Annotated in this window: 42 protein-coding genes (1 of these 42 only partly in view); 14 read left to right on the forward strand and 28 right to left on the reverse strand. The window is 63.2% G+C overall.

All coding sequences use genetic code 11. The features are described 5' to 3' along the window. On the forward strand, window positions 1–227 hold the 3' portion of the coding sequence (locus ACWGTI_RS18110; protein WP_008874920.1) for a hypothetical protein. 31 nt of this gene lie to the left of the window's left edge; 227 of the gene's 258 nt are visible here — the last part of the coding sequence; the start codon falls outside the window, past its left edge; it ends in the stop codon at window positions 225–227. A 124-nt stretch (window positions 228–351) separates the two neighbouring features. Beyond that, complete coding sequence (locus ACWGTI_RS18115) at window positions 352–1,155, forward strand: hypothetical protein (protein WP_454588371.1); 804 nt, start codon at window positions 352–354, stop codon at window positions 1,153–1,155. 111 nt (window positions 1,156–1,266) lie between these two features. Here ACWGTI_RS18115 and ACWGTI_RS18120 read toward each other — a convergent pair whose 3' ends face one another. After that, a complete protein-coding gene (locus ACWGTI_RS18120; protein ID WP_454588372.1) occupies window positions 1,267–2,598 on the reverse strand; it encodes a dihydroorotase in 1,332 nt (443 codons plus the stop codon). An 83-nt stretch (window positions 2,599–2,681) separates the two neighbouring features. Here ACWGTI_RS18120 and ygfZ point away from each other — a divergent pair, with 83 nt between their 5' ends. From ygfZ to ACWGTI_RS18135, 3 genes are all read left to right on the forward strand, one after another. Then, window positions 2,682–3,542, forward strand: a complete 861-nt coding sequence (ygfZ, locus tag ACWGTI_RS18125; protein ID WP_454588373.1) for a CAF17-like 4Fe-4S cluster assembly/insertion protein YgfZ — start codon at window positions 2,682–2,684, stop codon at window positions 3,540–3,542. Beyond that, the gene (locus ACWGTI_RS18130; RefSeq protein WP_454577053.1) at window positions 3,542–4,180 is read left to right on the forward strand and encodes a hydrolase; all 639 of its coding nucleotides are present in this window, start codon (window positions 3,542–3,544) and stop codon (window positions 4,178–4,180) included. The genes ygfZ and ACWGTI_RS18130 overlap by 1 nt, the downstream gene beginning before the upstream one ends. Window positions 4,181–4,246: 66 nt before the next feature. Beyond that, window positions 4,247–6,385, forward strand: a complete 2,139-nt coding sequence (locus tag ACWGTI_RS18135; RefSeq protein WP_454588374.1) for a putative bifunctional diguanylate cyclase/phosphodiesterase — start codon at window positions 4,247–4,249, stop codon at window positions 6,383–6,385. Here the strand turns inward: ACWGTI_RS18135 and ACWGTI_RS18140 are convergent. Next, on the reverse strand, window positions 6,342–7,199 hold the full coding sequence (locus ACWGTI_RS18140; protein ID WP_454588375.1) for an AraC family transcriptional regulator: 858 nt from the start codon (window positions 7,197–7,199) through the stop codon (window positions 6,342–6,344). The two genes, ACWGTI_RS18135 and ACWGTI_RS18140, sit on opposite strands and share 44 nt — an antisense overlap. Window positions 7,200–7,290: 91 nt before the next feature. Here ACWGTI_RS18140 and ACWGTI_RS18145 point away from each other — a divergent pair, with 91 nt between their 5' ends. Then, entirely contained in the window at window positions 7,291–8,481 is a 1,191-nt protein-coding gene (locus ACWGTI_RS18145) for an amidohydrolase (protein ID WP_454588376.1), read from the forward strand. Between the two features lie 9 nt (window positions 8,482–8,490). Here ACWGTI_RS18145 and ACWGTI_RS18150 read toward each other — a convergent pair whose 3' ends face one another. Beyond that, window positions 8,491–9,408, reverse strand: coding sequence for a fatty acid desaturase family protein (locus ACWGTI_RS18150; protein ID WP_454588377.1), 918 nt, complete (start codon window positions 9,406–9,408; stop codon window positions 8,491–8,493). Window positions 9,409–9,494: 86 nt separating this feature from the next. Here ACWGTI_RS18150 and ACWGTI_RS18155 point away from each other — a divergent pair, with 86 nt between their 5' ends. Beyond that, window positions 9,495–10,400 (forward strand): LysR substrate-binding domain-containing protein, encoded by a 906-nt coding sequence (locus tag ACWGTI_RS18155; RefSeq protein ID WP_454588378.1) that lies wholly within the window; start codon window positions 9,495–9,497, stop codon window positions 10,398–10,400. Window positions 10,401–10,438: 38 nt separating this feature from the next. Here the strand turns inward: ACWGTI_RS18155 and ACWGTI_RS18160 are convergent, their stop codons facing one another. The 8 genes from ACWGTI_RS18160 to ACWGTI_RS18195 form a co-directional block, all read right to left on the reverse strand. Next, window positions 10,439–10,711 carry a DUF3303 domain-containing protein gene (locus tag ACWGTI_RS18160; protein WP_454588379.1) on the reverse strand — a complete coding sequence of 91 codons (273 nt, stop codon included), beginning with the start codon at window positions 10,709–10,711 and terminating at the stop codon, window positions 10,439–10,441. Between the two features lie 19 nt (window positions 10,712–10,730). Next, window positions 10,731–12,194 (reverse strand): RimK family protein, encoded by a 1,464-nt coding sequence (locus ACWGTI_RS18165; protein ID WP_454588380.1) that lies wholly within the window; start codon window positions 12,192–12,194, stop codon window positions 10,731–10,733. Between the two features lie 5 nt (window positions 12,195–12,199). Further along, window positions 12,200–13,297 (reverse strand): peptidase C39 family protein, encoded by a 1,098-nt coding sequence (locus ACWGTI_RS18170; RefSeq protein ID WP_454588381.1) that lies wholly within the window; start codon window positions 13,295–13,297, stop codon window positions 12,200–12,202. Between the two features lie 319 nt (window positions 13,298–13,616). Beyond that, window positions 13,617–14,408, reverse strand: coding sequence for an anti-sigma factor family protein (locus ACWGTI_RS18175; RefSeq protein WP_454588382.1), 792 nt, complete (start codon window positions 14,406–14,408; stop codon window positions 13,617–13,619). Continuing rightward, window positions 14,405–14,923, reverse strand: coding sequence for a sigma-70 family RNA polymerase sigma factor (locus ACWGTI_RS18180; protein ID WP_454588383.1), 519 nt, complete (start codon window positions 14,921–14,923; stop codon window positions 14,405–14,407). The genes ACWGTI_RS18175 and ACWGTI_RS18180 overlap by 4 nt, the downstream gene beginning before the upstream one ends. A gap of 162 nt (window positions 14,924–15,085) precedes the next feature. Further along, a complete protein-coding gene (locus tag ACWGTI_RS18185; RefSeq protein WP_454577166.1) occupies window positions 15,086–15,505 on the reverse strand; it encodes a type II toxin-antitoxin system VapC family toxin in 420 nt (139 codons plus the stop codon). Further along, window positions 15,502–15,744: a type II toxin-antitoxin system VapB family antitoxin gene (locus ACWGTI_RS18190; RefSeq protein ID WP_454577043.1), complete on the reverse strand. Its 243-nt coding sequence runs from the start codon at window positions 15,742–15,744 to the stop codon at window positions 15,502–15,504. Before ACWGTI_RS18190 ends, ACWGTI_RS18185 begins: the two co-directional genes overlap by 4 nt. Before the next feature lie 48 nt (window positions 15,745–15,792). After that, the gene (locus tag ACWGTI_RS18195) at window positions 15,793–18,570 is read right to left on the reverse strand and encodes a DUF2339 domain-containing protein (protein ID WP_454588384.1); all 2,778 of its coding nucleotides are present in this window, start codon (window positions 18,568–18,570) and stop codon (window positions 15,793–15,795) included. A 245-nt stretch (window positions 18,571–18,815) separates the two neighbouring features. On the opposite strand from ACWGTI_RS18195, the gene ACWGTI_RS18200 reads away from it, so the two are divergent. Then, entirely contained in the window at window positions 18,816–19,280 is a 465-nt protein-coding gene (locus ACWGTI_RS18200; protein WP_454588385.1) for an NUDIX domain-containing protein, read from the forward strand. A gap of 33 nt (window positions 19,281–19,313) precedes the next feature. On the opposite strand, the gene ACWGTI_RS18205 is transcribed toward ACWGTI_RS18200, so the two are convergent. Next, on the reverse strand, window positions 19,314–19,832 hold the full coding sequence (locus ACWGTI_RS18205; protein WP_454588386.1) for a PaaI family thioesterase: 519 nt from the start codon (window positions 19,830–19,832) through the stop codon (window positions 19,314–19,316). A gap of 7 nt (window positions 19,833–19,839) precedes the next feature. Continuing rightward, window positions 19,840–20,616, reverse strand: coding sequence for a DNA repair protein RecO (gene recO, locus ACWGTI_RS18210; RefSeq protein WP_454588387.1), 777 nt, complete (start codon window positions 20,614–20,616; stop codon window positions 19,840–19,842). Window positions 20,617–20,885: 269 nt separating this feature from the next. Between recO and ACWGTI_RS18215 the strand changes: the two genes are divergently transcribed. After that, on the forward strand, window positions 20,886–21,728 hold the full coding sequence (locus tag ACWGTI_RS18215) for a CPBP family intramembrane glutamic endopeptidase (RefSeq protein WP_454588388.1): 843 nt from the start codon (window positions 20,886–20,888) through the stop codon (window positions 21,726–21,728). Window positions 21,729–21,738: 10 nt separating this feature from the next. Here the strand turns inward: ACWGTI_RS18215 and era are convergent, their stop codons facing one another. The 9 genes from era to rpoZ form a co-directional block, all read right to left on the reverse strand. After that, window positions 21,739–22,671: a GTPase Era gene (gene era, locus ACWGTI_RS18220; RefSeq protein ID WP_454588389.1), complete on the reverse strand. Its 933-nt coding sequence runs from the start codon at window positions 22,669–22,671 to the stop codon at window positions 21,739–21,741. Next, the gene (rnc, locus tag ACWGTI_RS18225) at window positions 22,668–23,384 is read right to left on the reverse strand and encodes a ribonuclease III (RefSeq protein ID WP_454588390.1); all 717 of its coding nucleotides are present in this window, start codon (window positions 23,382–23,384) and stop codon (window positions 22,668–22,670) included. The genes era and rnc overlap by 4 nt, the downstream gene beginning before the upstream one ends. Then, window positions 23,384–24,133, reverse strand: coding sequence for a signal peptidase I (gene lepB / locus ACWGTI_RS18230; RefSeq protein WP_454588391.1), 750 nt, complete (start codon window positions 24,131–24,133; stop codon window positions 23,384–23,386). The genes rnc and lepB overlap by 1 nt, the downstream gene beginning before the upstream one ends. 96 nt (window positions 24,134–24,229) lie before the next feature. After that, on the reverse strand, window positions 24,230–24,643 hold the full coding sequence (gene acpS, locus ACWGTI_RS18235) for a holo-ACP synthase (protein WP_454577034.1): 414 nt from the start codon (window positions 24,641–24,643) through the stop codon (window positions 24,230–24,232). Further along, window positions 24,640–25,224, reverse strand: coding sequence for a DUF2062 domain-containing protein (locus ACWGTI_RS18240; RefSeq protein WP_454577033.1), 585 nt, complete (start codon window positions 25,222–25,224; stop codon window positions 24,640–24,642). Before ACWGTI_RS18240 ends, acpS begins: the two co-directional genes overlap by 4 nt. A 262-nt stretch (window positions 25,225–25,486) precedes the next feature. After that, window positions 25,487–25,867: a VOC family protein gene (locus tag ACWGTI_RS18245; protein ID WP_454577032.1), complete on the reverse strand. Its 381-nt coding sequence runs from the start codon at window positions 25,865–25,867 to the stop codon at window positions 25,487–25,489. A 16-nt stretch (window positions 25,868–25,883) separates the two neighbouring features. Then, window positions 25,884–26,462 (reverse strand): orotate phosphoribosyltransferase, encoded by a 579-nt coding sequence (gene pyrE / locus ACWGTI_RS18250; protein ID WP_454588392.1) that lies wholly within the window; start codon window positions 26,460–26,462, stop codon window positions 25,884–25,886. Window positions 26,463–26,473: 11 nt separating this feature from the next. Then, on the reverse strand, window positions 26,474–28,705 hold the full coding sequence (locus ACWGTI_RS18255) for a RelA/SpoT family protein (protein ID WP_454588393.1): 2,232 nt from the start codon (window positions 28,703–28,705) through the stop codon (window positions 26,474–26,476). Window positions 28,706–28,833: 128 nt separating this feature from the next. Beyond that, window positions 28,834–29,235 (reverse strand): DNA-directed RNA polymerase subunit omega, encoded by a 402-nt coding sequence (rpoZ, locus tag ACWGTI_RS18260; protein WP_454588394.1) that lies wholly within the window; start codon window positions 29,233–29,235, stop codon window positions 28,834–28,836. Window positions 29,236–29,566: 331 nt separating this feature from the next. Here rpoZ and ACWGTI_RS18265 point away from each other — a divergent pair, with 331 nt between their 5' ends. Both ACWGTI_RS18265 and ACWGTI_RS18270 read left to right on the forward strand, forming a co-directional pair. After that, on the forward strand, window positions 29,567–30,148 hold the full coding sequence (locus ACWGTI_RS18265; RefSeq protein ID WP_454588395.1) for a LabA-like NYN domain-containing protein: 582 nt from the start codon (window positions 29,567–29,569) through the stop codon (window positions 30,146–30,148). After that, entirely contained in the window at window positions 30,145–30,810 is a 666-nt protein-coding gene (locus tag ACWGTI_RS18270; RefSeq protein WP_454588396.1) for a uracil-DNA glycosylase, read from the forward strand. The genes ACWGTI_RS18265 and ACWGTI_RS18270 overlap by 4 nt, the downstream gene beginning before the upstream one ends. Window positions 30,811–30,828: 18 nt before the next feature. Here ACWGTI_RS18270 and ACWGTI_RS18275 read toward each other — a convergent pair whose 3' ends face one another. Next, window positions 30,829–31,302 carry an Lrp/AsnC family transcriptional regulator gene (locus tag ACWGTI_RS18275; protein ID WP_023727560.1) on the reverse strand — a complete coding sequence of 158 codons (474 nt, stop codon included), beginning with the start codon at window positions 31,300–31,302 and terminating at the stop codon, window positions 30,829–30,831. A gap of 146 nt (window positions 31,303–31,448) precedes the next feature. Here ACWGTI_RS18275 and ACWGTI_RS18280 point away from each other — a divergent pair, with 146 nt between their 5' ends. Further along, the gene (locus ACWGTI_RS18280; RefSeq protein WP_454588397.1) at window positions 31,449–32,354 is read left to right on the forward strand and encodes a DMT family transporter; all 906 of its coding nucleotides are present in this window, start codon (window positions 31,449–31,451) and stop codon (window positions 32,352–32,354) included. A gap of 37 nt (window positions 32,355–32,391) precedes the next feature. Here ACWGTI_RS18280 and ACWGTI_RS18285 read toward each other — a convergent pair whose 3' ends face one another. The 3 genes from ACWGTI_RS18285 to dapA form a co-directional block, all read right to left on the reverse strand. Further along, the gene (locus ACWGTI_RS18285; RefSeq protein WP_454588398.1) at window positions 32,392–33,132 is read right to left on the reverse strand and encodes a glycoside hydrolase family 25 protein; all 741 of its coding nucleotides are present in this window, start codon (window positions 33,130–33,132) and stop codon (window positions 32,392–32,394) included. 166 nt (window positions 33,133–33,298) lie between these two features. Then, window positions 33,299–33,778 (reverse strand): SsrA-binding protein SmpB, encoded by a 480-nt coding sequence (gene smpB / locus ACWGTI_RS18290; protein WP_025583626.1) that lies wholly within the window; start codon window positions 33,776–33,778, stop codon window positions 33,299–33,301. Between the two features lie 25 nt (window positions 33,779–33,803). Continuing rightward, the gene (gene dapA / locus ACWGTI_RS18295) at window positions 33,804–34,685 is read right to left on the reverse strand and encodes a 4-hydroxy-tetrahydrodipicolinate synthase (protein ID WP_454588399.1); all 882 of its coding nucleotides are present in this window, start codon (window positions 34,683–34,685) and stop codon (window positions 33,804–33,806) included. Window positions 34,686–34,933: 248 nt separating this feature from the next. On the opposite strand from dapA, the gene ACWGTI_RS18300 reads away from it, so the two are divergent. Together ACWGTI_RS18300 and ACWGTI_RS18305 are read left to right on the forward strand one after the other, a co-directional pair. Next, window positions 34,934–36,982: a lytic transglycosylase domain-containing protein gene (locus tag ACWGTI_RS18300; protein WP_454588400.1), complete on the forward strand. Its 2,049-nt coding sequence runs from the start codon at window positions 34,934–34,936 to the stop codon at window positions 36,980–36,982. Between the two features lie 220 nt (window positions 36,983–37,202). Further along, complete coding sequence (locus ACWGTI_RS18305; protein WP_454588401.1) at window positions 37,203–38,102, forward strand: alpha/beta fold hydrolase; 900 nt, start codon at window positions 37,203–37,205, stop codon at window positions 38,100–38,102. 58 nt (window positions 38,103–38,160) lie between these two features. Here ACWGTI_RS18305 and ACWGTI_RS18310 read toward each other — a convergent pair whose 3' ends face one another. After that, window positions 38,161–39,240, reverse strand: coding sequence for a tyrosine-type recombinase/integrase (locus ACWGTI_RS18310; RefSeq protein ID WP_454588402.1), 1,080 nt, complete (start codon window positions 39,238–39,240; stop codon window positions 38,161–38,163). 238 nt (window positions 39,241–39,478) lie between these two features. Continuing rightward, a partial coding sequence (locus ACWGTI_RS18315; RefSeq protein WP_454588403.1) for a porin occupies window positions 39,479–40,678 on the reverse strand: 1,200 nt, incomplete at its 5' end.

A 40,678-nucleotide genomic window follows, 5' to 3' on the forward strand; every position in this document is an offset into this window, starting at 1 on the left:
TGGTCAGGGAAGAAAAGCGCCTGACCGCGGTGGAAAGCCATAGCGAGGCCTGGGCGGAAGGTCTGTCCGCCGGCATCGAGCCGGAAATCATCGCCGAGGCAGCACTTGAAACGGCGTTCGGCGAGATGCTGCGCGCCAATGGCGAAACCTCGGCCCTTGCCCTTCTCGACCGCATGCGTGAAAAGGTGATCGCTGGCGCCTTCGAGCCGGAGCGGCTGCGGCACTAGAGCGCCACGCGTTCCCGGCGGCGCCAAACGGCGGTCCGGCACCCGACCGGTTCTTTGACTACGGCGCGCCGTTTAGGCATCATGCCCGGCACCTGAAGAGCCTAGGCCCAAGGAGAGGCAAGCGGTGAATTTTTCGATGTCAGGCCGGCCTCACGGCATGGTCCTCAGCATCTGGCTTGCCGCTTCCTGCGCCGCGGTTCCGCTGGCACTTGTCCTGACAAGCAGCCCTGTCTATGCGCTGAGCGAGATCAAGCGCGAGGAGCTTCCGGCGCCGGCGGCGCCGCCAGCCAATGGTGAGACGGCGCCATCCGAAAACTCCGTGCCGATGCCCGATCTGCCCGGCGCAACGCCGCCGGCGGCCAGCCAGCCGACATCGCCCGCAGAACCCGAGCAAAGCGAACCGGAAGGGCCGACGGACGATGGCGGCGTGGCCAACCCTCGTGTCGATCCCGATGCGCCGGTGCCTGAAGTTGTCTACGACCTTTCCAAATTGCCGGAGCCGGTCAGGCGCATGCACGACCTAATGGTCGAAGCCTGCGTCAGCGGCGACATCGAGAAGCTGCGGCCACTGATCGGCAAGGGCGACACCATGACCCAATTGTCGCTGGGCGAGATCGAGGGCGACCCGATCGCTTTCCTGAAGGGGCTTTCAGGCGACAAGGAAGGCCAGGAAATCCTCGCCATCATGGAAGAGGTGCTCAATGCCGGCTATGTCCATGTCGACGTCGGCACGCCGCAGGAACTCTATGTCTGGCCGTATTTCTTCGCCCTGCCGCTGGATAAGCTCGACGCCAGGCAGCGGGTCGAACTGTTCAAGATCGTCACCGCCGGCGACTATGACGACATGAAGCAGTTCGGCGCCTACATCTTCTACCGCGTCGGCATCACCCCGGCCGGACAGTGGACGTTTTTCGTCGCCGGGGATTGAGCAGCTTACCCTCCCTTGTGGGGAGGGGCGATGCGAAGCATCGGGGTGGAGGTACGGCACTAGCCCCACCCGGACCTTTGGTACGACCTCCCACAAGGGGAAGTGTGGAGCCTAGGCTGGCAGCGCTTCGGAAAACTCCACCGGCCTGCCCTGCCCGGGCGTGACAATCTCGCCTTCCCACATGATGCGGCGGCCGCGCAGGACGGTGCCGACCGGCCAGCCGGTAACCTCTTTGCCGTCATAGGGCGTCCAGCCGGCCTTGGAGCCGGCCTGCGCATTGGTGATGGTCTCGCGGCGCTTCAGGTCGACGATGGTGAAATCGGCGTCGTAACCGGCGGCGATGCGGCCTTTCCGGGCCATGCCGAAAATGCGCTGCGGGCCGTGGCTGGACAGGTCGACGAAGCGCTGCAGGGTCAGCCGGCCGGCATTGACGTGATCGAGCATGATCGGCACCAGCGTCTGCACCCCGGTCATCCCGGATGGCGAAGCCGGATAGGGCTTTGCCTTCTCGGCCAGCGTGTGCGGGGCATGATCGGAGCCCAGCACATCGACAATGCCTCGGCCAATGCCGTGCCAGACGCCGTCGCGATGATGCGCCGCCCGCACCGGCGGGTTCATCTGGATCAACGTACCCAGCCGCGCATAATCGTTGGCGGCGAGCGTCAGATGATGCGGCGTAGCCTCGCAGGTGGCGACATCCTTGTGCTGTTCGAGGAACACAATCTCTTCCGCGGTGGAGATGTGCAGCACATGGATGCGGGCGCGGGTGTTTCGCGCGATACGCACCAGGCGTTCGGTGCAACGCAAGGCAGCGATCTCGTCGCGCCAGACGGGGTGCGAGGACGGGTCACCGTCGACGCGCAGGCCAAGGCGCTCGCGCAGCCGGAACTCGTCCTCGGAATGGAAGGCGGCCCGGCGTCGGGTGTTCCTGAGGATCGAAGCGACACCCTCGTCGTCCTCGACCAGGAGGTCGCCTGTGGAGGAACCCATGAACACCTTGATGCCGGCAGCACCCGGCAGCCGCTCGAGTTCGCCGACATCATTGGCGTTCTCGCGCGTGCCACCGACCCAGAAGGCGAAGTCGCAGTGCATGCGGCCGGTGCCGCGCCGCACCTTGTCGGCAAGCGCCGCCTCGCTGGTGGTCAGCGGGTTGGTGTTGGGCATTTCGAACACGGCGGTGACGCCGCCCAGCACGGCGGCGCGCGAACCCGTCTCCAGATCTTCCTTGTGTTCCAGTCCCGGTTCGCGGAAATGCACCTGGCTGTCGACGACGCCCGGCAGGATGTGCAAGCCGCGGCAGTCGATCGTTTCGCCGGCCGAGGCTTGGCGAAGATCGCCGATGGCCGCGATGCGACCATCCCTGACGCCGACGTCGCGCGCGCCCTCGCCGTCATGGTTGACCACCGTGCCGCCTGTCAGGATGAGATCGTAGGTGGTGGCCATTGGCGTTCGGTCTCTTGCGGGGGGAGTGTCGTCGGCTTACGTAAAGGCCGACCCTTTTGCAAGATCAGGCTTTATTTCAACCCATGCCCTTTGCCCTGCTCAAAGACCGCGCAGTCATTTCCGTGTCAGGCCCGGATGCCGAGCATTTTTTGCAGAACATCCTCACCACGGACCTCGATACGCTGGGCGCCGCAGAGGCAAAGCCCGGCGCACTGCTTTCGCCGCAAGGCAAGATCCTGTTCGACTTCCTGGTCTCGCGCAGTGGCGAGAATGGCTTCCGGCTGGAATGCCGCGCCGATGTATCCGACGATTTCCTGCGCCGGCTCACGCTTTACAAGTTGCGCGCCAAGGTCGAGATTAGCAAGCAGTATCAATCGCTTGTGACGGTTGCATGGGGACCCGATTCAACGGCCTCACAAACTGATTCAACTGACGTTTCTGATGCACGCTTCAGCCAGCTGTCCGTCAGACGCAGCTATGGCGGCACGCCGGCGGGCGGCGACCCCGCTGCGTGGCAGGCGCTTCGCATCGCCAACGGCATCGCCGAAAGCGGTTCCGATTACCAGCTCGGCGACGCCTTCCCGCACGACGTGCTGCTCGACGAGGCCGGCGGTGTCGGCTTCAAGAAGGGCTGCTATGTCGGCCAGGAAGTGGTCTCGCGCATGCAGCATCGCGGCACCGCCAGACGGCGCGTGCTGATCGTTTCGGCCGACCATGCCTTGCCCGCGGAGGGCACTGAACTGACGGTTGCGGGGCGGCCGGTCGGCATGCTCGGCTCGACCGCAGGCACGGCCGGCCTCGCCATAGCCCGCATCGACCGGGTCAAGGCGGCGATCGACGCCGGCCAGCCGGTCCTGGCCGGTGATGTTACCGTCTCGCTCGCCATCCCGGCCTGGGCAAAGTTCAGCTTTCCCAGGGAAGTCGTCGGCGCGGAGGACACCTGATGGCCGCCGACCGCGTCGGTGCGCCGCCGCGCGCGTGGCAGCGCATGCTGTCGGGGCGCAGGCTCGACCTGCTTGACCCCTCGCCGCTCGATATCGAGATTTCCGACATCGCTCATGGGCTTGCTCGCGTCGCCCGCTGGAATGGCCAGACGCGCGGCGATCACGCGTTTTCGGTCGCTCAGCATTCCCTACTGGTCGAGGCCCTTTTTGACGAATTACAGCCGGACGCCTCGGCCAATGCGCGGCTGGCAGCCCTGCTGCACGACGCACCGGAATATGTCATCGGCGACATGATCTCGCCGTTCAAATCGGTGATGGGCGGCTCCTATAAGGACTGCGAGCTGCGTCTCCAGCGCGCCATCCACCAGCGCTTTTCGCTGCCGGCCGAACTCGGCGTCGGCCTGCGCAAGGAAATCAAGCGCGCCGACCAGATCGCTGCTTACTACGAGGCGACGCTGCTCGCCGGCTTTTCGACCGCGGAAGCAACCGAGTTCTTCGGCCGGCCGCGCGGCTTCAATGCCGATCGCTTCGATTTCACGCCGCGCTCGGTAACCTCGGCGCAGGCAGCGTTTCTCAAGCGCTATGCAACGATCGAAAGGCAGCGCCAGGCAGCGGTTGCGGTGCGTTCGGCCGAGTGAACATACGCTAAATTAACCAGCGGGACCCACAGTACCGGGTTCGATCACGGTCAGCAGGTACGCCTCATGTCCGTTGCGCACGTCAAGGGTGGTTCGCCCGTCCGCAGACGGGGGGCCGGAGGCGTCGCCGCGACACGGCAGATCGCAGACGAATTACGCAACCAGAATGAGCGCTTTTCGGCGGCCGTCGAGAACATGTCGCATGGCCTGTGCATGTTCGATGCCGACGAGCGGATGATCATCTGCAACCGCAACTATCTCAGCATCTTCTCCCTCGATGCGAAGATCGTGCGGCCCGGCATCGCGTTCCTGGACATTCTCCAACACAGCGTCGACATCGGCGTCGCCTCGCAGAGTGCCCAAGACCTTTATGCCATCCGCAAGCCCTATATCGAGCGCGCGCAAGCCTCAACCTACGAGGAAATCCTGTCGGACGGCCGCATCGTTTCCATCACGCACCGGCCGCTGGCCTCGGGCGGCTGGGTGTCGATCTATGAGGACATCACGGAGCAAAGGCGGGCCGAGCAGGACTTGAAGGAGCAGCACCGCCGCTTCGATGCGGCGCTCGCCAACATGTCGCAAGGCCTGTTGATGTATGGCGCGGACGGCACGCTGATCGTGCGCAACCAGCGCTTTCTGGATTTGTGCAAGGCAAAAGCAGCTGATTTCGCGCTCGGCATGACACACGGCCAGATGCTGGAAAAGCTCGTTCGCCTCGGCATCTTTGTGTCCATCGACATCGATGTCGAGGTGGCAAAGACAAGGGCGACCCTGGAGGCCGGCCAAGCCCGTTCGAGCTATCGCGAACTGGTTGATGGCCGCACGCTGTTTGTTTCGCGCCGGCCGCTTGCCGGCGGCGGCTGGGTGGCAACCTTCGAAGACATCACCGAGCGCCGGCGCGCCGACGAGCGCATGAGCCATCTTGCCCATTACGACACGCTGACCGACCTGCCCAACCGCTCGATGTTCCGCGAGCGGCTCGACCAGGCGCTTGGCGAAACCCCTGCTACTCCGCTGGCGATCTTCTCGCTCGATCTCGATCGCTTCAAGGCCGTCAACGACACCTGGGGGCACCCGGCCGGCGACTGGCTGCTGAAATGCGTGGCCGAGCGGTTGCGGCACAGCCTGCGCAGCGATACGGATGTGGTCGCCCGCCTCGGCGGCGACGAGTTCGCCATCCTGCAGTTCAATCCCAAAGGTACCGCCGATGCGGAGAACCTGGCAAAACGCATCGTCTCTGTCATCAGCCAGCCGTTTCGCAACAAGGGCCGCGACATGCATGTCGGCATCAGCCTTGGCATCGCGCTGTATCCCGGTGACGGCAAAGACGCCGACACGCTTTTGAAGAACGCCGACATGGCGCTTTACAGGGGCAAGAGCGAAGGCCGCAACGTCTACCGCTTTTTCGAGCCCGGCATGGATGCCCTGGTGCGGGCGCGCCGGGTGCTCGAAACCGATCTCGAGACGGCACTGAAGCGGCAGGAATTCGTCCTGGACTTCCAGCCGATCACCAACATCGCGTCAGGCGAGATCGTTGGCGCCGAGGCCTTGATGCGGTGGAATTCGCCGACGCGCGGCCTGGTGGCGCCCGACGATTTCATCGCGGCCGCCGAAGACAGCGGACTGATCGTTCCGCTAGGCGAATGGGCGCTGAAACAGGCCTGCAGCGTGGCCGCCGGCTGGCCGCCCGGAATGCGCATCGCCGTCAACGTCTCGGCCGTGCAGATCAAAAGCGCCGACTTTGCCCGCAGCGTGATTTCGGCGCTGGCCGTTTCAGGCGTGCCGGCCAGGCGGCTTGAGCTGGAGATCACCGAAACCGTGCTGATGGATGAGAGCGAGACGGTGCTGAAGACGCTGAGGCAGCTGCGCGAACTCGGCGTGCGCATCGCGCTCGACGATTTCGGCACGGGCTATTCGTCGCTTGGCTATCTCAGGCGTTTTCCCGTCGACAAGATCAAGATCGACCGCTCCTTCATCCATGATATCGACAACCGGGACACGGCGGCGATCGTGCGCACGATCATCGGGCTTGGCGCCGAGCTCGGCATCACCGTCACCGCGGAAGGCGTTGAGACCGAAGCCCAGCTCGACATATTGCGCAAGGCCGGCTGCGTCGAGGCGCAGGGCTTTCTGATCGGCGTGCCGTCAAAGGCGACTGAGATCAATCGCCTGCTGAAGACGAGAGCGGTACGCCGGCCCGCCTGAACATGCCCGGTGTCATTCCATGCGCCGCGCGGAAGGTGCGCGAGAGATGGCTCTGGTCGGAGAAGCCGGCGGCAAAGGCGGCATCGGCGAGATCGGAACCTTGCCGGATAAGGAGATCAGCGCGACGCAACCTGCGGTCGCGGATGAAGGCGGCCGGGGTGAGACCCAGCACCTTCCGGAAATCCCTGATGACCTGGAACCGGGTTACGCCTGCGGCTTCGGCAAGCCGCCGCAGTTCGAGATCCGACGTCAGCCCGTCCTCGACGACCTGCTCATAGATCGACAGCCTACCTGCCGATCCGAAGCGTTCGACCGCCTCGCCCCGGCCGCCCCAATCGCCATAGCGGACAATGAGCTTGCGCAGGGCCATCAGCATGGAGGTTTCGGCGCGCGTGGCATCGCCGGATGCAGAGTCCCCGTGCGCCACGGCCACCATCGGGACGAGGTCGGCATCGTCCACGATCGCTTGTGAAAACAGTGGCGGGCGATCGTGCCCGAGTTCTTGCGCCACCGCACCCATGAGCGAGGCCGAGGGATAGAAGGTCCGGTAGGCCCAGCCTTGGTCACCCCTTGCCTCGCCGTCATGCCAGACCTCCGGATTGACGAGGAGAACCGTGCCCGCTGGCGCTACGACAACCTGATTTCCGATGCGGACACGCTCGCAGCCTTGCGTGATCAGGGCGATGACATAGGTCGGGTGCGTGTGCAGCTCATAGCGATGCCGCGTGAACCGCGCCCTGAGCATGCCAAGATCGCGAAAGCGCGGGTGGCGCCAGAACTGGGACGTCTCCTGAGGCTCCTGAATTCCCGGCATGGTCAATCCTGTTCAAGACGCCGCCGCCGCAGCCCTTTAGGTGCTGGCATCGACAAGACCGAAATTTACGACGGCCGGCAAGGAGAGCGCAATGCTGCACAACGACCCCGTCGCCGCCCTCACCCCGCAGGTGGTGGAATGGCGGCATCATATCCACGCCAATCCCGAACTCGGCTTCAAAGAATATGAGACCGCGCGCTTCGTTGCCGACAGGCTGCGCGCCTTCGGGCTCGATGAGGTCCACGAAGGCATAGGCGGCACCGGCGTGGTCGGCGTGCTCAAGGGGGGACCCAGCGCGCGGGCAATCGGGCTCAGGGCCGAGCTCGACGCCTTGCCGGTCGTCGAGAAAACGGGATTGCCATACGCGTCGAAGAAGGACGGCGTGATGCATGCCTGCGGCCATGATGGCCACACAGCAATGCTGCTCGGCGCCGCCAAGCTGCTCGCCGATAGCAGAGCCTTCGACGGAACAGTCTATTTCATCTTCCAGCCGGCGGAAGAAAACGAAGGCGGCAGCATGCGGATGATCGAGGACGGGCTGTTCGAGCGCTTCCCGGTGGAAGCCGTCTACGCCGTCCACAATTGGCCGGGGCTGCCGCTTGGCACGATCGCTGCCCGCGCCGGCGCGATGATGGCGGCCGTCGACAATTTCGAGCTGAGTTTCGAGGGGACCGGCGCGCATGCCGCCATGCCACAGCTAGGCGACGACCCGGTGCTTGCAGCCAGCGTCTTCGTTCAGGCCGTGCAGCGCATCGTCAGCCGCTCGGTCGACCCGCAGACGGCACTGGTCGTCTCGATCACCCAGATCCATGGCGGCAATGTCGGCAACATTGTGCCGGGCACGGTCTGGCTGCAGGGAACCTGCCGCTTCTTGGAGCCGGCTCTTTCGGACCATTGTGAAAGGCTAATCGGGGATATCGCCGACGGTATCGCTGCGGCGCACAGCCTGACCGCCAAGCTCGCCTATCGGAAAGGCTATCCGCCGCTGGTCAACACATCAGCCGCGACAGACCAGGCTGTGCAAGCTGCGGCTGTCGTCGTCGGTCGCGAACAAGTCGAGACCGCATTCAACCCGAGCCTCGGCTGCGAGGATTTCGCCTATATGGTTCGCGAAGCGGGCGGCTGCTATGCGTGGATCGGCGCTGGGGCAGTCGGACCCGGCGAAGGGTTACACGGCGATCGCTACGTCTTCAACGACGCCATCGTTCCCACCGTGCTCCGCTATTTCGTCACGCTGGTCGAACAGCCGCTAGAGGCCAAGCCGATCAAGACCGCGGATTGAGCATCACTGTCAGCGCAGCGTCTCGATGTATTTTTCGTGGAAGCTGAGATAGCCGGGCTCGACCACTTTGAGATGGCGCTCGATCAGCTGGTGAAACGCCGGCAGCTGATGAAACGGCACGCCGGGATAGGCGTGGTGCTCGGCGTGATACGGCATGTTCCAGGCAACCTTGCGCACCAGCCAGTTGGTCAGCGTGGTGCGAGTATTTTCCAGCATGTTGGCAACGAGCGGGCAGCGACCGTGCTCGGCCAGCAGATAAAGCCTGAGGAAAGGCTGGCCGAGCAGTGCCGGCACGATCCAGACATAGAGCAGCACCGTCGCCTTGAACCAGAGCGCCAGTGCGGCGACTACGACATAGAAAGCGATCATGGCGCGGGCCTCAGCACGCACCTTGGGCAGGCCCTTTGGCGGCACGTAGTTGTCGCGGCAGCCGCCGGTCGCGTTGGTGTAGAGCGTCTGCAAATGCGCCCACCACACCGGCAGGCCCGAGACATGGACGATATATTGCCGCATCGTCTCCGGTTTCGGTAAGGCGAGCTCGGGATCGTTCTCGGGATCCTGGGTGAAGCGATGATGGGCGAAATGGAAATAGCGGAACCAGTCAGCCGGCAGCGCGATCGCCAGGCTGCAGACCCTTGCCACGGCATCATTGAGCCACTGCGTGTCGAAAGCTGTCCTGTGCACCGTCTCATGCAGCAACGTGAACAGGAAGACGATGAGGATGCCTTGCGGCAGCATCAGCAGCGGCCAGTACGGCAACTTGGCCGCGATCAGCGCGCCGATAACGATGATCCCGCCAAGATGAAATGCGAGCTGGATCAGGCCCGGCCCGTCCGATTTGCCGGTCAGGCGGCTACGCTGCTCATTGGTCAGCGACGCGATGACATCGCGATGGTCTCTGGGGTCGGTTTGGACTGATACGGTCATGGCGCCACGCTACCCCAACGAGAAACCTTTCTAAAAACGAGGATTTCTGCAAAATAGATAAGCAGAACTTATCTTTTTGATCGCCAATGGCCGCACTTCCATCCCTGAGAGGACTTCAAGCCTTCGAGGCGGCGGCGCGCTCGGGCAGCTTTGCCGCGGCGGCGGAAGAACTGTCGATCTCGGCAGCCGCCGTCAGTCAGCTCATCCGCACCGTCGAGGAGCAGATGGGCCGCAAGCTGTTCCACCGCGTCAACCGCCGCGTCGTGCTCACCGAGGCCGGCGTCGAGATGCTGCCGCGGCTGACCCTGGCCTTCCAGGAGATCGGCAGCATCGCGCGCGGCGGCGATGCCTTCCGCCCGCGGCTTGTCATATCGGTGCCGCCGTCCATGGCGATGGGCTGGCTCTCGGACCGTCTCGCCGGCTTTGTCGCCAGCCACGGCGCCGTCGATATCTCTCTGCGCGGCGATGACGACCCGGTGCTGTTCGACCGTGAACTGATCGACCTCAGGCTGTCCTTCGGACCGCACTATCGTGAGCACCCGACCGAGGACATTGTCAGGGACGCCGTCTATCCCGTCTGCGCGCCAAAGCTTGCCGCCAAGATCAGGCTAGAGAACCTTGCCGGCTTCCCGCTGATCCACACCGATTGGGGGCCGACCGGAGCGTCGTTTCCGTCATGGCGCAACTGGTTCGAGGCGGCCGGCATCGATCCCGGCAGGGCAGTCCAGCGCGGCCTGTCGGCGAACTCGTCGCGGGCAGCGCTCGACCTGGCTATTTCGGGGCTGGGAGTGGCGCTAGCGCAAGGCATCTATTGCGCCAAGGCGCTGGAAGACGGCCGGCTGGTCCGGCCGAGCGCCCTATCGATCGCGCTGCGCCAGCCCTATTGCCTGACGGTCCCTGAGCGCAGTGCAAGGCGCGACGTGGTGGCGGCGTTCCGTTCCTGGCTGATCGAGGAATGCCGGCGGTCGGTGGATTCGCCGGCGCTTCGATGATGGCTTGCGGCTCAGCGATGGGCGGCGAATGCCACCACTCAAAGATGGCCCGCCAATGCCGCTACCATGTCCTTGCTCATCGCCACGGGGATGATCTCGAACTCCACCAGATCAGACCATTCGATGACCCAGCGCTGCAGCAGCGTGACGTCATCGGCCTCGACCAGAAGGAAGCAGCGGCTCATATCCGCCGCGATCCAGGAGTGGTGGACGACAAGCTCGTCCGGCTTCAGGCGGCCGCGCTCGCCGAAGCGGCGATAGATTTCCTTGCGATCGCAGCCGGTAAAATCCTCGATGACGATGAACTGCATACGTCCCCCTCGCCTTGAATTACCGCCCGGGACGATCGAGCCGCTCCAGGAACCACTGCGTCAGCCGCACCCAGACCTCGTCCTTTTCGCCAGAATCCTCCCAACCATGGTCGAGATTGGGGTTGTCGTTGACCTCGATGACGAAGACGCCATCCTTGGTTTCCTTGAGGTCGACGCCGTAAAGCCCGTCACCGATGCAGCGCGCCGCCTTCACCGCGGTCTCGACGACATGCGGGGGCGTCTCTTTCAGCGTAAAGGTCTTGATGCCGCCCTGGTCGGGCTTGCCGCTGGCCTTGTGGTTGACGATCTGCCAATGTTTTTTGGCCATCAGATAGTGCACGGCAAACAGAGGCTGGCCGCCGAGCACGCCGACGCGCCAGTCATATTCGGTCGGAATGAATTTCTGCGCGATCAGAAGATCGGAATCCTCAAGCCACTCCGTGGCGAGTGTCTTCAGTTCCTCGAAGTTGCCGCATTTCTTGACGCCGCGCGAGAACGATGAATCCGGGATCTTCAGCACCAGCGGAAAGCCCAGCGTCTGCGCCGCCAGTTCGAGGTCGGTGGTGCCGGCAATCATCACCGTCGGCGGCACCGGCACCTTGTTGTAGGCCATCAGCTCGTTGAGATAGACCTTGTTGGTGCAGCGGATCATCGACAGCGGATCGTCGATCACCGGCATGCCTTCCTGCTGGGCGCGGCGCGCAAAGCGGTAGGTGTGGTTGGAAATCGAGGTGGTCTCGCGGATGAACAGCGCGTCGTAATTGGCGAGCTTGGCCAGGTCCTTCCTGGTGATCGGCTCGATTTCGACGCCCATCTTTTCGGCGATCTTGGCCCAGTAGCGCAGCGAGGAAATCTCCGACGGCGGCAGTTCCTCGTGCGGATCGACCAGCGTCGCGAAGGTGTAGCGCGCCGGCGTGCGGCCCTTGGTGTCACGCCACTCGCGGTTGGTGTAGGTCTCCAGCGCCTGCACGAATAAAGCTTCTTCCTCCTCGGTCATCCTGGCCAGCGGCAGGAAGCCGATCTTGCGGATCGAAGCCCATTCGGCGCTGTCCTTGATGTGGACCTCAAGCGCGGGGGCGCGGAACCAGTCGAACAATAGCTTGGCGAAACGGTCCCAGATCTTCGACGGCCCGATGCCGAAGAAGATGCAGACTTTTTGCGGAAAGACGCCGCCGAGATCCTTGCGGCATTTGTTGAGCGCCAGCTCCAGTTCCGGCAGCGCGTGCTCGTAGAGCTTGCGCTCCGACAGGTCGATCATCGTCTCGACCGTCGGGATGACCTTGTGGCCGCGCGAACCGGCGAGCAGAGAGGCATAGTAGCCGCGGCTCTGGTAGGCGTAGTTGTTCGACAGGTTGATCACCTTCGGCTGCTGGCCGCGAAACAGCGCCGGATGTGCAAGATAGTCACGGTTGGTGATGATCTTGTGTGGCGTCGCCGTCTGGTCGAGATCATTCTGACGGCCGGTGAGGATGACCCAGGTCATTGTTATCAGCGTTTCCCAAGAGTGATGGCAGCACGCAGTCCGTCGCGGCCGAATTGCGCCATGTTCATGAAGATGCCGTGGGGGACGGGAATGTTGGCGGCATCGAGGATGGTCTCCTGTCTTTCGTCCTCGACCCAGGGATCGTGGATCAGGATGTGGTCGCCGTCGTCGCCGATGGCCAACACCCAATGCGGCACCTTCTTGCCGAACATCAGGAAGCCGCTGATCAGCACCAGCACAAGTTTTCCCTCGGCCAAAGCGCCTCTGATGTCGTCGATAGCGAATGGACGGTAATTCACCGGGATGCCGTATTGTTCCGCGCGACGGCGAAAGTCGACCTGCGCGAGTTCCATCACCCGGCGCTTGTCCTCGCTGCGCACCGACTGCAGGAAGAGCGCGCCATAGAAGGACACGAAGACTTCGGCCGCCAGCCCGTTTTCGTGGCCGGCCACCGCGAGGCCGAACGGCTCACAACCGCCCGGGCCGGACATCATGAAAACAGTCGTCGCCTCGCGCCACAGGCGGATTTCCATGACCGGATCGGGCACGAAGCCGGAATCGAAATTGGCCATCGCCATCATCAGGCAGCATGGGCCGCAGGTGAATTCGCACGTCTGCTGGTAGAACGGCACTTCGGTGGCGACCGGAATGTCGCCGCGCAAGGTCTTCTCGTAGCGCAGCGCCGTCTCGCCATCTTCGTAATAGTGGGGTTCGCGACCGATCTTGCGGTAGCCGCTCTGCTCATAAATGCGGATGGCGCGCAGATTGTCCTCGCGCACTTCGAGGCGCAGCATCATGCGGTTGTGCTCGAAGGCTGCCTCTTCGGCTGATCCAAGCAGCAAGCGGCCAATGCCGCGGCCGCCGAAAAACGGACTCGTGGCAAGCGAATAGAGCCGGGCCACGCCGCTGCCCTTGCGAAACAACACCACGGCGTAACCGGCGACGCGGCCATCGTCCTCGGCGACCAGCAACTCGGCGGTCTCGCGCTCGATCAACTGGCGAAAGGAGCGCCGGGAAATGCGGTCACTAGAAAAAACCGCCTTCTCGATGGCGGCGAGGTCATCGACGTCGGACGCGCGGGCCTTGCGAATCTCGGCAGGCATGCGGGTTCAGAAAACCTCGATTGGGTGGAGGAAAAGGCCCCGGTCAAAAACGACGCAAACATCAGCCGAAACGCCGATATCAGCTAGAGCATGATGCCGAAAAGTGTGAAGCGGTTTTCGGACGACATCATGCTCTATCTCTATGATTAGAGCCGGATTCAGATTTCAGGTCGATTCGACCTGAAATCATCCGGCTCTAGGCGCTATCGCACCTTGAATAGGGCCGAATTGTGACAGGTTCCGCCGCGAGTGGCGGGCGTGGGAGCGGCACCGCGAAGTGCGGCGCCGCCCCGGCGCATGACCCGAAAACGGAATGCGCTCAACTGGCGAGACCCGCCAGAAGCTGACCGTAGGCGCGCTTGGCCACCGCAGCCAGTTGCTCACGCGGGAGCGAGCCGACGACGGCGCAGGCATAGCCCTTGTCCAGCCAGTAGACCGCCTCGGGGCCGTCGGCGTCCGCCATGTAGGTGCCCTTGGACTTGGCAGCCGAGTCGGCGGTAACGAACAGGGAGATGCGCTGGCCCTTGGCGTCCTCGTAGAGCAACATGGCGGCCTTGCCCTGGCCGGCGGGCAGCAACCGGCCGCCAACCAGCTGGAAGCCTTCCGCCACCAGATCGGGCGCCACCAGCTTCAGGCCGACGCGGTTGGACAGCCAGGTCTGCAGATGGTCCTTGTCGCTGGCCGGGACTTCCACCGCATGGCGTTGCTCGGCGGCATAGATGACATGGGCGGCGATGGCCTCCTCGGCCAGTTGGTCATCTGCCCCGTCATCGCTGCCGATGCCGTCGATGCCGGCAAAATAGCCGCCAAGACCGCCAACGACGAGAACCGCGGCCGCCGCGGCCGCAAGCCACCAGCGCGAGTGCCGCGCCGCTACCCTGGTCGGACCTTCGCCGCGCACGATCTGTTTGAACAGCATCGGCACCGGCTCGTCGAGCACGCCGGCAAAGGCTGCACGCAGCGCGGCGCGGTCGGCGGTGTAGCGGGCGCTTTTCGCCTTCATTTCGGGATTGGCGTCGATCCAGGCGTCATAGGCGGCGCGCTCGTCTGCCGGCAGCTCGCCGTCGAGGGCCATGTGGATATCGCGTTCGGAAAAATCGCGGCGGGTCATTTCTCGACGATCCTTATCGAGCGGCGGCGTGCGGTGTCGTCGAGCAGGCTGCGCAGTTCCTCGCGCCCGCGCGCTATGCGCGACATCAGCGTGCCGGCGGGCACGCCGAGAATGTTGGCGGCCTCGGCATAGGAAAATCCTTCGATGGCGACCATGACAAGGGCGGCGCGGCGGTCGGGGCTGATCGCCTGCAGAGCGTCGATGATCTCGCGCGATGCAGCATTCTCCGCCTGCTCGGCGGGGACTGCCTGCGCCTCGTTTGCGTCGAGCGGCAGGATCGCCGCCTCACCGCGCCGGTTCACCTTGCGCATCTGATCGATGAACAAATGATGCATGATCGTAAACAGCCACCTCCGGGGGCTTTCTCCCGTCTGCCAGCTCTCAAGCCGCAACAGCGCCCGTTCGAGGCAATCCTGGACGAGATCGTCGGCGGAATCGCCGTCGCGCAGAAGCGAGCGTGCGTAGCGGCGCAGGCGCGGTATTTCACCAAGGATTGCTGCCTTCTTCTCGTCCATGACCGCTGGTTCTGAGGTCGCCCTTGTTTAACCCGATTGAACGCGCCTTCCCGGCGTGGCGCAAGCGGCCAGCGCGAAGCGGTCTGCCGCCCCGGTCACCCAAGCAGTGAGATAACGAGAGGGTTGGCCAAATTATTCCCGGCAATCAACAAGAAAGCCGAATTATCCCAAATCGGTCAGTGCGAAATCATTGCCCTTGTAGAGGAGCGGAAGATCGCGACTTTTCGCGCAGGCGTAGGCGAAACAGTCGCCAAGGTTCAGATCCGCCTGGTGCCCAACGGCTTTGCCGTAACGGGCGCTGGCGTCGATGGCCCGAGAGCCGATGTCGTCGTCGATCGTCACATTGTCTCCGTCAATCTCCAGAATGAACCGATCAACCAGATCGCGAGCATGGAGAAGTGCCTCGGCGGTGGGTTTGCGCGACCCCGCACCAGCACGCGCCAGTGCTTGTGTCGCTTCGAAGCGCACTAAGGGAGAAACGCAGAGCAAGCCGGAAAACCCGGAAACCCGCTTGATCAATTCCTCCCAACCCGGCTCCTGGTTGAGAATGGCGACCACCACCGACGCGTCGACAAACATCAGTCTTCCCACATCTCGTCGGTGAACTTCTTCATATCGAAATCGGGATTGGGCAGACCAATCTTCCTGGCCTCGACCTGTAGCCTGGCAATCCGGTCGCGCAGCGGCACCTTGGTGCGATTGCGTTCGAGTTCGTGCACGAGCGCGATCCGTACCGCCTCGGTTTTGCTCGGAGCGTTCGTCTCGCGCTGTAATCGGGTGGCCAGCGCATCCACCTCGTCGTCACGTATATAGAGCGGCATATGAATATCCTTTATTGGATATTCATATATTCCATCCTGCATATTCGTTCAAGAAGCAGCGCTATTCTCCCTCGCCGCCCTGGTCAGCAGCCGCTGGTAGAACAGGCCGATGCCGATTAGCACGGCGCCGAGGCCGATGAAGGACAGTGCCCGCAGTACGCCTTCCAGCTCCGACATGTCGAACAGGAAGACTTTCACCACGGCAATCGCGATCAGCGCCGCCGAGGCAATGCGCAGCACCTGCGATTTCAGCCAGACGCCGGCGGTGAGCAGAACGACACCGATGACCAGCCAGAGCGCCGAATAGGTGTAGGTCTCGAGCTGGCCGAGACCGCTCCACAGGCCGATGAACTCGCCCTTGAACGCTCGCCTGACCGACAGTGTGGCGTAGGCGAAGACAAGCAATGCCGCCACAACGGCCAGCATCTGCGCATACCATGGCGGCCGCTTGTCCCTGGCATAGAGCGCCAGCCCGCCAGCGGCGATGGCCGGCAGGAGGTAGGCCAGGAACAAGAGGTTGAACACCGGGATCTGGCCGGTCGACTCGTCGGTGAACAACGGGTTCAGCACCAGGAAATGCTGGAAGACGATGAAGGCGACCGAGACCACGCCGGCGGCCATCGAGCCGTAGCGCAGCACCGAGCTTGGCGAGCGCATGTCGATGGCGACCAATATAGCGCCGGCGCCGAGGGCGATCAGGGTGTAGATCGCCTGTTCGGCGAGCGTTACGGTGCCGGTGTCGATGACGCCGCCATGCATGGCGTGGCGCACCAGCATGGCGATGGTGAGCAGCGCGAAAAGGGCTGCACCCGCCTCCATGGCAAGGCGCGGCCGGCCATTGGTGGTGCGGGCGAGTTGCCAGGCGGCGAAGCCGAAGGCGAGCGCCGGCACGCCGTAACCGGGCAGCAGCCAGTTGAACACCGGCGTCGTCGTCAGCGCTCCGGCGCCGACGATGGTCGGATCGAAGGCAACGCGGCCGAGCACCGCGACAACCGCGCCGACCGAAATCCAGCCGAGCACCGGATAGGAACGCCAGCGCGTCGCCAACGCCGGCACGATTGCCGCAACGCCGGCAAGCAGCGTGGTCCAGCCGGAACCGAAGGCCATGTGGAGCATCAGCAGGCCAGCCACAGCCGCTCCACCCAGTGCAAAGGAAACGGCCACGCCACCCCTGAGCGGCGGCTGTTCGGCGCGCGCGATCCACTCGCCGCCAGCGGCGAAGATGACGACCAGAAGGGCAGCGACCGCGGCATAGGCCAGGTCGCGGTCGAGATTGCCGTAGGCGAGCCAAAGCGTCAAAAGGACGACCAGGGGCGCGGCAACGCCCCATGCCGCCCAGCATGCCGCGCGAACCTGCGCGGTGGCGGCGAACCGGCGGGCGGCCCAGAAACCGGCGCCGATGAAGACCAGGCCAAGGCCGATGCCGATGTGAAGCGTCCAGGGGTTTCCGGCCGCCACCGGCATTCCGTCAAAGCCTATATTTCCCTGGGATATGCCTGAGCCGATGGTGGCGGGCGGAATGATGCCGAGATAGATCATCACGCTCACCACACCGGCGGCGTGCAGCAGCGGCAGCGCGCGCGGCCGGTAGAGCGCGGTGGCGACAAGGGCGACGAGGACGAACGCACCCGGCAAAGCGCCGCCGGCGGCGACCAGTGTCATGTCGACGGACAGGCCCAGCGCCGAAAAAGCAACGAAGACACCTGGCACGATCGAGGGCCAGTCGAAGCCGTTCTTTGCCGTTTCCGCTTCGCCGCCGCGGCTACCCAGCCAGACAAAGGCAAGAACCGCCAGCGTCACCGCGTCGATGAACAGGATGACGGCAAGGTCGGTGCCGGGTGCAGCCATCATATAGGCGATGGTCCAGGCGCCGGTGCCGAAGAAGGCCGCGGCGATCAGGAATTTCCAGTCGCGCATGCGGGCGATCACCGCGGTGGCGGCAAGCACGATGGCGAGATAGACAAACAGCGCCCATGGGTTTGGCGCCTGCGAGGACACAAGTGCCGGCGTCGCCATGGAGCCGACAAGGCCGATGCCGGCCAGGGCCTGGCCGTGGATGAGAGCGGCGACAATCGTCGCCACGCCGATGGCGCCGAGCACGGTGAAGGCGAAGGTCGGGCCGACGAAGCCGTAAACGGCATGGGCGGCATAGACCGTGCCGAACAGGATGAAGGCACCGGCAGCCGTCAGGATCGCCGGGATATAGGCGCCAGCCAACCCTTCCACCGGAACCTTGAAGCCCGTGCGGCGGATGAACTCGCCGCCGCCGATCAGCACCAGCCCGAGCAAGGCTGCCAGGGCCAGCCGCACTTCCGGGCCGAAAATGCCGGCCTCAATGGTGTAGCGGATGAGGAACAGGCCGCCCAAGGCCAGCGCGATGCCGCCGACCCAGACCGCCCAGCGTGTGCCGAGCGCGGTTTCGACCTCGGACCGGCGGGCGGCTTTTGCTGCGGCGGTCGCGGATCCGGTGAACGCCGCCTTGGCCGCGGCTGATAGCTCTGGCACAGGCTCGCTGGCGGCCGCTTCGGCCGGTGCTTGTGCTGCTTCGGTCGCCGCGGCAGGCGCCTGTGCTGGTGCCGCTACGGCTGCTATTGGCGAAGCTGCCTCGGCAACTGCTGGTGCGGCCTGGGGGATATCTGCTGGTGCGCTGTCGCCCGCTGCCTGCTCGACCGCCTTGGCAGCGGGCGCGGCAACATTCACGCCGGACAGAACCAGGCTGCGCAGCGCGCCGAGTTCGCGCTCGATCAGGCCGATCCGGCCCTGCTGCCGCAGCACGATGACGAAAAGCACGACAACGACGACAGCGCCAATCAGGCTTTCAAACATGGCGGTTCCCCCAAACCAGGCCAGTTTTCACTGACAATTGCGGCGGCCACACGGCCACCCCAGACGACTATTCAAGTCACGCCACCGCAATGGCGACCGGAGATAAATCATCGAGCATGTTTCGCCGGCAAATTCCAGCGGTCTACAGTCGTTATCCTCACCCATCATCCCGGATGGTCAGGAATGGCGCCACCGCTACTTGCCAGGGAGACATGCTATCCTCAGATGAGCTGCGAGGAAATCCAATGCCGAAAAGAAGCGCGGGATTGCTAATCCACCGGACAAAGGCCGGCATTCTCGAATTCCTGCTGGTCCATCCCGGCGGCCCGTTCTGGGCAAGGAAGGATGAAGGCGCGTGGTCGATCCCCAAGGGTCTTGTCGAAGAGAACGAGGATGAGCTGGCGGCCGCCCGGCGCGAGGCCGAGGAGGAACTCGGTGTCGCCATCGAAGGCGATTTCGAGCCTGTCGGCAGCTACCGGCAAGCCGGCGGCAAGATCGTCATCGCCTGGAGTGTCGAAGCCGACCTCGACGCCGATGCCGTCAAAAGCAGCATGTTCACCATGGAGTGGCCACCAAGGTCGGGCGCGATGAAGGAATTTCCCGAAGTCGACAGGGCCGGCTGGTTTTCATTGGCTGAAGCCAGCCTCAAGATCCTCAGCGGCCAGCGCGCCATGCTCGATGATTTCATCGAGCGTCGCAAAACGGGCTGAGCGCTACGTTGCCCTCCCTTCGGATGGCGAGCCTCACCGCGCCGCGAGATTGGCAGCTGGAAAGATCGAGCATGTCTCGGTGCCGAAGGCGAGCAATTTGCCCTGCGCGTCCTTCAGCATCGCTTCCGATACCGCCAGCGTGCGGCCCTTGTGGACGATCTTACCCTCGCAGACCACCTCGCCGGTCCTTGGCGTGATCGGCCGCGTAAAATTCACTTTGAACTCGGCCGTCGTGTAGGCCTCGCCCTTGTCGAGCAGCGTCTGAACCGCGCAGGCCAGTGCGGAGTCCAGCAGCGTTGCCGCCCAGCCGCCATGCACGCCGCCCAAAGGGTTGAGGTGGCGCTCGCTCGGCATGCCGCGAAACACCGCCCGGCCCTCAGACACTTCGGTCAGCGTAAAATTCAGCTGGAAGGAGATCGGCGGCGCCGGATATTTGCCGTCGATGATCCGCTGCAGCAAGTCGAGGCCGCTGTATTCGAGGAGGTCGGCAAGCGGAATGGTGCCAAGGCCAAGCGGCGACACCCGGCCTGGATAAAGTTCGACTTCGCTCATCGGATTCTCACGGCGTGATTTCTGGGAGGGCGCCTGCTGTTGCGGCGGCTTTGCCGCCCGAATGATGCCTGCGCAAGGCGGCGAGGAAGCCTGTACGCGCGTCTGGCTGTTCGATGCCGCGCGGCTCGTAGACATGGCGGGTAAAGAAGAAACCAGTCAGCCGGTAGGCATCCTCGAGTGCCGCCTGGTCGGCGCGCAGGCCGGAGCCGCGCTGCAGGAAGGCCGGCAGCACCAGCATCTTGTCGCGCCACGGCGCGCCTGCTTGTCGCGATACCGCGCGGCCGGATTTCGGCGAGACATAGGCCAGATCCTGCCGGGCGCCGGTCGCCGCGCACTGGCTGAGATCGAGCCCGAAGCCGAGTTCATCGAGGATGAGCAGTTCAAAGCGCGCCACCAGTTCGCCGGCAGCATCCGCATCATCGAGATGAGCGATCATCACGGCCAGCGTCTCGTAGAGGCCGCCATGGGCGTCGCGCTCCGGCAGGAGCCTCAGATGCGCGGCCATGGTCTGCAGCCCGTAGACGGCTACAGCGCTGTCCATCAGCCGGGCGGCATTCATCTCGATCGCCTCGGCCTGGAAGGTGCCGAGATGCTCGTCGAGGCGGGCCCGCCACAGCAGGTCGACGCGGTTGCCGGGCTGCAGCACCGGCTGCTGCTTGCGCGAGCGGCCGCCGCGCACCAGGCCGAGATGGCGGCCATGCGCGCGCGTCATCACCTCGAGGATGGCGCTGGTTTCGCCATGCTTGCGAGTGCCGAGAATGATTCCCTCGTCGCGCCATTCCATGGTGGGAGCTTGTCACCGGTTGCGTGGCGAAATCAAGGATCGTGCCGGGGGCCTCGCATGAGCTCCTGACATTGGCTTGCGTCGAAATATCGGAAAACCATCGGAAAGCCGTCGGGATTTTCCGCCACGCAACCGTCAGTAAGGACGGGTTGGCCGGCGCGGTCGACGCACAACCTGCCGGACTGGTTCGGATGGGTCGTGTCCAGCATGTCGACCGATCGGGCAGCCCGGCGACCTCTCATGCCCCCTGCCCGCCGAGAGGACCCGACATGATTTCCTTCCTGAGCCTGGTGCGAAGGCACCAGCTGATATCCTTCTTTTCAATGGCGCTCGGTCTGACCTGGCTGTTGTTCATCCCGTTCTGGCTGTCGAAGGGCGACAGCATTCCATGGTTCACCTTCGGGCCAGTGGTAGCCGCCTTCACTGTCGCAGCACTTTCCGGAGGCTGGGCCTCGGTCAAGGCCATCCTTGCCTCAATGGTGAAGTGGCGGGTGCATCCACTGTGGTATCTCGTGGCGTTCGGCCTGCCGTTCGCGGCACAGCTGGCCTCGATCCTGATCAATCCGCTGCTTGGTTCTCCGGCGCCTGCCTGGAGCGACATCCCGGCGATGAGCGAAATCCTGCCGATTGTCGCTCTTTATGCCGTCTTCAGCGGCCCGCTCGGTGAAGAGCCAGGTTGGCGCGGCTTTGCGACGCCGCGGCTGCTTGCCAGCCATTCGGCGCTCACCAGCAGCCTTATTCTCGGCGTGATCTGGGCGATCTGGCATTTCCCGCTCAGCCTGGTCGGCGACCTCAGTGTCTATGGCACGATCAATGTGGTGCTGGCCGGGGTGGTGTTCACCTGGCTCTACCAGAACACCGGCAGCGTGCTGCTCGCCGTCATCATGCACGTCACGCATCAGAACAGCGTGCGCTTCCTGGGCAAGGTGTTCACCGATGGCGACTATGTGCAGCAGCAGTGGATCGGTGTCGCGATCTGGGCGGTCGTAGCGGTGGCTATCGTTGTCTATTATAGGTCTGAAAGCTTTGTCCGCCGGCCATCAGCCGGCGCACGAGATCGGTATCGATCGTCAGTTTTGGGTCCATCGTCTCAAACTGCCGGGCAGTTCTAGGTGACGAATCTCAATGAGGAAACTCCAGCCCCATCTCGCGGTAGCGTTCGGGGTCATCGCCCCAGTTCTCGCGAACCTTGACGAACAGGAACAGGTGCACCTTCTGCTCCAAAATGCCTGATATCTCCATGCGCGCGGACTGGCCGATGGCGCGGATCGTCTCGCCCTTGTGACCGAGCACGATCTTCTTCTGGCTGTCGCGCTCGACATAAATGGTCTGGTCGATGCGCACCGAGCCGTCCGGCTTCTCTTCCCATTTCTCGGTCTCGATATGGGAGGAATAAGGCAGTTCCTGGTGGAGGCGCAGATAGAGTTTTTCGCGCGTGATCTCGGCCGCCAGCTGACGCATCGGCAGGTCGGAAATCTGGTCTTCCGGATAGTACCAAGGGCCAGCCGGCAGCGCTTGCGCGAGGTAGTCGAGCAGGTCCTTGCAGCCGGAGCCGGTAAGCGCCGAGACCATGAAGGTGCGCTTGAACGGCACTTTTTCATTCGCTGCCGCGGACAAGGCCAAAAGCGCTTCGTGCTTGACCCGGTCGACCTTGTTGAGGATCAGCACCATGGGCTGGCGGACATCCTTCAGCCGCTCGAGGATGGCGTCGGCGTCGCCCCTGATGCCGCGCTCCGCATCGATCAACAGCAGCACGATATCGGCGTCCTTGGCGCCGCCCCAGGCCGTGGTCACCATCGCGGTGTCGAGCCGGCGCTTCGGCTTGAAGATGCCCGGCGTGTCGACGAAGACGATCTGCGCATTGTCGTGCGTGGCGATGCCGCGCACGATGGCGCGGGTGGTCTGCACCTTGTGGGTGACGATCGACACTTTGGCTCCGACCAGCTGGTTGACCAGCGTCGACTTGCCGGCATTGGGCGCGCCGATCAGGGCGACGAAGCCGGAATGGGTGACGGGAGCCTCCGCTGCCGAGGGCAAGTCTTCACCGGCGGTCATGCCGCACTCCCTTGGTTGGCCCAGATACCTTCACGCACAAGAAATGCCGATGCCGCCGCTTCCTCGGCTGCGCGGCGAGAGCCGCCCATACCGCTTGCCGGGGCAAAGCCACTGACCCTCACGGAAACAGTGAAAACCGGTTGATGCTCGGGTCCTTCACGTTTTTCGATCGCGTATTCGGGCCGGACATCGCTCGTCTTGGCAATCCATTCCTGCAGGTCGGATTTCGGGTTGGGCGGCTTTGCCACCACCTTCTTCGAGCGCGGCTCCCAGTATCGCAGGACAAATTGCCTGGCGGCATCGAGGCCGCCATCGATATAGACCGCCGCGATCAGCGCTTCGACCGCGTCGGCCAGATAGTTTCCGCCCGAGCCGCGAGAGCGCGCCTTCAAGGCTGCGTCCGCCCGGACCAGATCTTCCAGCTGCATTTCAATGCCGATCTCGGAACATGTCCGCGCATCGACCAGGGCATTGAAGCGCGGCGCGATTTCACCCTCCGGCGCTTCGGGAAATTTTTCGAAAAGCATGTCGGCAACGATCAGGCCGAGCACGCGGTCGCCGAGGAATTCGAGGCGCTGGTTGTTGCTGTTGGCCCTGACCGCACTGGAATGAGTCAGCGCCGTCTCGAGCAAACGGACATCCCGGAAGGAATGGCCGGTTCTGGCTTTCACCAAATCGGCCAGAGTTTCACCAGTCGGGCGCTTCAAAGCCATCAATTTACGAAATGGAACATGCGTGACAGGCGCACCAGCGACGGCCATTTCCAGATCTCGAGCGGGCTCGCTTTGCCGGCGATCGAGAAGAAAACGATATTGGCGCGGCCGACCAGGTTCTCTGCCGGCACGTAGCCGACGCTGAGGCGGCTGTCGGAAGAGTTGTCGCGGTTGTCGCCCATCATGAAATAGTTGCCGGCGGGCACGACAAACTCTTTGGTGTTGTCGGTTATCGAATTCGGTGTCAGGTCGAGCGTGTCGTAGCTGACGCCGTTGGGCAGCGTCTCGCGATAGACGTCGACCGGCTCAGGCACTTCGGTGATATCAGGATTTTGGATCTGGCCGGTCTTCACACGCGGAACACCCTCGCCGTTGATGAACAGCTGGCCGTTCTTCATCTGGATCTTGTCGCCGGGCAGGCCGACGACGCGCTTGATGTAGTCAAGCGACGGATCCGGCGGGAACTTGAACACCACCACGTCGCCGCGCTTCGGGTCGGAACCCCAGATGCGGCCGGAAAAGATGTCGGGGCCGAACGGCAACGAATAGCGCGAGAAGCCATAGGACCATTTGGTGACGAAGAGATAGTCGCCTTCGAGCAAGGTCGGCCGCATCGATCCCGACGGGATCGAGAAGGGCTGGAACAGCAGCGTGCGGATGACCATGGCCAGCAGCAAAGCCTGGATGATGACGCTGACGATTTCGCCAAGCCCGCCGGATTTCTTCTCGGATTTTTCAGCCACGCTCATGTCGTCCTCGATTATGCGTTGGATGGTATAGAGTCTCGGCGCGCGCTGGGCAACGTCATGCCGGCGTTAGATATAATCGCCGGTCGTCAGATGCAATCAATGTGGCGCTTGTTCGGCGGGCAACGCCTCGATGATCACAAAGGCTTGAGCAAGCGGGAAATCATCGGTGATTGTGAGGTGGATCGCCGCTTTGTGCCCTTGCGGCAGGATTTTGGCCAGCCGTGCCGCCGCTCCCCCGGTCAGCGCCATGGTCGGCGCGCCGCTGGGCAGGTTGGCGACGCCCATGTCGCGCCAGAACACGCCTTGCGCCAGGCCGGTGCCGAGCGCCTTGGCGCAGGCCTCCTTGGCGGCGAAGCGCTTGGCATAGGAGGCGACACGCCCGGCACGGCCCTCCGAGCGGGCTTGTTCGATCGCGGTGTAGATGCGCTGGATGAAACGCTGGCCATGCCGTTCCAGCGACTTTTCGATGCGTCTGATGTCGATCAGGTCGCTGCCGATGCCGATGATCATTCCGCCGGAACTTCCCGTCCGCGGTGGCCGGATTTGTGTGCCCGTTCGGCCATGCGCTTCCGGCGCTGCTCGCGAAAGGCGGTCATGCCCCAGCGGGTGATGCCGTAGAAGATGAGGCCGAAGACCAGCCCGAGCGGCACCGCGCCGATCAGCATCGGCTCCAGGATCGGGTGCCACAGCTTGGCAAACGACAGGGTATGCATCATTTCGCCGAGATGCGCGGGGGGTCCGTTCTTGGGCAGGCGCTCATGCAGGATCAGCTTGCCGGTCTCCCAGGACGCGCCCCAGAGCAGCGGGAACGTCAGCGGATTGCCGAAGAACACGGCACCCAGTGCCGCCGCCACCAGATTGCCGGCGATTACCCAGCAGAGCACGGCGGCAATGACGAAATGGAAGCCGAGCGGGAAGAAGGAGGCGAACACGCCGGCCGCGACGCCGGCCGCCACTGCGTGCGGGGTGGCCTTCAGCCTGAGGATGCGCTTGGAGAAATATTGCAACGAGCGAGAAAACGAGCGGCGCGGCCAGAGATAGGTACGCACCCGCTCCAACAGGCCATCAGGCTTGCGGCGTCGAAAAAGCACTCTGTTTCAGTTCCCGTTCAGCAACGCCCCAACCATCCCAGGCCGGACGCGATAGGTCTATCTTGCGCTTCGAGGGCGCAGAAAGGCAACAACGACTTTGATATAGCGACTGCCTTGCCGCGGAACAACGAAACGCCGCCGCGATGGTCTGCCGCAGGTCTGTAACAAGAGCGCTATTGGGGCGAAACTGAGGACAACGTCAGGTGAGAGTTTTCACGGCGACGATAAGGCCGCCCGCGAAGACGACGCCGAGGCGGATAAACTATTCCCGATATTCGCTGACTTCGACCAGATTGCCATCCGGGTCGCGGAAATAGACCGACATCATGGCGCCACGAGCGCCGGTGCGCTCGACCGGGCCGACTTCTATTGCCACGCCATTGGCCTCCAGGCTGGCACAGATCTCGGCGAGCGGCCTTGCGGCGACCAGGCAGAAATCCCCGGAGCCGCGCGTCGGCGTCTTGGCTTTCGGTTCAAAAGTGCGGCCGACTTCATGCAGGTTGATCTTCTGCGATCCGAACAGCAGCGCCGTGGGCCGCTCGGGCTCGTCGAGACGTTTCAGGCCAAGCACGCGCTGGTAGAAGGCGCAGCTGTCCTCCACCGAGCGAACCGTCAACACGAAATGATCGATGCCGGCGATCATGCGACAACCCTCCCGGTCAGATGTTGCGGCTGCCGGGCTTGATGGCCGGAATGGCGGCAAGTTCGGGCGGCAGGCGGTCGGCCGGATAGGCCGGTACCTCATATTCGGCGAGTGCGATCAGCGGCACGCCGACATTGGTCTTGCCGGCCGAGCGGTCGATGATGCAGGCGGCAGCCACCACTTCGGCGCCAAGCGCGCGCAGGCAGTCGATGGTCTCACGGATCGAAAGGCCGGTGGTGACGATGTCCTCGACGATGACGACGCGCGAGCTCGGGGCGATCTCGAAGCGGCGCAGCCTGAACTCGCCGCCTTCGCGCTCGACCCAGATTGCCGGGGCGCCGAGATGGCGCGAGGTTTCATAGGCCGGGATCAGCCCGCCGATCGCCGGGCCGACGACATAGTCGATCTTGCCCGGCACCGCCTTGCGGATCTTCTCGGCCAGCGCCTTGCACAGGCGCTCGGTCTTGTCGGCATGCATGAAGACCCGTGCCTTCTGCAGGAAGACCGGACTGCGCAGGCCAGACGTCAGGATGAAGTGGCCCTCCAGAACAGCGCCCGCCTCGCGGAAAATGCCCAGCACTTCGTCGGTGTTCATGCTCGCTCCATTCACCCATTCACCCGCCGCGCATCGCTGACGCTCGAATTGTCCTTGAGCTGCGACAGCAGCCGATTGAGATGCTTCAGATCCCATACTTCGAGATCGATCAGCATTTCGGTGAAGTCGGGCGCGGTGCGCACCATCGACAGCGTATGGATGTTGGCGTCGTTCGACGCAACCACCTGGGCGATGTCGGCGAGCGAGCCCGGCGCGTTGATCGCGGTGACCGAGACGCGTGCCGGAAAGCGCTCCTTGGTCTGCTCGTCAATGTCCCAGCGCACATCGATCCAGCGCTCCGGCTGGTCGTCGAAGGCCTGCAGCGCCGGCGACTGGATGGGATAGATCGTGATGCCGGTGCCCGGCTGGACGATGCCGACGATGCGGTCGCCGGGCACGGCACCTTCCGGCGCGAAACGCACCGGCAGGTCGCCGCGCACGCCGCGGATCGGCACCGCGCCATCGCGCGACTGGTCCTTGTCCTTGCGCGCGGCTCGCGTACCGGGCATCTGGAACAGCATGCCGGCGGCGTTGCGGATCTTCGACCAGCCCTCCTCGCGCTGCTTGGGGGCACTGACTGTGACGCGCTCGTCCTTATAGTCGGGGAAGACCGCTTTCATGACGTCGGTCGAGGCGAGTTCGCCACGCCCGACCGAAGCCAGCACATCCTCGATGTCCTTGCGCGCCAGCCGGTGCAGCACCGGCTTCAGGTTTTCCTTGGTGAAGGTCTTTCCGGCGCGCTCGAAAGCGCGCTCGAGGATGCGGGCGCCGAGACCCGAGTATTGCTTGCGAATGGCGTTCTTGGTGGCGCGGCGGATGGCCGAGCGCGCCTTGCCGGTAACGACCACCGATTCCCACGCCGCCGGCGGCACCTGCGCCTTGGAGCGGATGATCTCGACCTCGTCGCCGTTCTTGAGCTCCGTCATCAGCGGCATGATGCGGCCGTTGACCTTGGCGCCGACGCAGGTGTCGCCGACATCGGTGTGCACGGCATAGGCGAAGTCGATGGGGGTGGCTCCGCGCGGCAGGGCGATCAGCATGCCCTTCGGCGTGAAGCAGAACACCTGGTCCTGGAACAGTTCCAGCTTGGTGTTTTCGAGGAAATCTTCCGGATTGTCGCCTTCGGCCAGTTGCTCGATGGTGCGCCGCAGCCAGGCATAGGCATTGGTCTCCTTCGAGATCGTATGGGCGGCACCGTTCGTCTTGCCGCCGGTGTCCTTGTAGATCGAATGGGCAGCGACGCCGTATTCGGCGATCTTGTTCATCTCGCGAGTGCGGATCTGCAGTTCGACACGCTGGCGCGACGGGCCGACAATGGTGGTGTGGATCGAGCGATAGTCGTTCTGCTTCGGCGTCGAGATGTAGTCCTTGAAGCGGCCAGGAACCATCGACCATGTCGTATGGATAGCGCCGAGTGCGCGATAGCAGTCTTCAACGCTGTCGACGACGACGCGGAAGCCGAAGATGTCAGAGAGCTGCTCGAAGGACAGCGCCTTGGCCTCCATCTTGCGGAACACCGACCACGGCTTCTTCTGGCGGCTCTTCACGCCGGCATTGATGGCATGCTTTTCAAATAGCGCCGACAGTGCCCTCTCAATGTCGGTCAACACGCCCTTGTTGCGCTCGAATATCTCGGCAAGCCGCGCCGTGACGGCGCGATACGCTTCCGGATTGATGAAGCGGAAGGCGATCTCCTCCAGTTCCTCGCGCATGCCTTGCATGCCCATGCGCCCGGCCAGCGGCGCGTAGATGTCCATCGTCTCCTCGGCGATGCGCAGGCGCTTGGCTTCCGGCATGTGGTCGAGGGTGCGCATATTGTGCAGACGGTCGGCAAGCTTGACCAGCAGGACCCGCACATCCTCCGAGATGGCCAGCAGCAGCTTGCGCAGGTTTTCCGCCTGCTCTGCCTTCTTGGAGACGAGATCGAGCTTCTTCAGCTTGGTCAGGCCTTCGACCAGCTTGCCCATTTCGGGGCCGAACAGATCGTCGATCTCGGCCCGCGTCGCGGTCGTGTCCTCGATCGTGTCGTGCAGCAGAGCGACTGCGATCGTCGCCTCATCCATGTGCATTTCGGTGAGGATGGCGGCGACTTCGAGCGGATGCGAGAAATAGGGATCGCCGGAAGCGCGCTTCTGGTGGCCATGCTTCTGCATGGCGTAGACATAGGCCTTGTTGAGCAACGCCTCGTTGACGTCAGGCTTGTAGCGCGCGACGCGCTCGACAAGCTCATACTGACGCATCATGGGCGGGTTCTTTCGGTGCTGAAATGATTGATGCGCCGCACTGATGTACGGCGCATCTCATAGATAGCCACGAAACTGACGGGACGGAAGTGCCGGAACCATATTCCCGGCAGATCCAGAGCGTCCGCTTAGTAGTCGTCGCTCTTTTCCGGGGGAACCAGGCCCTCGATGCCGGCCAGCAGGTCTTCCTCGGTCATGCGATCGAAGGTGACGTTGTCTTCGGCGTCGTCGGCATCGGTTGCCGCGACTGCGCCGCCGGTCTGGTCGGCGATCGCCTCGCCGTCGGCTTCCGGCTCGTCGACCTCGACATGCTTCTGCAGGGAGTGGATCAGATCTTCCTTGAGATCGTCGGGCGACAGCGTCTCATCGGCGATCTCGCGCAGCGCCACGACCGGGTTCTTGTCGTTGTCGCGCGGCACGGTGATCGGCGCGCCCTGGCTGATCTGGCGGGCGCGGTGGCCAGCAAGCAGCACGAGCTCGAAGCGGTTGTCGACCTTGTCGATGCAGTCTTCAACGGTTACGCGGGCCATTGATTGCCCCTTTCATGCCTGGATTTGATGGAAAACAGACGGGGTCCATAACCCGAACGCCGCCAAAATACAAGCATTATGGCGCTGCGGCCTCCGGGGCACGCCCATGCCGGTTTCGGACGCCGATAAATGCCTTGCCGGCGAAGCCTGCTCGCCGGCGACAACACGGCCCCGATCACAATTGCTTGCAGTCAGCCTGGGCACCCTTGGATTGCCGCAAAACTGGCGTTATCTCGGTTGACGAAAGGTCAGCCGGTTTATTTACGAGCCGACCGATATATCGCACCCATTTCGATTAGTCCGCCACCTATTTCGAAAAAGGAATATTGCCATGTTCGACCCCCGTGAAAAAATCGCTCTTTTCATTGACGGAGCCAATCTTTACGCCACCTCGCGTGCACTTGGCTTCGACATAGACTACCGCAAGCTGCTATCGAGCTTTCAAAAGCGCGGCTATCTGCTGCGCGCTTACTACTACACCGCGTTGGTCGAGGATCAGGAATACTCTTCGATCCGCCCTTTGATCGACTGGCTCGACTATAATGGCTTCAAGGTGGTGACCAAGCCGGCCAAGGAATTCACCGACTCGACCGGCCGCCGCAAGATCAAGGGCAATATGGACATCGAGCTGACCGTCGATGCGCTCGAGCTCGCCGATGTCGTCGATCACTATGTCATCTTCTCCGGCGATGGCGATTTCCGCACCCTGGTCGAGGCGCTGCAGCGACGCGGCCGCAAGGTCTCGATCGTCTCCACCATGGCCTCGCAGCCGCCGATGATCTCGGACGATCTGCGCCGCCAGGCCGATCACTTCATCGATCTGACATCTCTCAAGAACGAGGTCGGCCGCGATCCCTCCGAGCGGCCGGTGCGCCGGCCCGATCCGGCGGAAGTCGAAGAGGAAGATTATTGACGGCGACGGCCTTGGACGCCGCCTCCGAACCGGACCGCGACTGCCCGCTCTGCCCGCGGCTGCACGATTTCATTGCCGAATGGCGGCAGCGCGAGCCGTCATGGTTCAATGCGCCGGTGCCAACATTCCTGCCACCAGGCGGCGACGACGCGGTCGAGCTTCTGATCGTCGGGCTGGCGCCTGGCCTGCGCGGCGCCAACCGGACGGGGCGGCCGTTCACCGGCGACTATGCCGGCGACCTGCTCTATTCGACGCTGATCGCGCACGGCTTTGCGCGCGGCGAGTTCAAGGCGCGGCCCGATGACGGGCTGCAACTGGTCGGGGCCGCGATCACCAATGCGGTGCGCTGCGTGCCGCCGGAGAACAAGCCGGTCGGCGCCGAGATCACCACTTGCCGCAGCTTCCTGGTGCCAACGATTGCAAGCTTTCCCAGACTGCGCGCCGTGCTGGCGCTCGGCTCGATCGCGCATCAGTCGACGGTCAGGGCGCTGGGCCAACGTGTGGCCGCCTATCCGTTCAAGCATGGCGGCCGACTGGAGGCCGGCCGAGTCACGCTGTTTTCCAGCTATCACTGCTCGCGCTACAACACCAATACGGGTGTCTTGACCGAAACGATGTTCGTCAAGGTTTTCAGCGACATCGCCGCTTTCCTGCGGGGCTGAGAGCTGCCAAGTGTCGTCTCACACCGGCAGCAGCGCGTCCGGCTTCACGTCCGATATCGACGCATAGGTGTGCGTTTCCCTGACACCCGGCAGTGGCAGGATCACGCGCTTGAGGAAATCCTGGTAGGCGGCCATTTCCGAAATGCGGGCCTTGACCAGATAGTCGAAGCCGCCGACGACCATATGGCATTCCAGCACTTCGGGGGCCTTGGCCACCGCTTCGGCGAAACGGTCGAACACATGCGGCGCCGCCTGGTCGAGCCTGACTTCGATGAAGACGAGCGTGCCACGGCCGATCTTCTGCGGATTGAGCACGGCCCGGACCGCGGTGATGAACCCGTCACGAAACAGGCGCTTCACGCGCTGGCTGGTGCCGGTCGGCGACAGGCCGACACGGGCAGCGAGATCGAGGGTGGTGCGACGCCCATCCTCCTGCAGCAGCCGCAGCAAGCTGCGGTCGATGGCGTCCAGCTGGTCCGATTCATGATTCACGTCTGCAGCGCCCATATTGTGTGAATTTCACTTCCGTATTGTGAAACGAGCATATTTCGTCGCACCATTTTCAACAATAGGCTGCGCTTCCAACGAAAGCCGCCGGAGGTAGAAGCCTCCGCTGGCAGGATCGAGCGGGATAAAAAATGCGCGTGGCAGAGGACCGAAACACGAAGCCCGCAATCCTTGCGGGCCTGGCCATGATCGGTATCTACGCTGTGCAGTTTGTCGCCGCCCGCTTCAGCCTGCGGGAGCATCTGACGGCGACCGATCTCGCGACCTTGCGCTTTGTCGGGGCCGGCATGGTCATGCTGCCGGTCGTCTGGCGCAGCGGCCTGGCGACTGGCAAGGCGTTGGGCTGGAGGCGTGCCTTGACACTCGCGGCATTGGCCGGACTGCCCTACCCGATCATTATCAATTGGGGGCTCACTTACGCACCCGCCGCGCATGGGGCGGCACTTTGCCCTGCCTCGATCGTGTTCTTCTCGTTCGTGCTGTCGCACATCGCCACGACGGACAAGGCCTCGGGCCAGCGAACCATTGGCGTCGCTGCCATCATTGCCGGGCTGATCCTGTTCATTGCGCCGGTGCGCACCGATGGCGGCATGAAGGACGTCCTCTTCGGCGATCTCCTGTTCATCGCATCGGGCGCAATGTTTGCCACGTATGCCGTTCTCGTGCGGCGCTGGCGCGTCGATCCGGTTACGGCGACCGCAACGGTCGTGCTCCTGTCATGCGTGCCGCTGCCGCTGCTCTGTTTCTTTGCGCCAAGCGGCCTGCGCGTCGCATCAATGGCCGAGATCGCCAGCCAGATCGTCATTCAAGGGTTTTTGGCAGGTGCGGCAGCCATGTTCCTCTATACCTATGTCGTCCGACAGTTGGGGTCGCAGACGGCATCGTTGTTCATGCCATGCGTGCCGATCGCGACGGTCCTCATCGCCATGACGGTGCTCGGTGAAACGCCGACAGGCACCCAGTTCGCCGCCGTCCTGATCATGGCTGCAGGGATGGCTTTTTCGGCTGTCGCCAGACCTGTGAGCAAGACTGCGTGAGACTGCGGTCGCCAAAGCGGATGCCTGTCTGATCCGATCAGGGCGATGGACGCGTTTGCGGAAAGACCGATCCGGGCGTGGCAAATAACTCGGCCAGCGTTCGCTGCCCACCCTGCAGCACATTTAGGTCGACATCGCCCTCGATGCCGTCGACGCGGCCCATATTGTGATACTGCCAATAGATCCAGCCGTCCTCGCTCGGCTTGCGCGCCAGCGAGCGCAGCCAGCGCTGACGCACAGCTATCTGTCCGAGATAGGCCTCCGCGGCCTCGTCGGTCAGGTAGATGATCGCCCGCTTGCCGAACGCAGCTTCCACCAGACCGAGAAAGGCCTGAAGTTCCGCGCTCAGCTGTTCCGGCGAAGGTCGTTGCGGACAGTTGCCGCCGAATTCGATGTCGACCACCGGTGGCAGCAGCGGCTGATCATGCGGCACGACCGCGATGAAATTCTTCGCCTGGTCGGCACCTGGCCGGCAGAAGGTGAAGAAATGATAGGCGCCGACAGCAAGGCCGGCCGCGCGCGCCTCGCGCAGGTTTTTGGCGAAGGCGTCGTCGACATGGTCGCCGCCTTCGGTCGCCTTGATGACGGCGAAGGCGACATCGTCGCCGGCGACCCGCCGCCAGTCGATCTCACCCTGATGATGGGAAACGTCGATGCCCCTGACCGGATAGCTCTTGCGATCCGGCGAGAAGGTCTGGAAGTAGAAAAAGCCGCCTGCCGCGACGAGGCCGGCAAAGACCAGACTGGCCGCACCCCAGAGAACAATCCGGTTTTTCAAGACGATCCCCTGTTGGAACAGCCGGCTCAGCCGTTCCACGCTTGAAAGCCAGACTGTTGGCTTTTTTCGGGCTATCGCCTGAAGGCCGGCCCTGCGCTATGGCTCCGGGCGTTCGTCGCTCGAAAAGCCAAATCGTTGGCTTTTCGTCCGCTACGCGGACCACTCCTCACCCACGTTCTTTCAGCAACCGGCCCTTCTCGCGCGACCAGTCGCGCTGCTTTTCAGTCTCGCGCTTGTCGTGCAGTTTCTTGCCCCGGCCGACGGCGAGCAGGAGCTTGGCGCGGCCCTGGTCGTTGAAATAGATCTTTAGAGGCACCAGCGTCATGCCTTCGCGCTCGATGCTCTGTGACAGTTTTGCCATCTCGCGCTTGTTGAGCAGCAGCTTGCGGCGCCGGCGCGGCTCATGGTTGAAGCGGTTGGCCTGCAGATATTCCGGCAGATAGGAATTGATCAGCCAGATCTCCCCGCCTTCGACCGAGGCATAACTGTCCTGGATGTTGGCCTGGCCCTGGCGCAGCGACTTGACCTCGGTGCCGGTCAGCACAAGGCCGGCCTCGACCGTGTCGAGCACCTCATAGGAAAACCGCGCCTTGCGGTTCTCCGCAACGGTCTTGTTGTTGGGATCGGCTTTTCTGACTTGATTCATGACGTGGAGAGGTGGCGCCTCATCCTCAATTTATCAAGCCGGCATGCTTCATCGCCGCATCGATCCGCTCCGCGGTCGATGTCTCGATCGTCACCAGCGGCGAGCGCACCACGTTCTCGACCTTGCCAATCTTCGACAGCGCGTATTTGACGCCGCACAGGCCGGGCTCGAGGAAGATCGCCTTGTGCAGCGGCAGCAGCCGGTCCTGCAAATCCAGCGCCTTGGCGCTGTCGCCGGACAGTGTGGCTTCCTGGAATTCGGCGCACAGCCGCGGTGCGACATTTGACGTCACCGAGATACAGCCGACACCGCCATGGGCGTTGAAGCCGAGCGCGGAGGCATCCTCGCCCGAAAGCTGGATGAAATCCTTGCCGCAGGTGGCGCGCTGTTCGGACACGCGCTCGACCTTGCCGGTGGCATCCTTGACGCCGACGATGTTCTTGAAGTCGTGTGCCAGCCGGCCCATCGTTTCGGGCATCATGTCGATGACCGAGCGCGGCGGGATGTTGTAGATGATGATCGGCAGGCTGGTCGCCCTGGCGACGGCAGCGAAATGCTCGTAGAGGCCGCGCTGCGTCGGCTTGTTGTAATAAGGCGTGACGACCAATGCCGCATCGGCGCCCGCCTGCTCGGCATACTGCACCAAACCAACTGCTTCCGCAGTGTTGTTGGAACCGGCGCCGGCAACGACCGGAGCGCGGCCGTTGGCGACCTCGATGCAGACCTTGACGACATGGCGGTGCTCGTCATGTGACAGCGTCGGCGACTCTCCGGTCGTGCCGACCGGAACGAGACCCGTGGTGCCCTCGCCAAGTTGCCACTCGACGAAAGCACGAAAGGCTTTCTCGTCGAAACGCCCGCTCTTTTCGAACGGTGTCACGAGCGCAGTAAGCGAGCCTCTCAGCATGTCGTCCAACTCCTTGGGACTTCTCGGGTTTCTTGATGTGTTTCAGCGTCGGCGCCTTCTAGCCGAAAGCGAAGCCGCGCACCATAGTCTCGACACTGTTCAGCGGCAAGCATGCCGATGGTGCCAGCAAGCGCAATTCGAACGGCCTCGATAACCCTTTGTTTACGGGCTCTTCACGACCTAAGTCTAGGCTCTCGGGCACCTGGGCTTGCCACTTAAGGTGCCGCAACAGGGAAAGATCAGGATCCATGCCGACCAGTCGGCCCTTCCGCTTCGTATTGCTTGGCGCCGTTGCCCTGCTGATAGTGGGGACGGCGGCAAACGAAAGCGTCGACGAGCAGACGACCTCATCGATCCCGATGCCAAGCCTGCAAAATGGGGGCCTGCAGGACGGAGCGCAGTCCGATGCGCCCTCCGCCAGCATCGTCGTGTTGAAAGCCGGTCTCGACGCGTTGGCGACCGGCGATATTGCCGCAGCACGCGCCCTGCGCGAAACATTGCCGGCCAATTCGCTCGACCGCCACATCTTGGCTTGGGCGATCGCGCTCTATGGCGGCGACCGTGTGCCGAGCAGCGAGATTGCCGATACCGCAAAGATGCTGCCGAACTGGCCGGGCACAATCGCCCTGCGCAAGAACAGCGAGCGCGCGCTCTACCGCGAAAGCCCTCCGCCGCAGACAGTGGTGAAAGCCTTTGACGGAAGCCAGCCGCTGACCTTCGAAGGCGTGGTGATCCTTGCCCGATCCTATGTGGCGCTCGGCAATGCCAAGGCCGCGCTTTCCGTTTTGTCGCCGTTCTGGCGCACCGAAAAGCTGGAAGCGAAGGATGAGGCGTCCGTCATCAAAGAGTTTGGCGCCATCATCCCGAATGCCGACCATCGTTTCCGCATGGAACGGATGTTTTATGCCGACCGCGAAAATTCGGCGCTGCGGGTCGCCGCGCTTGCCGGCGCGCAACCGCTGGCCGATGCCTGGGCCGCTGCCTCGCGTGGCGACAAGAACGCGGCCAAGCTCTTGAAAGCAGTACCTGAAGCACAACGATCGGCCGGCTATTCCTTCGCGCAAGCCGAATATCTGCGCAAGCAGCGGAAGTTTGCCGACGCCGCCGCAGTGGTGATGAAGGCGCCAACCGATCGCGACGCGCTGGTCGATCCCGATGCGTGGTGGGTCGAGCGCCGCGTGCTGTCGCGCGCACTGGTCGACCAGGGCGACTGGAAGACCGCCTACAAGATAGTTGCCGCGCATGCCGCCGAAAGCCCTGCCAGTGCCGCCGAAGCCGAATTCCACGCCGGCTGGTATGCACTGCGAGGCCTCAACGATCCCGGCACAGCGTCCGGACATTTTGCCCGCATCGCCGATCTTGCGCAGGGGCCGATGTCGCTGTCGCGCGCCTATTACTGGCTTGGCCGCGCGGCGGAAGTCGGCGGTCCCGGCGATGCGAAGGATTATTTCACCAAGTCAGCGGCCTATGGCACCACTTTCTACGGCCAATTGGCGGCGGAACGGGTTGGCCTGCGCACGCTGAACATCGTCTACCCCGAGCCAAGCAATGCAGACCGCCAAAGCTTTGACGGACGCGAAGCGGTCAGCGCCATCAAGCGGCTGCAGGAAGCGGGCTATGACCGCTATGCCGAGACGCTCTACCGCGATCTCGCCGGGCAGTTGACTAGCCCCGGCGAACTGGCGCTGCTTGCCGTGCTGGCGGAAAACCAGGGCAACCATTTCATGGCGCTGAAGGTCGGCAAGATCGCCGGGGCGCGCGGCATCGATGTCGGCTCGCTGTCGCATCCGCTGGGCGTCATTCCCGACACCGCCGACATTTCCGGCTCGGGCAAGGCGCTGGCCTATGCCATCGCGCGCCAGGAGAGCGAGTTCAATGTCGGCGCCGTCTCCAGCGCCGGCGCGCGCGGCCTGCTGCAGCTGATGCCGGGCACCGCAAAGCAATTGGCGAAAAAGGCGGGATTAAACTTTTCGCAAGATCGGCTGACCAGCGACGCCGGCTACAATGCAACGCTTGGCGCCGCCTTTCTCGGCGAACAGCTCGACCGCTTCGGCGGCTCCTACGTGCTGACGTTCGCCGGCTACAATGCCGGCCCAAACCGTGCAGCCCAGTGGGTGGCCAAATATGGCGACCCGCGCGGCAAGGGGATCGATGCCGTCGTCGACTGGATCGAGCGGATTCCCTACACGGAAACCAGAAGTTACGTACAGCGCGTGATGGAGAATTACGAAGTCTACAAGATGCGCATTTCGGGGAAGTACGACATTGTCGGCGATCTGGTGAACGGGCGGAGCTGAGCTTTTTTGTCCTTCCCCCAAGGTGGCCTCGCGAAGCGAGGTCGGATGAGGGGTGTTCCAGGGAACGCTAACGTCTCACTCCGATGGAACACCCCTCATCCGTCTCGGCGCTGCGCGCCGATCCACCTTCTCCCACAGGGGGAGAAGGGAAGACCCTCCAATTTGACCACTCCCGCCCGCGCCTGTAGCAGTCGGAGACGATCGCCGGGAGTCATTTCAGATGCCAAACCACGACGGCTTTTCCGATTTCTTCTACACAGCGCCGGATGGGCTCAGGCTTCACGCCCGCGTCTACGGCGAGACGAATTCGACAGCGTGGCCGGCGGTCTGCCTGCCCGGCCTGACCCGCAACGCGCGCGACTTTCATGAGCTGGCGCTTTACCTGTCGCAGGGGGCCGACAATCCACGCAAGGTGATCGCCTTCGACTATCGCGGCCGGGGCCAATCGGCCTACGACCCCGATATCGGACATTACAATGTCGGCATCGAAGTCGGCGACATCCTCGCCGGGCTTGCGGCACTCGACATCGCGGACGCAGCCTTTATCGGCACGTCGCGCGGCGGGCTGATCATCCATGTGCTCGGCGCACTGCGGCCAGCCGTGCTGAAAGCCATCGTGCTCAACGACATCGGCCCGGTGATCGAAGCCGCTGGGCTCGCCCATATCCGGACCTATCTCGATCCGTCACCGAGGCCGAAGAGCCGGACCGAGGCTATCGAGGCCCAACACAGCGCTCATGGCAGTGACTTTTCCGCGCTGACCGCGGCGGATTGGGAGCGGATGGTGTCGGCTCTCTATCGCGAGACCGATCAGGGGCTGGTGCCGGATTTCGACCCACTGCTGGTCGAGACGCTGGCGGCTGCGGATTTCAGCAAGCCGTTGCCGGATCTGTGGCCGCAGTTCGAGGCGCTGGCAGCCATACCTTTGCTTGCCATACGTGGCGCCAACTCGAAACTTTTGTCGGTGGAGACATTCGAAGAGATGGGCAAGCGCCATCCCGGCATGGAAGCCATCACCGTTGAGGACCAGGGCCACGCCCCCTTCCTGGAGACAGGCAATCTGCCCGGCGCCATCGCAGCTTTCCTGGACAAGGCGGAAAACGCAGCTCCAGCAAAGTAACCCCCAAGATCAAATATGGTCCTGAGGATTCCTTTCAGTATATCACCGATCGGTGGAACTATTTGGCTTTCGAGCTTTTCCTGGGTGCCTTGACCGTTTTCGCCGCGGTCGCTTCGCCCTTTTGCTTCGGCGCTGCCGTTGAAGGCGTGGTCAGCGGCGATGCGAAGGCCGAGTTTTGCGCGTCACCGGACAGCCCCTCGCCGCGGGGTGTTTCCAGCACGACGACGCAGCCATCGAGATCGTTGGTTGCCAGATGCGCATAACGCATAGTCATCGAAAGGGTCTGGTGGCCGAGCCACATCTGCACGCGCCGGATGTCGATGCCGCCTTGGACAAGACGCGAAGCGCAGGTGTGGCGCAAGATGTGCGGCACCACCTGGTCGTCGGCGCCGAGGCCAACCTCGGCTTTCGCATCGTTCCAGATGGCGCGAAACTGCGCCTGGCTGAGTTTTGTGAACGGACCCTTGGGCCTGCGACCCTCGATGGGCGGCAGCTTGATCACCTCTTTGACCCGTTCGGTCATCGGAATGGTGCGGCTGCGGCCGGATTTGGTGATCCAGAACGAGACGCGGTGTTCCTGGATGTCGTTCCAGATCAGTCCGAGCGCCTCGCCGAGGCGGCAGCCGGTGTCGACGAGAAAGACGGAGAGACGATAGGCATCCTCGCTGCGGCTCTTGATGGCGGCGAACAACCTTGCCTCTTCGTCCCTTTCGAGGAAACGAATCCGTCCCGCCCGCTCCTTCTGGCGGCGGAACTCGGGCAGGCTGTGGATATCCCCCATTTTGTAAGCCTTGCGCAGCAGTTTGCTGAGGGCAGCCATCTTTCGATTGATGGTTGCGTTGCTGTTGCCGCGCTGGCGCAAGGTGCCGATAAGGTTGTCCAGGGTGCTCTGGTCGAAGGCGCTGAACCGTTCTCCGAGGAGAATCTCGTCTATTTCGCCGATGAAGGAGCTGACATTGTATTTATGCCGCCCATCATCCCAGAGTATGTCCCGGTATGCTGAAAAAAGCTCTCCGACCCTGTGCGACTTTACTTCTCGGATTTTGTTGTAGCTGTATCTTATCTTCGAGGTTTGAGAAGAAAACATCGAGAAATGATCGGCGGGATCACCCTCTTGCGTCGCTTCGTTGGTCATCAATTGCCACACCCCCGAGTGGATAGAGTCAGACCTATCCGCTTGGAAGCGTCCTTTCAAGAGATTTAATCACGCAGTTGTGACTTCATCCGCCCATCAGCGGATCCCACGAACTCACCCTTGCGGACTGTTCAGCTGCCGATTCCCCCTGTTCCTTCTGCTTGTCTTGACCCAGTCACGAAACAAAACAGCCCGGGCGTTGAAGCGCCCGGGCTGGTATTCACCTGTCTAAAGCCAGTCCTTAGAACGAGCGCTGGAAGCGGAGCATACCGCCGATGGCGTCGTCGCCATCAGTAATACCGGTCCAGTTGTGGTTCGTGCCAAGCGTATCGACATCGTCGATCTTGCCTGCATTGACGTAGTCGACTTCGGCCGTGATCGTCAGGCCCGGAACAACATCGTAGGCGATGTTGGCGGCGATGCCGAGGTTCTCACCTTCGTCATACGAGACCTGAGCGTTGAACGAGGTCTTCTCGTTGATGGTGTAGGTGCCACCACCCCAGACCGCCCAGTTGCCATCCCACTGCTTGTAGAAGCCGCGGCCACCGGCCGGGAAAGCGTAGGTCGTGTCAGTCAGGTTGTCGTCGGTGCCGTAGCCGCCCATGATGAAGAGCGACAGGTTCTGCATCGGGGTGATGTCCAGGCGAACCTTGCCGGCGACTTCTTCATAGTTGCTGTCATAAGCGATGACGCCGGTGATGGCGCCCCAGCCCTGCGTGTACTTCACGCCGCCGACGACATGCGGAACGTAGCTGTCGATCGTGCCGACGCCGTAGGAACCGGGCGTGCCGGCGCCAGCGCCTTCTTCGAGCGAGATCACGGCCGAGAAGCCGTTACCAGCGTCGAAGTAGTACTGGATGACGTTGGTGTCGAAATCGCCGTAGGGAACGAGCGTATCCTGGATGACGTTGCCGGCGTAGCCGATGAACGTATTGAAGGCCGATTCGTCCTTACCGACGCGCAGGCCACCGAGCTGGATCCAGGCGAAGTTCAGCGAAGCACCGGTGTTGCCGGCAGCGTTGGGCGAGCCAATGAGGGGGCCGGCTCCATCCGGATCCGCGCCCGAATCACGGTTGTTGTTCTGGAAGTTGAAGCGGGTCTCGGTGTAGGTCTTCAAGGTGCCGAGCTCGGTTTCCTGGCCGGTCCAGGTCCTCAGCGAGAGGCGGGCCTTCTTGTAGTAGGTGTCGTTGCTGCCGCCGTCCTCAGTATCGGCGGACGTCGCACCGTCGAACGAGCCGACGTCGCCGACGCCGATGTCGTAACGGACATAGCCGCCGATGCGCAGGCAGGTTTCGGTGCCGGGGATGTAGAAGTAGCCCGAGCCGTAAACGTCGCAAATCTTGACGTATTCAGCCGGTTCCGGTTCGGCGACGACGACGGCGTCGGCGGCGCGCGCACCGGATACTGCGATCAGGGCCGCAGCGGAGCCGAGAAGAAGGCT

The sequence above is a fragment of the Mesorhizobium sp. ArgA1 genome (assembly GCF_053714375.1).

Excerpts from the sequence above, each read along its gene's own strand:
- ACWGTI_RS18215 (WP_454588388.1), top strand. The coding sequence starts at position 20,886 with ATGATTTCCTTCCTGAGCCTGGTGCGAAGGCACCAGCTGATATCCTTC.
- ACWGTI_RS18175 (WP_454588382.1), bottom strand. The coding sequence starts at position 14,408 with ATGACCCGCCGCGATTTTTCCGAACGCGATATCCACATGGCCCTCGAC.
- recO (WP_454588387.1), bottom strand. The coding sequence starts at position 20,616 with ATGGAATGGCGCGACGAGGGAATCATTCTCGGCACTCGCAAGCATGGC.
- dapA (WP_454588399.1), bottom strand. The coding sequence starts at position 34,685 with ATGCTGAGAGGCTCGCTTACTGCGCTCGTGACACCGTTCGAAAAGAGC.
- ACWGTI_RS18190 (WP_454577043.1), bottom strand. The coding sequence starts at position 15,744 with ATGCCGCTCTATATACGTGACGACGAGGTGGATGCGCTGGCCACCCGA.
- ACWGTI_RS18255 (WP_454588393.1), bottom strand. The coding sequence starts at position 28,705 with ATGATGCGTCAGTATGAGCTTGTCGAGCGCGTCGCGCGCTACAAGCCT.
- ACWGTI_RS18300 (WP_454588400.1), top strand. The coding sequence starts at position 34,934 with ATGCCGACCAGTCGGCCCTTCCGCTTCGTATTGCTTGGCGCCGTTGCC.
- lepB (WP_454588391.1), bottom strand. The coding sequence starts at position 24,133 with ATGAGCGTGGCTGAAAAATCCGAGAAGAAATCCGGCGGGCTTGGCGAA.
- ACWGTI_RS18150 (WP_454588377.1), bottom strand. The coding sequence starts at position 9,408 with ATGACCGTATCAGTCCAAACCGACCCCAGAGACCATCGCGATGTCATC.
- ACWGTI_RS18140 (WP_454588375.1), bottom strand. The coding sequence starts at position 7,199 with ATGCCGGGAATTCAGGAGCCTCAGGAGACGTCCCAGTTCTGGCGCCAC.
- rpoZ (WP_454588394.1), bottom strand. The coding sequence starts at position 29,235 with ATGGCCCGCGTAACCGTTGAAGACTGCATCGACAAGGTCGACAACCGC.
- ACWGTI_RS18120 (WP_454588372.1), bottom strand. The coding sequence starts at position 2,598 with ATGGCCACCACCTACGATCTCATCCTGACAGGCGGCACGGTGGTCAAC.
- acpS (WP_454577034.1), bottom strand. The coding sequence starts at position 24,643 with ATGATCATCGGCATCGGCAGCGACCTGATCGACATCAGACGCATCGAA.
- ACWGTI_RS18160 (WP_454588379.1), bottom strand. The coding sequence starts at position 10,711 with ATGCAGTTCATCGTCATCGAGGATTTTACCGGCTGCGATCGCAAGGAA.
- ACWGTI_RS18205 (WP_454588386.1), bottom strand. The coding sequence starts at position 19,832 with ATGAGCGAAGTCGAACTTTATCCAGGCCGGGTGTCGCCGCTTGGCCTT.
- ACWGTI_RS18195 (WP_454588384.1), bottom strand. The coding sequence starts at position 18,570 with ATGTTTGAAAGCCTGATTGGCGCTGTCGTCGTTGTCGTGCTTTTCGTC.
- ACWGTI_RS18200 (WP_454588385.1), top strand. The coding sequence starts at position 18,816 with ATGCCGAAAAGAAGCGCGGGATTGCTAATCCACCGGACAAAGGCCGGC.
- ACWGTI_RS18155 (WP_454588378.1), top strand. The coding sequence starts at position 9,495 with ATGGCCGCACTTCCATCCCTGAGAGGACTTCAAGCCTTCGAGGCGGCG.
- ACWGTI_RS18170 (WP_454588381.1), bottom strand. The coding sequence starts at position 13,297 with ATGCCTGCCGAGATTCGCAAGGCCCGCGCGTCCGACGTCGATGACCTC.
- ACWGTI_RS18130 (WP_454577053.1), top strand. The coding sequence starts at position 3,542 with ATGGCCGCCGACCGCGTCGGTGCGCCGCCGCGCGCGTGGCAGCGCATG.
- ACWGTI_RS18180 (WP_454588383.1), bottom strand. The coding sequence starts at position 14,923 with ATGGACGAGAAGAAGGCAGCAATCCTTGGTGAAATACCGCGCCTGCGC.
- ACWGTI_RS18280 (WP_454588397.1), top strand. The coding sequence starts at position 31,449 with ATGCGCGTGGCAGAGGACCGAAACACGAAGCCCGCAATCCTTGCGGGC.
- pyrE (WP_454588392.1), bottom strand. The coding sequence starts at position 26,462 with ATGAACACCGACGAAGTGCTGGGCATTTTCCGCGAGGCGGGCGCTGTT.
- ACWGTI_RS18245 (WP_454577032.1), bottom strand. The coding sequence starts at position 25,867 with ATGATCGCCGGCATCGATCATTTCGTGTTGACGGTTCGCTCGGTGGAG.
- smpB (WP_025583626.1), bottom strand. The coding sequence starts at position 33,778 with ATGAATCAAGTCAGAAAAGCCGATCCCAACAACAAGACCGTTGCGGAG.
- rnc (WP_454588390.1), bottom strand. The coding sequence starts at position 23,384 with ATGGCTTTGAAGCGCCCGACTGGTGAAACTCTGGCCGATTTGGTGAAA.
- ygfZ (WP_454588373.1), top strand. The coding sequence starts at position 2,682 with ATGCCCTTTGCCCTGCTCAAAGACCGCGCAGTCATTTCCGTGTCAGGC.
- ACWGTI_RS18135 (WP_454588374.1), top strand. The coding sequence starts at position 4,247 with ATGTCCGTTGCGCACGTCAAGGGTGGTTCGCCCGTCCGCAGACGGGGG.
- ACWGTI_RS18305 (WP_454588401.1), top strand. The coding sequence starts at position 37,203 with ATGCCAAACCACGACGGCTTTTCCGATTTCTTCTACACAGCGCCGGAT.
- ACWGTI_RS18145 (WP_454588376.1), top strand. The coding sequence starts at position 7,291 with ATGCTGCACAACGACCCCGTCGCCGCCCTCACCCCGCAGGTGGTGGAA.
- ACWGTI_RS18165 (WP_454588380.1), bottom strand. The coding sequence starts at position 12,194 with ATGACCTGGGTCATCCTCACCGGCCGTCAGAATGATCTCGACCAGACG.
- ACWGTI_RS18265 (WP_454588395.1), top strand. The coding sequence starts at position 29,567 with ATGTTCGACCCCCGTGAAAAAATCGCTCTTTTCATTGACGGAGCCAAT.
- era (WP_454588389.1), bottom strand. The coding sequence starts at position 22,671 with ATGACCGCCGGTGAAGACTTGCCCTCGGCAGCGGAGGCTCCCGTCACC.